The organism is Pseudooceanicola sp. HF7 (assembly GCF_011806405.1).
In the GTDB taxonomy this organism is placed as follows: domain Bacteria; phylum Pseudomonadota; class Alphaproteobacteria; order Rhodobacterales; family Rhodobacteraceae; genus Pseudooceanicola.
Genome location: NZ_JAATOW010000011.1, coordinates 1 through 57,671, shown reverse-complemented (window position 1 = coordinate 57,671; position 57,671 = coordinate 1). Strand labels below are relative to the sequence as shown.

General features: G+C 64.6%; 45 protein-coding genes and 1 pseudogene (1 of these 46 running past the window's edge). 26 read left to right on the top strand and 20 right to left on the bottom strand.

Going from position 1 to position 57,671, the window contains the following annotated elements; translation table 11 throughout:
- A protein-coding gene (locus HCZ97_RS08500; RefSeq protein ID WP_167688272.1) for a hydroxyacid dehydrogenase crosses the window boundary here: on the bottom strand, positions 1-298 show its 5' end (the start). Its footprint begins 713 nt before the window's first position; the window shows 298 of its 1,011 coding nt (coding positions 1-298); it begins with the start codon at positions 296-298; its stop codon lies beyond the left edge, outside the window.
- A 188-nt stretch (positions 299-486) separates the two neighbouring features.
- On the opposite strand from HCZ97_RS08500, the gene HCZ97_RS08495 reads away from it, so the two are divergent.
- Positions 487-1,383: a LysR family transcriptional regulator gene (locus tag HCZ97_RS08495; protein WP_167688271.1), complete on the top strand. Its 897-nt coding sequence runs from the start codon at positions 487-489 to the stop codon at positions 1,381-1,383.
- Positions 1,384-1,724: 341 nt separating this feature from the next.
- Here HCZ97_RS08495 and HCZ97_RS08490 read toward each other — a convergent pair whose 3' ends face one another.
- Together HCZ97_RS08490 and HCZ97_RS08485 are read right to left on the bottom strand one after the other, a co-directional pair.
- Positions 1,725-4,031: an FdhF/YdeP family oxidoreductase gene (locus HCZ97_RS08490; RefSeq protein WP_167688270.1), complete on the bottom strand. Its 2,307-nt coding sequence runs from the start codon at positions 4,029-4,031 to the stop codon at positions 1,725-1,727.
- Positions 4,032-4,205: 174 nt separating this feature from the next.
- Entirely contained in the window at positions 4,206-5,006 is an 801-nt protein-coding gene (locus HCZ97_RS08485) for a helix-turn-helix domain-containing protein (RefSeq protein WP_167688269.1), read from the bottom strand.
- A 201-nt stretch (positions 5,007-5,207) separates the two neighbouring features.
- On the opposite strand from HCZ97_RS08485, the gene HCZ97_RS08480 reads away from it, so the two are divergent.
- Positions 5,208-5,618 (top strand): hypothetical protein, encoded by a 411-nt coding sequence (locus HCZ97_RS08480; RefSeq protein WP_167688268.1) that lies wholly within the window; start codon positions 5,208-5,210, stop codon positions 5,616-5,618.
- Between the two features lie 347 nt (positions 5,619-5,965).
- On the opposite strand, the gene HCZ97_RS08475 is transcribed toward HCZ97_RS08480, so the two are convergent.
- Positions 5,966-7,207: an MFS transporter gene (locus HCZ97_RS08475; RefSeq protein WP_167688267.1), complete on the bottom strand. Its 1,242-nt coding sequence runs from the start codon at positions 7,205-7,207 to the stop codon at positions 5,966-5,968.
- A 43-nt stretch (positions 7,208-7,250) separates the two neighbouring features.
- Positions 7,251-7,517 carry a hypothetical protein gene (locus tag HCZ97_RS08470; RefSeq protein ID WP_167688266.1) on the bottom strand — a complete coding sequence of 89 codons (267 nt, stop codon included), beginning with the start codon at positions 7,515-7,517 and terminating at the stop codon, positions 7,251-7,253.
- Positions 7,518-7,716: 199 nt separating this feature from the next.
- Between HCZ97_RS08470 and HCZ97_RS20445 the strand changes: the two are divergent.
- A pseudogene (locus HCZ97_RS20445) lies at positions 7,717-8,597 on the top strand (IS5 family transposase); the annotation flags it as partial.
- A 379-nt stretch (positions 8,598-8,976) separates the two neighbouring features.
- Here HCZ97_RS20445 and HCZ97_RS08455 read toward each other — a convergent pair.
- The 3 genes from HCZ97_RS08455 to HCZ97_RS08445 form a co-directional block, all read right to left on the bottom strand.
- Positions 8,977-10,128 carry a calcium:proton antiporter gene (locus HCZ97_RS08455; protein ID WP_217701753.1) on the bottom strand — a complete coding sequence of 384 codons (1,152 nt, stop codon included), beginning with the start codon at positions 10,126-10,128 and terminating at the stop codon, positions 8,977-8,979.
- Between the two features lie 28 nt (positions 10,129-10,156).
- Positions 10,157-11,800: a mechanosensitive ion channel domain-containing protein gene (locus tag HCZ97_RS20815; protein ID WP_217701752.1), complete on the bottom strand. Its 1,644-nt coding sequence runs from the start codon at positions 11,798-11,800 to the stop codon at positions 10,157-10,159.
- Positions 11,801-12,807: 1,007 nt separating this feature from the next.
- Positions 12,808-15,099 (bottom strand): adenosylcobalamin-dependent ribonucleoside-diphosphate reductase, encoded by a 2,292-nt coding sequence (locus tag HCZ97_RS08445; RefSeq protein WP_167688262.1) that lies wholly within the window; start codon positions 15,097-15,099, stop codon positions 12,808-12,810.
- Positions 15,100-15,365: 266 nt separating this feature from the next.
- Between HCZ97_RS08445 and HCZ97_RS08440 the strand changes: the two genes are divergently transcribed.
- Positions 15,366-15,797 (top strand): DUF1489 family protein, encoded by a 432-nt coding sequence (locus HCZ97_RS08440; RefSeq protein WP_167688261.1) that lies wholly within the window; start codon positions 15,366-15,368, stop codon positions 15,795-15,797.
- Positions 15,798-16,009: 212 nt separating this feature from the next.
- A complete protein-coding gene (locus HCZ97_RS08435) occupies positions 16,010-16,417 on the top strand; it encodes a hypothetical protein (RefSeq protein ID WP_167688260.1) in 408 nt (135 codons plus the stop codon).
- Between the two features lie 237 nt (positions 16,418-16,654).
- Here the strand turns inward: HCZ97_RS08435 and hisG are convergent, their stop codons facing one another.
- From hisG to hisS, 3 genes are read right to left on the bottom strand one after another with little or no spacing between them, the layout of a single operon-like run.
- The gene (gene hisG, locus HCZ97_RS08430; protein ID WP_167688259.1) at positions 16,655-17,350 is read right to left on the bottom strand and encodes an ATP phosphoribosyltransferase; all 696 of its coding nucleotides are present in this window, start codon (positions 17,348-17,350) and stop codon (positions 16,655-16,657) included.
- Positions 17,347-18,456 carry an ATP phosphoribosyltransferase regulatory subunit gene (locus tag HCZ97_RS08425; protein ID WP_167688258.1) on the bottom strand — a complete coding sequence of 370 codons (1,110 nt, stop codon included), beginning with the start codon at positions 18,454-18,456 and terminating at the stop codon, positions 17,347-17,349. The genes hisG and HCZ97_RS08425 overlap by 4 nt, the downstream gene beginning before the upstream one ends.
- Complete coding sequence (gene hisS / locus HCZ97_RS08420) at positions 18,456-19,940, bottom strand: histidine--tRNA ligase (RefSeq protein WP_167688257.1); 1,485 nt, start codon at positions 19,938-19,940, stop codon at positions 18,456-18,458. Before hisS ends, HCZ97_RS08425 begins: the two co-directional genes overlap by 1 nt.
- A gap of 226 nt (positions 19,941-20,166) precedes the next feature.
- Between hisS and HCZ97_RS08415 the strand changes: the two genes are divergently transcribed.
- On the top strand, positions 20,167-20,361 hold the full coding sequence (locus HCZ97_RS08415) for a SlyX family protein (RefSeq protein WP_167688256.1): 195 nt from the start codon (positions 20,167-20,169) through the stop codon (positions 20,359-20,361).
- Between the two features lie 3 nt (positions 20,362-20,364).
- Here HCZ97_RS08415 and dnaE read toward each other — a convergent pair whose 3' ends face one another.
- Positions 20,365-23,871 (bottom strand): DNA polymerase III subunit alpha, encoded by a 3,507-nt coding sequence (dnaE, locus tag HCZ97_RS08410; protein ID WP_167688255.1) that lies wholly within the window; start codon positions 23,869-23,871, stop codon positions 20,365-20,367.
- A 162-nt stretch (positions 23,872-24,033) separates the two neighbouring features.
- Between dnaE and HCZ97_RS20565 the strand changes: the two genes are divergently transcribed.
- The 8 genes from HCZ97_RS20565 (at position 24,034) to HCZ97_RS08365 (ending at position 34,468) form a co-directional block, all read left to right on the top strand.
- Positions 24,034-24,840, top strand: a complete 807-nt coding sequence (locus HCZ97_RS20565) for an SRPBCC domain-containing protein (RefSeq protein WP_254871425.1) — start codon at positions 24,034-24,036, stop codon at positions 24,838-24,840.
- Positions 24,841-24,994: 154 nt separating this feature from the next.
- Positions 24,995-26,362, top strand: a complete 1,368-nt coding sequence (xdhA, locus tag HCZ97_RS08395; RefSeq protein ID WP_167688254.1) for a xanthine dehydrogenase small subunit — start codon at positions 24,995-24,997, stop codon at positions 26,360-26,362.
- A complete protein-coding gene (locus HCZ97_RS08390) occupies positions 26,359-28,812 on the top strand; it encodes a xanthine dehydrogenase molybdopterin binding subunit (protein WP_167688253.1) in 2,454 nt (817 codons plus the stop codon). Before xdhA ends, HCZ97_RS08390 begins: the two co-directional genes overlap by 4 nt.
- On the top strand, positions 28,805-29,737 hold the full coding sequence (gene xdhC / locus HCZ97_RS08385; RefSeq protein WP_368484339.1) for a xanthine dehydrogenase accessory protein XdhC: 933 nt from the start codon (positions 28,805-28,807) through the stop codon (positions 29,735-29,737). Before HCZ97_RS08390 ends, xdhC begins: the two co-directional genes overlap by 8 nt.
- The gene (locus tag HCZ97_RS08380) at positions 29,734-31,251 is read left to right on the top strand and encodes an ABC transporter ATP-binding protein (RefSeq protein WP_167688252.1); all 1,518 of its coding nucleotides are present in this window, start codon (positions 29,734-29,736) and stop codon (positions 31,249-31,251) included. Before xdhC ends, HCZ97_RS08380 begins: the two co-directional genes overlap by 4 nt.
- Before the next feature lie 81 nt (positions 31,252-31,332).
- The gene (locus HCZ97_RS08375) at positions 31,333-32,415 is read left to right on the top strand and encodes an ABC transporter permease (protein ID WP_167688251.1); all 1,083 of its coding nucleotides are present in this window, start codon (positions 31,333-31,335) and stop codon (positions 32,413-32,415) included.
- Positions 32,415-33,335 (top strand): ABC transporter permease, encoded by a 921-nt coding sequence (locus HCZ97_RS08370; RefSeq protein ID WP_167688250.1) that lies wholly within the window; start codon positions 32,415-32,417, stop codon positions 33,333-33,335. The genes HCZ97_RS08375 and HCZ97_RS08370 overlap by 1 nt, the downstream gene beginning before the upstream one ends.
- Before the next feature lie 41 nt (positions 33,336-33,376).
- On the top strand, positions 33,377-34,468 hold the full coding sequence (locus tag HCZ97_RS08365; RefSeq protein WP_167688338.1) for a BMP family ABC transporter substrate-binding protein: 1,092 nt from the start codon (positions 33,377-33,379) through the stop codon (positions 34,466-34,468).
- Positions 34,469-34,927: 459 nt separating this feature from the next.
- Here HCZ97_RS08365 and HCZ97_RS08360 read toward each other — a convergent pair whose 3' ends face one another.
- Both HCZ97_RS08360 and HCZ97_RS08355 read right to left on the bottom strand, forming a co-directional pair.
- Positions 34,928-35,188, bottom strand: a complete 261-nt coding sequence (locus HCZ97_RS08360; protein ID WP_167688249.1) for a hypothetical protein — start codon at positions 35,186-35,188, stop codon at positions 34,928-34,930.
- Between the two features lie 492 nt (positions 35,189-35,680).
- On the bottom strand, positions 35,681-38,176 hold the full coding sequence (locus HCZ97_RS08355) for an FAD-dependent oxidoreductase (protein ID WP_167688248.1): 2,496 nt from the start codon (positions 38,174-38,176) through the stop codon (positions 35,681-35,683).
- Here HCZ97_RS08355 and HCZ97_RS08350 point away from each other — a divergent pair.
- The 3 genes from HCZ97_RS08350 to HCZ97_RS08340 all read left to right on the top strand — a co-directional run bounded on the left by HCZ97_RS08350 (position 38,165) and on the right by HCZ97_RS08340 (position 40,238).
- Entirely contained in the window at positions 38,165-38,428 is a 264-nt protein-coding gene (locus HCZ97_RS08350) for a hypothetical protein (RefSeq protein ID WP_167688247.1), read from the top strand. The two genes, HCZ97_RS08355 and HCZ97_RS08350, sit on opposite strands and share 12 nt — an antisense overlap.
- A gap of 125 nt (positions 38,429-38,553) precedes the next feature.
- The gene (locus HCZ97_RS08345) at positions 38,554-39,312 is read left to right on the top strand and encodes an electron transfer flavoprotein subunit beta/FixA family protein (protein WP_167688246.1); all 759 of its coding nucleotides are present in this window, start codon (positions 38,554-38,556) and stop codon (positions 39,310-39,312) included.
- On the top strand, positions 39,312-40,238 hold the full coding sequence (locus HCZ97_RS08340; RefSeq protein WP_167688245.1) for an electron transfer flavoprotein subunit alpha/FixB family protein: 927 nt from the start codon (positions 39,312-39,314) through the stop codon (positions 40,236-40,238). Before HCZ97_RS08345 ends, HCZ97_RS08340 begins: the two co-directional genes overlap by 1 nt.
- Positions 40,239-40,423: 185 nt before the next feature.
- On the opposite strand, the gene HCZ97_RS08335 is transcribed toward HCZ97_RS08340, so the two are convergent.
- Positions 40,424-41,290 carry a DUF6473 family protein gene (locus tag HCZ97_RS08335; protein WP_167688244.1) on the bottom strand — a complete coding sequence of 289 codons (867 nt, stop codon included), beginning with the start codon at positions 41,288-41,290 and terminating at the stop codon, positions 40,424-40,426.
- 168 nt (positions 41,291-41,458) lie between these two features.
- Here HCZ97_RS08335 and HCZ97_RS08330 point away from each other — a divergent pair, with 168 nt between their 5' ends.
- Together HCZ97_RS08330 and HCZ97_RS08325 are read left to right on the top strand one after the other, a co-directional pair.
- Positions 41,459-42,334, top strand: coding sequence for a 3-hydroxybutyryl-CoA dehydrogenase (locus HCZ97_RS08330; protein ID WP_167688243.1), 876 nt, complete (start codon positions 41,459-41,461; stop codon positions 42,332-42,334).
- Positions 42,335-42,475: 141 nt separating this feature from the next.
- Complete coding sequence (locus HCZ97_RS08325; protein WP_167688242.1) at positions 42,476-43,456, top strand: FUSC family protein; 981 nt, start codon at positions 42,476-42,478, stop codon at positions 43,454-43,456.
- Positions 43,457-43,602: 146 nt separating this feature from the next.
- Here the strand turns inward: HCZ97_RS08325 and HCZ97_RS08320 are convergent, their stop codons facing one another.
- The 4 genes from HCZ97_RS08320 to ccrA form a co-directional block, all read right to left on the bottom strand.
- On the bottom strand, positions 43,603-45,141 hold the full coding sequence (locus HCZ97_RS08320; protein WP_167688241.1) for an ATP-dependent RecD-like DNA helicase: 1,539 nt from the start codon (positions 45,139-45,141) through the stop codon (positions 43,603-43,605).
- 138 nt (positions 45,142-45,279) lie between these two features.
- Positions 45,280-45,525: a hypothetical protein gene (locus tag HCZ97_RS08315; RefSeq protein WP_217701751.1), complete on the bottom strand. Its 246-nt coding sequence runs from the start codon at positions 45,523-45,525 to the stop codon at positions 45,280-45,282.
- Between the two features lie 378 nt (positions 45,526-45,903).
- A complete protein-coding gene (locus tag HCZ97_RS08310; protein ID WP_167688239.1) occupies positions 45,904-46,179 on the bottom strand; it encodes a hypothetical protein in 276 nt (91 codons plus the stop codon).
- Positions 46,180-46,407: 228 nt separating this feature from the next.
- Positions 46,408-47,694 carry a crotonyl-CoA carboxylase/reductase gene (gene ccrA / locus HCZ97_RS08305; protein WP_167688238.1) on the bottom strand — a complete coding sequence of 429 codons (1,287 nt, stop codon included), beginning with the start codon at positions 47,692-47,694 and terminating at the stop codon, positions 46,408-46,410.
- Between the two features lie 316 nt (positions 47,695-48,010).
- Between ccrA and HCZ97_RS08300 the strand changes: the two genes are divergently transcribed.
- The 5 genes from HCZ97_RS08300 (at position 48,011) to HCZ97_RS08280 (ending at position 53,359) form a co-directional block, all read left to right on the top strand.
- The gene (locus HCZ97_RS08300; RefSeq protein WP_167688237.1) at positions 48,011-49,975 is read left to right on the top strand and encodes a methylmalonyl-CoA mutase family protein; all 1,965 of its coding nucleotides are present in this window, start codon (positions 48,011-48,013) and stop codon (positions 49,973-49,975) included.
- A 96-nt stretch (positions 49,976-50,071) separates the two neighbouring features.
- A complete protein-coding gene (locus HCZ97_RS08295) occupies positions 50,072-50,350 on the top strand; it encodes an acylphosphatase (RefSeq protein ID WP_167688236.1) in 279 nt (92 codons plus the stop codon).
- Positions 50,351-50,622: 272 nt separating this feature from the next.
- On the top strand, positions 50,623-51,549 hold the full coding sequence (locus HCZ97_RS08290) for a hypothetical protein (protein ID WP_167688235.1): 927 nt from the start codon (positions 50,623-50,625) through the stop codon (positions 51,547-51,549).
- Between the two features lie 116 nt (positions 51,550-51,665).
- Positions 51,666-52,370: a purine-nucleoside phosphorylase gene (gene deoD / locus HCZ97_RS08285; protein WP_167688234.1), complete on the top strand. Its 705-nt coding sequence runs from the start codon at positions 51,666-51,668 to the stop codon at positions 52,368-52,370.
- Positions 52,367-53,359 (top strand): aldo/keto reductase, encoded by a 993-nt coding sequence (locus tag HCZ97_RS08280; RefSeq protein WP_167688233.1) that lies wholly within the window; start codon positions 52,367-52,369, stop codon positions 53,357-53,359. Before deoD ends, HCZ97_RS08280 begins: the two co-directional genes overlap by 4 nt.
- Here HCZ97_RS08280 and HCZ97_RS08275 read toward each other — a convergent pair.
- Complete coding sequence (locus HCZ97_RS08275) at positions 53,356-54,198, bottom strand: DUF1989 domain-containing protein (RefSeq protein ID WP_167688232.1); 843 nt, start codon at positions 54,196-54,198, stop codon at positions 53,356-53,358. The genes HCZ97_RS08280 and HCZ97_RS08275 overlap by 4 nt on opposite strands.
- A 305-nt stretch (positions 54,199-54,503) precedes the next feature.
- Here HCZ97_RS08275 and HCZ97_RS08270 point away from each other — a divergent pair, with 305 nt between their 5' ends.
- Together HCZ97_RS08270 and HCZ97_RS08265 are read left to right on the top strand one after the other, a co-directional pair.
- Positions 54,504-54,914 carry a GFA family protein gene (locus HCZ97_RS08270; protein WP_167688231.1) on the top strand — a complete coding sequence of 137 codons (411 nt, stop codon included), beginning with the start codon at positions 54,504-54,506 and terminating at the stop codon, positions 54,912-54,914.
- A 324-nt stretch (positions 54,915-55,238) separates the two neighbouring features.
- A partial coding sequence (locus tag HCZ97_RS08265; protein ID WP_167688230.1) for a transporter substrate-binding domain-containing protein occupies positions 55,239-57,671 on the top strand: 2,433 nt, incomplete at its 3' end.

Below are 57,671 nucleotides of genomic sequence, written 5' to 3'. Positions count from 1 at the left end.
CTCCGGTCGCGACCAGCACCGGGATGCCCCGATCGGCAGCGGCCTGGATGTCGATATTATCAACCCCGACACCGTGCTTCGAAATCACCTTGAGCTGCGGCGCCGCGTCCATGACGGCGGCGTCCAGGCGGCCCATGCGCGATACGATCCCCTCGGCGCCGGTCTGCTGGAGATAGTCGGAAATCACCGCGCTGTCGGCATAGGGCGGGGTATGCACCGTCTGGTAACCGCGGTCCGCCACCAGCTGGGCGGCGGACGGATCAAGGTCGGGTCCCGTTACCAGGATTGTCTTGCTCATCGCACATGTCTCCATAGCGTCCCGAAGCCTCGGGGCGCGCCATTTCGTGTCTCTGTTTTTCAATTGGCCCACAGCGGTCTCCCGAACCGGCTATGGGTGTCCTCCTTGGGTGGATATCGTAACGCCAAGAATGGCTTCACAAAAGCGCGTAATTCTGGTTATTAGATTTAGGAAAACTGGATCAGACCATGGACACGCGGCAACTCAAGACCCTTCTGGCCATTCAATCCCACGGCACCTTCGCCCAGGCGGCAGACGTTGTCGGCCTGACACCCTCGGCCGTCAGCCAGCAGGTGCACGCGCTGGAAGATGAGCTGCGCGTGACCATCTTCGACCGCACCAAGCGACCGCCCCGGATCACGCCGGAAGGGCTCCAGGTCATTGAAATGGCCGGGGATATCCTGCGCCGCGCCGAGGATGCCAAGGCCAGCCTGCGCGGCGACCAGATCGCCGGGACGTTGATGCTGGGGTCTGTCCGCTCAAGCGCGCTGAACCTGCTGCCGCGCGCCATGGTGCAGATGCGCGGTAGCTATCCGGACCTTAAGCCAAGCTTGCGAGTTTCCTTGTCCTCGAACCTTATCGCGGACGTGGCCGGCGGACGGCTGGACGCTGCTATCGTCGCGGAACACCTCGGGATTCCCAGCACCTTGCGCTGGAGCCCCTTCCTGCGTGAACCGCTTTGGCTGATCGTGCCGCGCGGCATGGAAGCGAGCGACCCGATCGAATTGTTGAACACGCGGCCCTATATCCGTTTCCGAAGCGCCGTGCCGCTGGCCAACCTGATCGATACGGAGCTGTCCCGTCTGGGCGTCGTCACCAATGACGTGGCCGAAATCGACACCATCGGATCGATCGTCACGGGCGTGCGGCAAGGTCTGGGCATCTCGGTCGTGCCGCATGTTGCCCTGCAGGAACCCGAAGATCTGAACATCATGCGCCTGGCCTTTGGCGTTCCGCAGGTGACCCGCCAGATCGGCATCGTCGAAAGGACCGCGGCGCCGCGTGCGGAAATCATCGCCCTTCTGCACGCAGTCCTCGCGGACCTCTGCGGCGACTACGGCGTGGTCAGGCCCACACGATCCTGACCGTGTCCACGTTTCCGATTGCCGCACCGAAACGCCGGGCCACGGTTTCCTTGAAAGCGTCAATTGACAGAACGCCTCAGCACGGCTTCACAAATCTCCAAACCTCTCCACGTGAATGCCATCACGTTTGACTGAAGTTGGTCGCGACCTCAATTGGCCGCAAACGTCGATCCGATCGCCCTCATGCCCAGCTCCGTTCCGGGCAGGAATCTTCCTCCAGATAAGATGAGGCCACACACATCGACAAGCCCGCCCCCTCTGCCTGACACGCTGGTTTCAGCGCCGGTCACCACCAGCGCCTGGGATACCTGCTCCGGCGTCGGCTCCCGTTCCTCGCGCCGTCAGGACAGCACTTCTACCGGCGTGCCCTTATAGGCGGGTGTGGCGGAGTTCTTCTCGTGGTAGGCCAAGGGGATAAGCGGATTGAGTTCCGGGTAATAGCCCGCCACGCAGCCCGGCGGCAGGTCATAGGGGGTCACCGTCAGCCCGTCGACACGCCGCGCCACCCCGTCGTCGATGGCGCAGGACAGGGACACCACCTGCCCTTCCTCGAAACCAAGACGGGCGATCTCGTCACGGTTCATCAGCAGCACCATGCGACACCCTTCAAGACCGCGCAGCCGGTCCGAGTATCCGTAGATCGTCGTGTTGAACTGATCGTTGGAGCGCAACGTGATCAGCGTCATCTGCCGCGCGCCCGGGGCCTGCCCCAGGGCCGACAACGTCGTGGGGGCGGTGAACTGCGCCTTGCCGCTTTCGGTCTCCCACTTGCGGTCGCGCACCGGGTTGCCGCGATAAAGCCCACCCGGCTCGAACATGCGTTCATTGAAATTGGCGAAGTCACCGGGGAAGCAGGCCGCGATCAGATCGCGAATGCGGTCGTAATTCTCAACCCAGCCGTCCCAGTCGAGCTTGGGGTTCGGGTCGAGCGTCGCCTGGGCCAAGCGCGCGACAATGGCGGTTTCCGACAGAACGTGCTGCGACGGCGGCTTTGCCTGCCCGACGGAGGCCGAGACGTGAGAGAGTGAATCCTCCATCGTCACCACCTGCGGACCGGAGGCCTGGATGTCTTCGTCGGTACGTCCAAGACATGGCAGCAGGTAGCTCTCTTGTCCCGGAACCAGATGCGAGCGGTTGAGCTTCGTTGCGATATGCACGGTGAGAGGCAGGGAGGGCCAGGCCTCCTCCATCCGCTGCCGGTCGGGGAGCGCGCGGATGAGGTTGCCCCCCAGAGAGACCATCGCCTTGACCGATCCGTCCAACACGCCCTCGCAGGCGTGAACCGCGTTCAGGCCGTTTTCGGTCGGCGCCTCGATCCCGAAAAGGGTGCGCAGCTTGTCCGCAGGCATGTGCGCGGACTTCTCACCGATGCCCACGGTGCGCTGCCCCTGCACGTTGGAATGGCCCCTTACCGGCGAGATCCCCGCGCCTTTCTTGCCCATGTTTCCGCGCATCATCAGAAGGTTGCACAGCATCCCGAGGTTTAGCCACCCGTTCACGTGCTGGGTCAGCCCCATCCCGTAGATGCCGATGGCCCGGTCCGCAGATAGGTAGATATCGGCCGCCTCCTCGATCATCGCGCGGGTCAGGCCGGACTGCTGCTCGATCTCCTCCCAGGACGCGGCGCACACCGCCGAAACGGTCTCGTCAAAGCCCTCGGTCTCGGCCGCGATGAAGTCATGGTCAAGCACGGTGCCGGGCGCGGAGTCCTCGGCCGCCAGTACGCATTTCATCAAGCCCGCCAGCACCGCGATGTCGCCGCCGGGCCTAACCTGGTAGTAGCGTTCCGAGATCTGCGTCGACTTGCCCGTCACCATCTGGAGCGGGTCCTGCGGATCGATGAATTCCACCAGACCGCGCTCGCGCAGCGGGTTGAACGTCACGATGCGACAGCCGCGCTTCACGGCCGCCTTCAACTGGTGCAGGAAGCGCGGGCTGTTCGTGCCGGTGTTCTGCCCGAAGAAGAAGATCGCATCGCAATGTTCGAAATCCTCCAGCGTGCAGGTGCCGACGGGCGTGCCGATGAAGGTCTTGAGGTTCACCGAGGTGGTCTCGTGACACATGTTTGAGGATTGCGGCAGGTTCTGATGCCCCATGGCGCGGGCGAAGAGCGCATAGAGGAACGATGCCTCCAGCCCCGCATGCCCCGAGGCGTAAAACACCGCCTCCTTGGGATCCATGGCGCGCAGGGCCTTGCCGATCCCAGCAAAGGCCTCCTCCCAGCTGACAGCAACATAGCGGTCCCGCGCCGTATCATAGCGCATCGGTTCGGTCAGACGGCCCGAGGACTCGAGGTCGTGATCATGCCATGTCTTCAGCTCGGAAACCGTATGATCGGCCATGAACTCAGCGCCGACCTTCTTGCGGTCGAGTTCCCAAAGCGTCGCCTTCGCCCCGTTTTCGCAGAACTCGAAGGTCGCCGGTTCCGCCGGCTTGGCCCAGGCGCAGGAGCTGCACATTACCCCCCTGGGCTTATTCAGATCGCCAAGAATCTTCAAAGCCACAGCCGAGGGCTTCTCGGAAAAGATATGCGCCACGCTCCTGAGCGAGCCCCAGCCCCCGGTCGCATGGTCATAAAACGGCGTCTCGCGATCCTGTCGGGTGGCAGAGTGTTCGCCGTCGGGGCGCTCCGAGGGATGATCGGTCATGACAGGAACTTTCGTTTTGAAATAATTTCTATTTGCCTAACGGATCTCACGCCGCGCGGTTCCCATGACTTCTCAAATGGTATCCCGAACGTCAATCTTCTGGGCGCGGGCCAGGCCGGAGCATATGCCAAGCCGTGATTGCCGACGACACTCGGTAGGTCCTATCGCCCCGCCCTATCGCAAACGACTTCGCTCAAGCAGATAGCGGCTTGGCGGTTTGCCGACCATCTTTCGAAACATGGTCACGAAACTGCTGGCGCTTTCATAGCCAAGATCGATGGCGACGGTCTGAACCGACTGACCAGCGCTCAGCCGCCGCAAGGCAAGCACGATATGCAACTGCCGGCGCCAACGGCCGAAGCTCATGCCCAGCTCGTCGGCCAACAGACGGCTCAGGCTGCGCTCGCTGAGCGCGACACGGGACGCCCACTCCGCGACGCTCGCATGATCCGCAGGCGCCGCGATCAACAGGTCGGTAAGCTTCTTCAGACGCGGATCGCCAGGAATGGGCAGGCAGAGGTCCTCGACCGGCGCCGCAGCCAACTCATCGAAGAGAACGGAGACGATCCGGCCATCCGGACCGTCGACGTCATAGAGGTCCGGCAGAGCGTTCGCCCGCATCAGCAACTCACGGAAAAACCGCGACACCGTGATCGTGCAGCAGTCTTTCGGCAGGTTCGGGGCTTCGGGAGGATCAATGAACAGAGAGAGGCACTCCACCTCGCCAGAGCCGAAAACGGAATGCGGCAGCCCGGCGGGAATCCACACGGCGCATTGTGGCGGTACGATCCAGACTGCGCCATCGACCTCGCAATTGACGACGCCACGCACCGTAAAAAGCAGTTGCGCCTTCTGATGGTGATGCCGGGGCGATTGCTCCAGCGCGTCAAGGGTGGCGACCGCATTGGCTGCCACCAGCGCACGCGGGATCTCATCGACATAGGCGAGCCACTCACGACGGGCGTCCAGATCCATCTCAGACCTCTGGTTTATCAGATCAGGCCGGATTGAAACATATTGTGGCTGGATTGCGCAATGACGCCATGCGCCGGCAGGCCTATTGCTGTGAGGCGCGCGATCGACCCGGCGATGCTCGTCCTCGGCTGTCGCGCTTATCTTCATGTGGCGGCACATTCGCCCGTCCTGAAGCCATCCATTCTCGTCAGGAGACGGCCCATGCCCTTGGATATCACGAACTTCCCGCTTGTCTGGATGAGCTATGACGAAGCGCCCGATCACGACCATGACGCGGATTTCGCGGCGTTGGAGCTTTGCCTGAAGCGCGGCGCCCCCTTCGTGATCCTGAGCGACAATGCTCCGACAGAAGAGGAAGACCACGACCACAGCCAGGAGGAAAAGAAGCGCACCACGCTTTGGATGAAGAAGCACAAGGCCGAGCTGCGGACGCTAGTGCTGGCGATGATCGTGATTGAGCCGAGCGGCGCCAAGCGCCTGGCCTTCAAGACTCTCGGCGCGGTCTTCTCCAAGTTCTGGGGCTTTCCGTTGAGGATTGCAGTCACTCGCACAGAGGCGATGGATGTCGCCAAGAACCTGCTGTCAGAGGGCATGGCGTCTGCAACATCCTGACGAACAGCTGATTGGGCCCAGCGAAGACAGTGTCTGGAAGCTTGCAGGTTTCACGCAAGCTTAGGTCGTTCGGGCGATGGGACAGCTGTTGTGTCCAGCGCTCTCGCGCACGGTCCGCCGGTGGAGAGTCGCACCGATAATGGTTGTCTGCTTTGCGCTTGGTGAACGGACAGACAACTTGATCCCGCGCTGGATACCCAGCCGTATACTCGTGCCTGCAGAAAAGATCGCTTTTATCACTGTTCAGCGCTCGAAACCCGAGGTTTGGACTAGTTGAGACAGCTGAAATTCTCGCCGCTCGCCGCACTCGCTTAAGATGCTGTGGCGCGAAGAAAAGCGGGGGCTCATTATACTGTCTTATCCATATGATCTTGATGTCTCTTTTCTTTCAGAGCCAGTGCCATGGCCGAACTGGCGAGCAGGCTGAGCGGGATCATCGACAACGCAATTCCGAACACGCCGCCGGTCATGTCGATTATCATTCCGGTAAGTGGCTGAAAGATCAGCGCTCCCCCAATGCCGATCATGTTGGTGAAGGCGATCACGGTTCCGCTAACGTCTTTTGCCTGCCCCTCTTTCACCATTGCAAAGGTGAGCATTTGAGCGCCGCCCATCAAGCCACCCATGAAAAGCATCGTTGAAATGAAGACGGGCGATACGCTTCCAGAGTAGATGGCCACGCTGTAAAAAACGGCCGCGAGGGTGGCATTGGATGCGACGATCCATTTTCGGTGCCCGATACGGTCGGACACCCACCCCGCCGCCATCGAACCCACCGCCATGCCCCAGAAAATCATGGAAACCGCGGTCTCTGCATTCACGGCCGTCAGCCTGTGATCGGTTGTCAGTTCGGCTTCGCCCCAGAGGCCCCCAAAGACATTCACCGGCATGTAGTAGAGCGCTCCGAGGATGGCGATCCACCACACACGCTTTTCCCGAACGACGCGCTTGAGTGGCGCCAAAAAAGGCAGGGTTTCGGCTGTCAGATCCTCTGCATCCTGCAACAGGAAAACCGCGGCAAGAAACAGGACGACACCGGCTGCGGCGCTGGCGAAGAACACGGTGCGCCACCCCACGACCTCGATGATGCCCGTGAGCGCGACAGCTCCGATCGCTGTTCCCAGCATCCCGATTGCATTGACAGCACCGGAAAGCACGGCAAACCGAGATGGGGCGAACCAGTGGTTCACCACGTACAAGGCGCTCACGAAAGCGAAGGATGCGCCAAGGCCCGTGAGGAACCGTCCGAGGCCTGCGAGGAACAGGTTCGACGTAGCGGCAAAGAGCGCGACACCCGCCGACAAGACCACGATGGCGGGCAAGACAAACCGGCGTGGCCCGTAACGATCCAGGACCAGCCCTACGACAAGCTGCATCGGGGCATAGATCCAGAAGAATACGCTCGACAACGTGCCGAAACCGCCATTGGTCAGACCAAACCAACCGGCGATTTCGCCAGATGCCAGCGACGGTTCAATCCGTGCAACGAACTCGAACAGGAAGAAGATGGAGACGATGGCGAACGCGCTCCAGGCGCCGCGCCGTATCGCCTTGTTCGAACTGGAGGTCCGGGCAGGTTGCTCTGTCATGTCCGATCTTCAGCTGTGCCGACACACGGCTCCGGACGCACCGTCAGATGCGCCGGAAGAGGATGATATTGCCGTCGGAATTCAGGGTGCAGCGGAAGCGTTGGCCAGCCGCGCCGACTTCGTAGTTCTGAGTCCCGAAGATATCGGTGTTGAGCGGACGAGCCACCGTCTCTTCGAAGCCCACGGACATCGTGGCAACAGCGCGTTCCCGGCAGGAAAAGGCTGACGGATCTTCGATCAGGGCTTCGGTTTCGGCCTCGGTGCAGGCGAAAAGCACGACAGGAAGAGCGAGAAAAGGCAGGCAGCGCATAACGGGATCTCCGGTTTTTGAACGTTCCTGCGAGAAGATTGGCAGCAAATGATTGCGCTGGCAATTAAATCAATAGGGCTAAAAGGTCAGTGTTCCAGCCCTACTTCGGCCCAACTTGAGAGGACCCGGACTGCTAGGCTCAGGACCCATTGATTTGAGCCGAAGGGCATTATTCACCGCACGCAAATCGAGCGGTAGTATGTCTGATCTCTTCTGGCTGAGCGATGCGCAGATGGCGCGTCTAGGGCCCTAATTCCCGAAGTCCCATGGCAAGCCGCGCGTTGATGATCGGCGCGTGTTGAGTGGGATTATCTTCATAAATCCTAACGGCTTGCGGTGCGCGATGCCTCTGCCGCATACGGCCCCCACAAGACGCTCTACAATCGTTCGAAGCGGTGGAGGTGAGTGGCTGAACGCCATCGGTCCGAGAGAAGCCACGAACAGGGCATCTTCGCGAAGATGATGGCGGGACTGGTTGCCGAGCACGGCCAGAAGAAGACCGTAATGATCGACGTGAGCAGGCGAACGCCATGCGCTCGAGTGAGCCTGCGCAATTACCTGAAGGCTCACCGCACGGCGTCCAGTCTGGGTGTCAAAAAGGGGGGCGCGGTCGCCTGACCGGACGAACCAAGGGGGTTGAGGGATTAGGAAACGGAACACGAAATTGCACGCCATCTGCGACATCCAGGGACGTCCACTCAACCTGTTCGTCACTACCGGGCAGGTGAGCGACTACATCGGTGCGCGGGCTCTTTGCGACAGACTGCCGGATGTTGATTGGCTGCTCGGCGGTCGCGGCTACGACGCCGACTGGTTTCGGGAAGCGTTGCAAGACAAGGGGATACCCGCCTGCATCCCCGGCCGGAAACAACGGAAGACGCCGGTGAAATACGACAAGCGCCGATACAAGCGGCGCAACCGCCCCTCTCGTGACATTGCTCCGCAATGCACTGCCGGGCAGCGATCGAGATCATGTTCGGCAGGCTCAAGGACTGGCGGCGGGTGGCCACGCGATACGACAGGTGCCCCAAGGTCTTCCTCTCGGCCATCGCTCTCGCCGCTATCGTCATCTACTGGCTATGGGTCTTGAGCCTAGCAACTGAAACCCGCATGCCAAGCCGCGCACCAAGGTCGGCACTGTGAAGAAAGCACCCTTTGCAAAGTCTGGGCCGCCGGGCGTCGCTGGGCGTTAAGAACGGCTTAGTGTAGACCTCTAACTCCGGCCCAGTCAGGTGCAGCGCGTCCAGCCAAAGCTACCGTTTGCCGAGTTTCCGGTTGCAAGTTGCGGTCGGAGGTTTGCTATCCGGGACTAAGCGGCCATCCGGCGTGCCCAAGCAATGACAGCTTCGGGGCCGCTATCAGCGGTGCCGCCTTTGGGCTGACGCTGCCATAAACGGACACTGAAAATATAGTAGCCCCGTCCCAAAAGTAAGTTCATGGAAGGGTCGTCGTTTTGGCATTACGATTGAAAAAGCAACAGGATGAAGGCCATGAATAGCAGCAGATGAACAGCGCCTTGCATAAGGTTTGTTCGCCTACTGGAGAATGTAATGATGCAGGCGGCCAGCATCGTGATGAGAAGCACCATCTGTGTCGGCGAAAGGCCGAGGTTAAGATCCAGCCCGAGCATGCTTGCGACGACCAGCATCACTGGCACCGTCAGACCGATCGTGGCCAGAACAGACCCGAGAAAGATGTTGATTGAGCTCTGAAGGCGGTTAGAAAGTGCCGATTTGACGCCGCCGACCCCTTCGGGCGTGGCGACAAGGATGGCCATGATCACGCCGCCTAATGCCTGTGGCGCATGTAGGGTCTCGATCACGTAGTCGATCGGAGTCGCCAACTTCTCCACAAGGTAGACCACGGGCACAATGTAGACAATCAGCATAAGGAGGTGGCGCAGAAGCGAAGACTGGTCGTCCGATGCGCCATGCTCACCGCTCTCTCGGTTTTCTTCCGGCGTCGAAAAGTACGCCCGGTGGCGCCCGGTCTGTAGCGCCAGAAACACCACGAAGAGGCCCGCCGACATTGCGCCAACCATGACTTTCTGCATGGTCGACAGGGTCGGCCCGGTGGTCGTGGTGGTGACGTCTGGCAGGATCAGCGTGAAGACCGCTAGCGGGACGATGACTCCGATATAGGCGTTTGCGCCCTGCAAGTTATACTCCTGCTCCTTATAGCGGAGCGCGCCGAGCAAAAGCGCGGTGCCGATCATCCCACCGAGGACGATCATAATCACAGAGAAGAGTGTGTCGCGAACGAGATCGGGATTGTTCTCACCGTGCAACATCACGGCGGTGATGCTGCAGACCTCGATCCCTGTGATCGATAGCGTCAGAACAAGGGTGCCGAACGGCTCACCCAGACGCTCTGCTATGGCCTCTGCATGACGCACGACCCCGATTGCCGTGCCCATGACGACGAAGAAGAGCACGGAAAGAATCCCGATGAGGCCGAACGGCATCTGTACCAGCGGCGAGATGGCCTCGTCGAAGAGGGCAAAGACCAGAACGGTCGCCAGGGTGACGGCCAGAAACCACTCCTGCGCCCAGGGACTGCGTCGGGCACTTGGGGCGGAGCTGGATGAGGGCGGTGGCTGCGTGGCTGACAAGGGGGCCTCCTCTGGCACTGCGATATGCTCAGCTTTCCACGATGTCACCGTCGTTCAGGACGACGTTGCTCTTTTTCAGCATGTCACGCAGCGCGAGCAGAAGCTCTTGCCGCATGTCGAGGAAATCCGTCCAGTTCGCAATCAGAGACTGTGCTTGTACTTCCAATCTCAGGGCATCCGTTGGCATTTCGCGCAACAGAACACGAACGCTGTCTTTCTGGATGCGATGATCGTCGCGGAGTTTCGCGGCGACCTCGTTGATCGTCTGAAGCAAATGCGATCCGCCGGCATCGGGACGCATGTCGAATTCGAATTGAAGCTGATTGCCGTCCCGCCTTGAGAAATTGGTGATCGACATCTCGGCAAAGTCGGAATTCTGCACGGTGATCAAGGTCCGGTCGATCGCGCGGATTTTTGTCGATCGCAAACCGATCGCTTCCACGGTGCCCTGGACCCCGCCGAACTTGCACATTTCACCGACTGCGACAGGGCGGTCCGCGTAGAGGATCAACCCGCCGATGAAGTTCTCCAGAGTGGGGCGGACGGCAAGGGCCAATGCCAGACCACCAACCCCAAGGCTGGCGACGACACCGTAGAGCGGCATGCCCAGCCGCGTGGCGACGGTGGCAAGAATGAACCCGGCCAGGATGATACCTACCACGCGTATCGCCAGCCTGAGAAGACTTGCGTCCAGACCCGCGCGCCGGCTGCCGGGCACGGTCTGCACCATCCGCGCCAGACTACTGAAGATCAGTATGACTAGAGAGGCCAGCGTCGCCCCCTTCAGCACAAGCACAGTCACCTCGATCGCGGCCTGAAGCTGACCGGTCGTATTGATCATCTCATCATTCACCCACTCATAGGCCCACAGAAGAAGCACGACGACCAGAAGCGCTATGGCGCGAGGCAAATGCGAGCCCCTTGCCGAACGCCCGAAGACCCGCAGGAGGAGGATCGCGCTCGCCCCGAAAAGAATGAGCGTCAGGCTGCCGAAAGCCAGCCACTGCCAGGCTGCCTGTCCAGCGTAGTCGCGCAGGAACGCGGGCGGCAGGCGTGTCAGGTAGCTGTAAAGCTCGATGGGGGCCGAAAGCCCCGGGCCGAGGGTGAATGTTCTGTAAAAGTCGATCTCGCTGCCAGTCCGCTGAGGCAGATAACGCACGCGATCGTAGAACTCTGGCAAGCGCTCAACGGTGTCCGACGAAAACTTGTAGCGCAGGCTTCCGTTGGCATCCGGCAAGCCGACCATGCGGATCTCGGTTCCTGGCAGGGTCCAGCTCGGCTGGTCACTGTTGGGCCCGGATTCAACGTTCAGCGGCACCTCGGAGATATCGGGCACATCGATGCGCTTCAGTATCTCGTTCAGGAGCAAAACGGCATCCAGCCCGACGGTCCGGCGGCTTTCGGGCGCGACGTCGGAAAGATCTAGGGTCTGCGCCGCCGCCATCAGTTCTCTCATTCCCGCGGCCTTGAGCGCTTTGACCTCAGCGGTGTCGAAAAAGGCGTCATTATTCGAGGCTACATCGATTGCCTCCAGGATAGAGCCGACCGCGTTTTGAGACAGGGCTTCAAAACTGCCGAACGCCGCGCGCGGGCTGTCGAGCGGCAGCGGGGCCAGGGGCGAATTCGTCGGGGCGCTCGGAATATCGGCTTCGGCTTCCGACCCAATCTGCACTGATTGAGCATTCGCGAAACCTGCGCAGCACACTCCAACCATGATCACAAGAACAAGCTGCCAGAGCCACTGTCTCAGAGATCGGGGGGGCAACCGGGACAGCGATAAAGCACTCATTTCTAACTCTTTCTAAGTCATATGTCCGTGATCGACACTAATATATCAGTGAAAAAGGTCCAGCGCGAAGTAGCTGTCAGCTCCGTCCGCAAACTGGCCGCTTTGAGAAAAATGTTTTCGATATGTTTGCGGCTGACGGCCACAGGTTTTCAAGCTCAGCGAACGTCCGATCGCCGCCCTTCGAGGACAGATCATCATGCAGCGCAGGACGTGAGCGGTGACTATGACCCCTTGAAGCAGACCATTCGCTCCCAAGAGCGATGACGCTTCGTGTATTCGTAGCTGGTGTTGAGCCCAGCACCCCAGGAAGCCCCCTGGAGGCGTCACTCAGGTCTGATCTCACGCTGGTGGCGGACAAGAAGGATGACCAGTCTTCGGCCGGAAATCACCTTCTGGCGCTTTTGATGGATGAGGCCCCGTTCGACCGGGTCGATGTCAACGTCGTCTCCCCAGACGCGAGCAAGGGTGTCGGCGTAGACATCTGTTGCTGTGACGGGCACCTGTCAATTTCTCCGCCGCTGATATCGGCTGAGGATCGTAGCGACAGCATGCGTCGGCTTCATGGTCTTCATCGGAGTTCCCACCGTTTCCAAGCGACCTCGTGTCCAGGGGCTCACCATCGCAAGCCACCCCCACTGGACCATGCCCAGGCTCATACAGGGAGAGCACAACGGCCCTCCGCAAGATCCGCACCTTCACGCCACGAACCGCGCATCCCCTTCATACGCGAAAGGCGCCGGAGCGTCTGCCCCGGCGCCTCTATCACCGTCCTTCAGAGAGTAGCCCAGGGGCACCAGGCGGTACGTTTCACCCTTGACACCCCTTGCGCAGACTTATGCTTTCGTTTGCGCATTCATCTGCTTTCTCTGACTACTACAGCCTAAGCCCCCTCACCCGCATTTGCTGTGTCCGCAGCTGGTGCAGGTCATGCAGCCTTCGACCATCTGCAGGGAATACTGGCCACAGCTCGGGCAGGCCTTGCCGCGGTTCATGGCGGTGCCGCCGGAGCCGCTTTCTTCCAGGCCCACGACCTTGGCCGCCGGGTCCTCCTTCAGGCCGCGGCCCTCGCCTTCCATGAAGCCGGTGGCCACCATGTGGCGCTCGATCACGCCGCCGATGGCTGCCAGGATCGACGGGATGTACTTGCCCTGGATCCAGGCCCCACCGCGCGGATCGAAGACCGCCTTCAGCTCTTCCACCACGAAGCTCACGTCACCCCCGCGCCGGAACACGGCCGAGACCATCCGCGTCAGCGCCACGGTCCAGGCGTAATGCTCCATGTTCTTGGAGTTTATGAAGACCTCGAAGGGCCGGCGATGACCGCCGATGACGATGTCGTTGATGGTGATGTAGATCGCGTGCTCGCTGTCAGGCCATTTCAGCTTGTAGGTATTGCCCTCAAGCGCCTGCGGACGGTCCAGCGGATCGGCCATGTAGACGATCTCGCCGCCCTCTTCCGGCATCGCGGGCTTGGCCTCTTCCTTGGTCTCCTCGACCGACAGGACGGACCCGGTGATGTCGTTCGGGCGGTAGGTCGTGCAGCCCTTGCAGCCCGTGTCCCAGGCTTCCATGTAGACTTCCTTGAAGTCCTCGAAGCTGATGTCCTCGGGGCAGTTGATCGTCTTCGAGATGGAGCTGTCGATCCACTTCTGCGCCGCCGCCTGCATCTTGACGTGCTCCAGCGGGGCCAGGGTCTGGGCGTTGACGAAGTACTCCGGAAGCGGCGCGTCGCCCTTCAGGTCCTTCCACATCTTCACCGCGTAATCGACGACCTTCTCTTCGGTGCGCGAGCCATCCTTCTGAAGCACCTTGCGGGTGTATTCATAGGCAAAGACCGGCTCGATGCCGGAGCTGACGTTGCCCGCGAACAGGCTGATCGTGCCCGTGGGCGCGATGGAGGTCAGCAGGGCATTGCGGATGCCGTGTTCGGCGACGGCCTCGCGCACGTCCTCGTCCATGGTCTGCATGGTGCCGGAGGCGAGGTAGGCCTCCTTGTCGAACAGCGGGAAGGCGCCCTTTTCCTTGGCCAGGTCGACAGAGGCCAGGTAGGAGCTGCGCGCGATGGCCCGCAGCCAGGCTTCGGTCTGTTCGGCGGCCTCATCCGAGCCGTAGCGCAGGCCCAGCATCAGCAGGGCGTCTGCCAGCCCGGTGACGCCCAGGCCGATGCGGCGCTTGGCCTCGGCCTCGCGCGCCTGGGCTTCCAGCGGGAAGCCAGAAGCATCGACGGTATTGTCCATCATGCGGATCGCCATGCGCACCAGCTTGTCCAGCGCCTCCAGGTTCAGCTCCGCATCCTCTCCGAAAGGATCGGTGACCAGCCGCGCCAGGTTGACCGACCCCAGCAGGCAGGCGCCATAGGGCGGCAGGGGCTGTTCGCCACAGGGGTTGGTGGCCGCGATCGTCTCACAGTAGTTCAGGTTGTTGGCCTTGTTGATGCGGTCGATGAAGATCACGCCCGGCTCGGCGTAATCATAGGTCGCCTGCATGATCTTGTTCCACAGCTCGCGCGCGGGCAGCGTGTGATAGACCTTGCCTTCAAAGACCAGATCCCAGGAGCCATCGGCCTTGACCGCTTCCATGAAGGGATCGGTGACCAGCACGGACATGTTGAACATGCGCAGGCGGGCGGGATCGCTTTTTGCCTCGATGAACTTCTCGATATCGGGGTGATCGCAGCGCATGGTCGCCATCATCGCGCCGCGGCGCGAACCGGCGGACATGATCGTGCGGCACATGGCGTCCCAGACATCCATGAAGCTGAGCGGACCAGAGGCGTCGGCCGCCACGCCCTTCACATCCGCGCCACGCGGCCGGATGGTGGAGAAATCATAGCCGATCCCCCCGCCCTGCTGCATGGTCAGCGCGGCCTCTTTCAGCATGTCGAAGATGCCGGCCATGCTGTCGGGGATCGTGCCCATGACGAAGCAGTTGAACAGGGTCACACGGCGGCCGGTCCCGGCGCCGGCGGTGATCCGCCCGGCGGGCAGGAACTTGAAATCCTCCAGCGCGCCGTAGAACTCGTTTTCCCAGTGATCCGCGTCCTCCTCGACCGAGGCCAGGGCGCGTGCGATTCGCCTCCAGCTATCCTCGACAGAGCGGTCGACGGGGGTCCCATCTGCCTCCTTGAGGCGGTATTTCATATCCCAGACTTGTTCGGCAATCGGGGCGGCAAAACGGGTCATCGGTGTTCCTTTGGCAGAAGGGGCTGGTGCGGTGTCTCGTGCGGAGTCTAACGGCGGACCGCCACGGTTTCACCCCCTAGCGCAGCTGTCCTAATGGACAGGTGATCGGGATGGGCTTGCAGCGGCGGTGTGACAGGCTATCTTCCTAGGCAAGTTGCTTTCAGGGTGCAATGGGCGAAAAGGACACCACATCTTGTGTTGCGTTCCTTTTGCCACACACTCTGTCGCGCAGATCTCGGTACCAAGTCTAACAGGAAATTATCCGCATGTCTCCCACAGTCCATCTCGTGAAGCTCTCGGTTGGTACTGAAAGCGTGGAAGACCTGGAAGCCTGGCAGCAAACCGCCCTGGCCCGCACCGGGGATGCCCGCCCCCGCCATGTCACCCGCATGTGGCCGAAGAAAGAGGCAGAGCTTCTGGCCGGCGGATCCATCTTCTGGGTGATCAAGGGACAGATTCAGGCGCGCCAGCGGATCGTGGCCCTGGAAGAGGTCGACCGGGGCGACGGCGTCCGCCGCTGCGCCATCGTGCTGGACCCTGAGCTGCACCGCGTTGCGCCCAGCCAGAAGCGCCCCTTCCAGGGCTGGCGCTACCTCAAGCCCGAAGATGCGCCCCGCGATCTGACCGCCGCGCGGGCCAGCGATGACGACCTGCCGCCAGAGCTGAACGCCGCCCTGGCCGAAATCGGCGTGATCTAAGCTACCCGGGGTGACGCCCCTGCCCCCATCGAGGGGGCCAGCGCCGTTGTCGGCTGCGCCTCCCGCGCCTGTCGCCGGGGCCTGCGACCATGCCAGAGGCACCCCAGCGGCCCTGCGCCGGGAAATCCCCCACAGCGCCCCTTGCGGGCACAGGCAAGATTGACAGGGGCGCACAAGCTCCGGTTGACTTGGGCAGCCACAGGAGGCCGCCCATGTTTCCCAATCCCATGCCCACGCTCTTCGCGCTCTGGAAGGCGCCATTTTCGGGCGATGTCACGCAACGGATCGAACCCCGGCTCTTTTCCGATGACATCGCCGGCCAGCCGGACATAGAGGCGCATATCCATACGGAGGTCGCCAGTTACGGCACCCAGCTGAGCGTGGTGATCGACGCGCTGCGCACCCTGTCCCAGGACCAGGGCACCCCCCTGCCCGAGGTGGAGGACCTTCACCTGCGGATCCGGGCCGGCAAGGCCGTGGCGCTGTCGAAACTGGCAGAACGCACGGCAGAGTCGCTCGACCGCCTGGCAGAGGCCGATCCGGACCGCTACGCACGGCTTCTGGCCACCCGCATGGGCGGCCCCCGTGCAGCCCAGGACGGGGAAAGCGACATCCCCTGAGCGCCCGGCAGACCGCAGGTTGTCCCGTCACCCAAAGGTTAACGCATCTCTCCGCACGCCCCGTTAACCCGGCCAGATACCGACATGGGCACCGACGTAATACCGACGCGATACCGACGTAATACAGACGTGGGGTTTTGCCGGGATTTGCCCCGTTAACCAGGGACATGACCCCGAGTCGGGCGCCGGGGCGCACCGACAGGCACGCACGCCCCGGTAAACCTATGGCAAGGGGGGTTAATCCAGGCCCAACTGGCGGATCAGCGCGGCCAGCGCCAGCCGATCCTCGTCCGACAGCGGCGCAGAGCGCGACCGGAACAGCGTCGCCTGGCTCTTCAGGATCGTGCCGTCCGGCAGGATCTTCAGGTGGTTGGCGCGCAGGGTCTCTCCGGTGGAGGTGATGTCCGCCACGGCCTCTGCCGTCTCGTTCTTCACCGTGCCCTCGGTAGCCCCCTGGCTGTCAACCAGTTGATAATCCGCGACATCTTTTTCCTTCAGGTACTCGCGCACCAGCCGGTGATACTTCGTCGCGATCCGCATCCGGAACCCGTGCCGGGCCCGGAACGCCGCCGCGGCCGCGTCCAGGTCATCCAGGCTTTCCACGTCCACCCAGAAGGCGGGGACGGCCAGGATCAGGTCGGCATGGCCAAAGCCCAGCTCTGCCAGTTCCTCGACCCGCTGTTCCCATTGGCCCAGCTTCTCGCGCACCAGGTCGGTGCCTGTCACGCCTAGGTGGATCCGGCCTGCGTTCAACTCCCTGGGGATCTCGCCCGCGCTCAGCAGCACCAGCTCAACCCCTTCGATTCCCTCGACTTTCCCGGCATACTCCCGGTCGGACCCGGCCCGGCCCAGGGTCACGCCCCGCTGGCCGAACCAGTCAAAAGTCTTCTCCATCAACCGGCCCTTGGAGGGCACACCCAGCTTCACGCTCATGCCCAGCCTCCCAGTTCCACGACCATTCCGGGGCGGATCACCCCGCCCACCGCCGGGATGCCCTCGGGCCGCCCCTGCGCCGCGCCCAGCACCCGTGTCAGCGCGTCATAACGTCCGCCGGTGGCCAACGGCGGCAGGTCCGGGCGGCGCTCCACCAGGAAGCCGAAGACGAAACCGTCGTAATATTCCATGTGCGTGCGCCCGTAGGCGGCCTCGAACTCCACCGCGGCGGTGTTCACGCGGCGCCCCTCCAGGGCCTCGATCCGCGCGCCAAGGGTCTCTACCGCGTCAGAGATCGCGGGCAGGTCCACGGCGATATCGCGCAATTGTTCCAAGGCGTTAGGCAGGGTGGCGCGAACATCCAGGATGGCCTCGATCAGGTCCACGTCCCGGGCCGGGATCGCGGGTTCGGCCAGGTCCTGGCGCAGCACCTCAAGGCGCGCGGCCACCTCATGGCGTGACCGCAGGCCGATCTCAGGGGCAGCGCCCGCAAAGGGATCCTCTGCCTTCAGCAGGGCCACCCGCGCAGGCGACACCGGCGTGCGCCCCGCGTAGCGATCCAGCAGGATCTTGAAGCGGTTCGGACGCCAGATATGCCGCCGCAGCGCGGCCTTGCGCACGTCAGAGGTCCGCAGCCCGTCGACCGCCGCCATCAGGATTCCGATATCCCCGGTCATCGCCTTGAGGTTCAACGGAGAAATCGCGGTCTGGATGCGGGCAAAGACCTCTGCATCGGCAGCGGCGGGATCGCTGCCATCGAAGATCTCGAAGCCGACCTGAAGGTATTCATTGGCCCGCGCCTCATCCTCTTCCTGGCGGCGGAAAACCTCGCCGGAATAGGTATAGCGGGCCGGTTCCGCGCCCTCGGCCATGTGCATCTGCACCACCGGCACGGTGAAGTCGGGGCGCAGCATCTGCTCGCCCCGCAGGGTGTCAGAGGTGGTATAGGCCCGCGCGCGCAGGTCCTCTCCGTAAAGGTCCAGCAACGCAGAGGAAGAGACCAGCACCGGCGCTTCCACCGGCAGGGCGCCGGCGGATTCGAACCGCGTGCGCAGGGCGGCGGCACAGGCTTTCACCTGCGCCTTGTCGGGGCTGCGATAGACCATCAGTCCTGCCCCGCAAGGATTTCCCGGATCTTCGCCACAAGCTCACCGCGCGGCACCTCGTATTGCGAGGGGCGGTCTTTCCATTCTTCCAGCGTCGCGTTCTCGGCGATCTTGGCGCCCAGCACCAGGTCCTTGACCTGAACCACGCCGCGCGCCTTCTCTTCCGCGCCTTCGATGACCGCGACGGGAGAGTTGCGTTTATCGGCGTATTTCAACTGGTTACCGAAGTTCTTGGGGTTGCCCAGGTAGACCTCTGCCCGGATACCAGCTTCGCGCAGTTCGGCCACGATGCCCTGGTAATCGGCCATGCGGTCGCGATCCATGACCGTGACCACCACGGGGCCCTCGGCCTTGCCGCCGATGCGGCCCTTGGCACGCAGCGCCGCCAGCAGGCGGTCAACGCCGATGGAGACACCCGTCGCGGGCACTTCCTGCCCGGTGAAGCGCTTGACCAGCCCGTCGTAGCGCCCGCCGCCGGAAACCGAGCCGAACTGGCGCTTGCGGCCCTTTTCATCAAGGATTTCAAAGGTCAGCTCGGCCTCGAAGACCGGCCCGGTGTAATAGCCAAGGCCGCGCACGACGCTGGGGTCGATCTCGATCCGGTCGGGGCCATAGCCCTGGGCCTCCAGCAGGCTGGCGATCAGCTCAAGCTCATCCACGCCCTCGGCGCCCACGGCGGAACTGCCGACAGCCGCCCGCAGGTTGGCCAGCGTATCCGCCGCCGTCGACCCCTTGGAGGTCAGGAAGGCCAGAACCGGCTCTGCCTGGGTCTCTTCCAGCCCGACACCGTCGATATAGGCGCCAGATGCATCCAGCCGCCCCTTGCCCAGAAGCTGGCGCACGCCCTCTTCCCCGACCTTGTCGAACTTGTCGATGGTGCGCAGGACATCGGCCTGCTGGGCCTCATCCGTCACGCCCATGGCTTCCAGCACGCCGTTCAGGACCTTCCGGTTGTTCACCCGGATGATGTAATCCCCGCGCGGGATCCCGACCTCTTCCAGGCAGTCCGACAGCATCGCGCAGATCTCTGCATCCGCCGCGACCGAAGCGGCACCGACCGTGTCCGCATCGCATTGATAAAACTGGCGGAACCGCCCCGGACCGGGCTTTTCATTGCGCCAGACCGGCCCCATGGCATAGCGCCGGTAGGGGGTGGGCAGATCGTTGCGGTGCTGGGCGTAGACACGCGCCAGCGGCGCGGTCAGGTCATAGCGCAGGGCCAGCCAGTCGCCCTTGCCCTCTTCCTCGCCCTCCTGCCAGCCGAAGACGCCGGCGTTGGGGCGGTCCACATCGGGCAGGAACTTGCCAAGCGCTTCCACCGTTTCCACGGCAGAGCTTTCCAGGGCATCGAAACCGTAGCGATGGTAGACGGCGGCGATCTTCGCAAGCATCTCCGTCCGTTCCGTCACTTCCGCACCAAAGTAGTCACGGAAGCCCTTGGGGGTCTCCGCCTTGGGGCGCGGCGTTTTCTTCACCTTGGCCATCGCTTCATCCTTGCCATATGGATTGCGCCCGGGGCATAGCCCATGGGGCCGAGGGGGGCAAGCGCAGCCCGCGTCTTGCCCTCGGCCCGCCCCCTGCCCGGCCCGCGATCCTGCGCCCCAGCGACAGAAACTGCAGACATCCCCGTTGCATGTGATATGTGACGCCCGCACGCACCGGGGCGGATCCCGCCGCCCCACCCGAAGCCCTGCCAGAACGAGGTTCCCCATGCTGGAGCTGGAAGAAAAGATCGCCCATCTCACGCGCACCGTCGACGAGATCTCTGAAACGGTTGCCCGTCAGCAGGGCGAGATCATGATGCTGACCCGCCGGGTGCAGCTTCTGATGGAACGCGAGGCCGCGCGCGAGGCGGAATCCGGCAATGCCGTCTACCTGGGCGACGAACGCCCCCCGCATTACTGATCCTCAGATTTCCTCGACCGCCAGGATCCCAGGTAGGCTTTTCAGCGCGCCCTTGATCTCGGGCGTGACCGGGTAGCCTTCGTTCGCCTTGATCTCCACCTCGCCGCCACCGGGCAGCGTGCTGTTCACCAGGCAGAAGTGGATCGGCCCCTTCTGCACGCCCCGCACGGTTTCCGAGGCTCGCAGAAGAACGTCCTGAACGGCCGCCACGCCCTCTGTCTCCGACATGAAGATCTTCAGCCCGATGGCCCCGGCATCCGCCACAACCCCGTCCATCGGGACGATGCCCCGGGCCAGCAGGCGTAGCTGGTCGCTTTCCATGGTGGCCTCGACCGTCAGCACGACCTTTTCGCCGTTCTCCAGGAAATCCCGGCATTGGTCGAGCGTGTCGGAAAAGATCGTGACCTCGTAAGCCCCTGTGGGATCAGAGAGTTGCGCAAAGGCAAAGCGGTTGCCGCGCGCCGATTTGCGTTCCTGCTTGCCGGTGACGATACCGGCCAGCTTGGCCACCAACGCGCCGCCCTCGGCCAGCTTGGTGACCTCGTCCAGCGTCTTGACCTGCTTGCGCCGCAGCGCGCCCATGTAATCGTCCAGCGGGTGGCCCGACAGGTAGAACCCGATGGCCTTGAATTCCTCTGCCAGCCGTTCCGCGGGCAGCCAGTCGTTCACCGGGCTCAGGCGCGGCTCTGGCAGGTCATCGCCCGCCTCACCGAACAGGCTCACCTGGTTGGAGGACTTCTGTTCCCAGATCGCGGCCGAATAGGCCACCAGCGCATCCAGGCTGTCAAAGACCCGGCGGCGGTTGCGATCCAGCTCGTCAAAGGCCCCGGCGCGCGCCAGCATCTCCAGCGGGCGCTTGCCGACCTTCTTCAGCTCGACCCTGCGCGCGACATCGTAGAGCGTGGCAAAGGGCTTGCCGTCGCGCCCCTCCTCGATCAGGCGCATCGCGTCCAGGCCCACGTTCTTGAGCGCGCCAAGCGCATAGACCAGGGCCCCGTCCACCACCTTGAACTTCGCGTCAGAGCGGTTCACGCAGGGCGGGATATAGGGCAGCTCAAGCGCCTTCTTCACTTCCTGGAAGTAGATGCCCAGCTTGTCCGTCAGGTGGATATCGCAGTTCATGACACCGGCCATGAACTCCACCGGGTGGTTCGCCTTCAGCCAGGCGGTCTGGTACGAAACCACCGCATAGGCCGCCGCGTGGGACTTGTTGAAGCCGTAGTTGGCGAATTTTTCCAGAAGGTCGAAGACCTCAGAGGCCTTCTTCTTGTCGACCCCGTTGGCCGCCGCGCCCTTCTCGAATTTCGGGCGTTCGGCGTCCATCGCCTCCTTGATCTTCTTACCCATGGCCCGGCGCAAAAGGTCAGCGCCGCCAAGCGAGTAGCCCGCCATGACCTGGGCAATCTGCATCACCTGTTCCTGGTAGACGATGATGCCCTGGGTCTCTGCCAGGATGTGGTCGATGCTTTCGTGGACCGAGGTGATCTCGCGCTGGCCGTTCTTGACCTCGCAATAGACCGGGATGTTCTCCATAGGGCCGGGGCGGTAAAGCGCCACGAGGGCCACGATGTCCTCGATACAGGTCGGCTTCATCTGCTTCAGCGCGTCCATCATGCCGGTGGATTCCACCTGGAACACGGCGACGGTCTTGGCGCGGGCGTAAAGCCTGTAGGTCCTTTCGTCATCCAGCGGGATGAGGTTGATCTGGTTCTCCGCCCCGGGGGCCGGCTCATAAAGCTGGGTGCCATCGGCGGCGACATGCAGATCGCGCCCGCCGGCGTGGATTTGCTCGATCGCGTTCTGGATCACCGTCAGGGTCTTAAGACCCAGGAAGTCGAACTTTACCAGGCCGGCCTGCTCGACCCATTTCATGTTGAACTGCGTCGCGGGCATGTCGGACCGCGGATCCTGATACAGCGGCACCAGCCGGTCGAGCGGCCGATCCCCGATCACCACGCCGGCCGCGTGGGTCGAGGCGTTGCGCAACAGCCCCTCCACCTGCATGCCGTATTTCAGCAGCCGGTCCACAACCTCTTCGTTGCGGGCCTCTTCGGCAAGGCGGGGTTCATCCTTCAGCGCCTTCTCGATGGAGACGGGCTTCACGCCCTCCACCGGGATCAGCTTGGACAGCCGGTCCACCTGGCCATAGGGCATCTGCAGGACGCGCCCGATATCGCGCACGGCGGCCTTGGACAGCAGGGCACCGAAGGTGATGATCTGCCCCACCTTGTCGCGCCCGTATTTCTCCTGCACGTAGCGGATCACCTCTTCGCGGCGATCCATGCAGAAGTCGATGTCGAAGTCGGGCATGGAGACCCGTTCCGGGTTCAGGAACCGTTCGAACAGCAGCGAATAGCGCAGCGGGTCAAGGTCGGTGATGGTCAGCGCATAGGCGACCAGGGAGCCCGCACCAGAGCCCCGCCCCGGCCCCACCGGGATATCGTGGTCCTTGGCCCACTGGATGAAGTCGGCAACGATCAGGAAGTAGCCGGGGAAGCCCATCCCCTCGATGATGCCCAGCTCGAAATCGAGCCGTTTCTGGTAATCTTCCACGCTGACCGCATGGGGGATCACGTCCAGCCGTGCCTTCAGCCCCTCGTTGGCCATGCGACGCAGCTCTGCCACCTCGTCATCGGCGAACTTCGGCAGGATCGGATCCCGGCGATAGGCCATGAAGGCACAGCGCTGCGCGATCTCCACCGTGTTTTCGATGGCTTCCGGCAGGTCGGCAAACAGCGTCGCCATCTCCTGCGGGGACTTGAAGTAATGCTGGGCCGTCAGGCGGCGGCGCGGCTGCTGCTGGTCCACGTAAGCGCCGTCCGCAATGCAGATCAGCGCGTCGTGGGCCTCGTACATCTCCGGTTTCGGGAAATAGACATCGTTGGTCGCCACCAGTGGCAGATCCATCGCATAGGCCATTTCCACGAAGCCGCGCTCGGTCAGCTTTTCGGCTTCCGGCAGGCCGTCGTCTTCGGGATGGCGCTGCAATTCGACGTAAAGCCGATCCGGGAAGGCCGCCGAGAGGCGCTGCATCAGCGCCTGCGCCTCTGGCCTGTGACCGGTCTGCAGAAGCTGCCCCACCGGGCCAAGCGCACCGCCGGTCAGGCAGATCAGCCCTTCGGTATGGGCCTCAAGCTCTTCCAGAGTGACATGGGGCAGTTCGCCACGATGGGCGACATAGAGGCAGGTGTTGAGCTCCATCAGGTGCTCGTAGCCACGCTCGCTTTGCGCCAGCAGGACGATGGGCGCGGGCGGCTTGGGCTTTTCCCCCGGTTCCGGGCGGTGCCATTGCAGGTCGACCTGGCAGCCGATGATCGGCTGGATACCTGCGCCCGCAGCCGCAACGGAAAATTCAAGCGCAGCGAACATGTTGTTCGTGTCGGTGACAGCCACCGCTGGCATCCCCGCCGCGGCGCAAAGGCCGGGCAGCTTCTTCAGCCGCAGGGCGCCTTCAAGAAGTGAATACTCGGTATGGGTGCGGAGGTGGATGAATCGGGGGGGCGTGCTCATGAACGGAGCCTATTCCCGGACCCCGGAAGCAGCAAGATCCCGAGGGCGTGATTTAGTTAGCCCATTGGATAAGCATGGCGTAAATCCCTGAAATCGCGTTTTGTTACCCGCAGGGCTAAGTTTTTCTTGCGGCAAACTTCGGCTTGAGGCATCGTTAGCTCAATGGCTAACCATGATCTGTCACAGCTGCTTTCCGTCCTGTCCGACCCGACCCGCCGGGCGGTGGTGGAACGGCTGACGCGCGGCCCTGCCGCGATCAAGGAACTCGCCGGCCCGCACGACATGGCCCTGCCCTCTTTCCTCAAGCACGTGGATGCGCTGGAACGCGCCGGGCTGATCACCAGCTGGAAGGAAGGGCGCCAAAGGTTCTGCCGCATGAACCGCCTGTCGCTGGACCCGGTCCGCGACTGGCTCAACACCCAGCAAAGCCGCCTGCGCCCCTATGACATGCCATCCGATGACCCCGACCCGCCGGCCCCGGCCCCGGACACAAAGGAGCCCGAAGTGGACGAAAGCCGCGACCTGATCCTGACCCGCCTCATCCCGGCCTCTCCGATGACTGTCTGGCGATGCTGGGCAGAGGCCGGTTTGCTGAAACGCTGGTTCACCCCCGCCCCGGTCGAAACCGTCGAAGCCCGGATAGAGCCGCGCCCCGGTGGCGCCTTCTTCACCCGGATGCGCCTGCCGGACGGCACGGAAATCGCCTCCGAAGGCTGCGTCCTGATCGCCGATCCCGGCAGCGCCTTCAGCTTTACCGATGCGCTGTCAGGCGGGTATCGCCCCGGTGACAGCCCCTTCATGACCGGCATGCTGAATTTTGCGCCGGAAGGCGACGGCACGCGCTACACCGCGCGGCTGCTGCATTCTTCACCCGAAGCCCGTGCGCGGCATGAGGAAATGGGTTTCCAGGAGGGATGGGGCAAGGCCACGGACCAACTGGCCACCCTGGCCGCATCGCTTAAGGATTGAGCAGTTTCGCGAGGTCAGATTAAAAACTCGCCGTAATTTTTCTTGCAAGCAGCAGACCTGTTCCCTTTGATGGGCCGGACTGATTTGCCGCCTCCCTTCTACCGCATCGGGGGGGCATGGATGGCACTAGGGTAACGCGGTGGATGATAGCTACATGACACTCTCCTTTCAACTGAACGGAGACCGCGTGGATGTGACGGAAGTCGCACCCACCACCACGCTTCTTGACTGGCTACGGATCGAACAGGGGCTGACCGGCACCAAGGAAGGCTGCAACGAAGGCGATTGCGGCGCCTGCACCGTCATGGTGACCGATGAGACCGGGCCGAAGGCGCTGAACGCCTGCATTCTCTTCCTGCCCCAGCTTCAGGGCAAATCCGTGACCACGGTCGAAGGGCTGAAACTGCCCGATGGCGCGCTGCATCCCGTGCAGCAGGCCATGGTGGATCAGCACGGGTCCCAATGCGGGTTCTGCACCCCCGGTTTCGTCATGTCGATGGCCACGGCCCAGATCACCGGGGAAGCGGATCACGACCTGACGCTGGCCGGCAACCTCTGCCGTTGCACCGGCTACGCCCCGATCATCCGCGCGGCGGAATCTGCCATGGCACAGCCGGTGCCGGATCACCTGCCAAAGACCTTCCGCATGCCGGAAGAGGCTGAAAACATAGCCTTTCAGCCGAAGTCTTCAGATGAGCTGGCAAGCTGGTACGCCGCGAATCCCGACGCCAGGCTGGTTGCCGGCGCGACCGACCTGGGGCTGGACGTAACCAAGGGCATGCGGGACCTGGGCCAGGTGGCCTTTCTCAACCGCTGCGCCGATCTCAAGCAGATCGAGGTGACAGAGGAAGAGATCCGCATCGGCGCCATGGTCACCTTTTCAGAGCTCCTGCCGGTGATCGAGCCGCTGCACCCCGGGTTCGGCGCCATGCTGCGCCGCTTTGCCTCTGTCCAAATCCGCAACGCCGCAACCGTGGGCGGCAATATCGCCAATGGCTCGCCGATCGGGGACAGCCCGCCGGCCCTCATCGCCCTTGGCGCACAGCTGCACCTGCGCCACGCGGACAACCGCAGGACATTGGATTTGCAGGATTTCTTCCTGGACTACGGCAAGCAGGACCGCGCGAAGGGCGAATTTGTCGAGGCGATCTCGATCCCGCGTCAGCCGGACCGGCTGGCCTGTTACAAGCTCTCCAAGCGTGCCGATCAGGATATCTCGGCCGTCTGCGGCTGCTTCAGCATCACCGTGGAAGAGGGCCGCGTGGCCAGCGCCCGCATCGCCTTTGGCGGCATGGCTGGCACCCCGAAACGCGCCACGGCCGTGGAGGCCGCGATCACCGGCCAGCCCTGGGACGAAAGCATCCTGGCCAAGGCCGCCCCGGCCTGGGCTAAGGATTTCCAGCCATTGACGGACATGCGCGCCACGGCTGACTATCGCCTGAAGGCCGCCCGCAACATGCTTGAACGCTACCTGCTGGCCGATCTGGGCCAGGCCACGAATATCGCGGAGGTCTCGGCATGAACGAAACCGTGCGCAAGCCCCTGCCCCATGACGCAGCTCCCCTTCACGTGACGGGAGAGGCGCGCTACCTCGACGACATCCCGACCCCGGCGAACTGCCTGCACCTGGCCTTCGGCACCTCGCCCATTGCGCGTGGCACATTGAAAAGCCTGGATCTTTCCGCCGTCAAGGCCGCGCCCGGCGTGGTCCGGGTCATGGTGGCAGAGGACCTGCCCTTCGCCAATGACACGGCCTCTGCCCCGGTGCACGACGAACCGCTGCTCTCTACCGGCAGCCTGAATTTCGTTGGCCAGCCGATCTTTGTCGTCGCGGCCACCAGCCACCACGCGGCCCGTTTCGCGGCCCGCCAGGCGGTGATCGAGGTGGCCGAAGAGACCCCGATCCTGACCGTTGACGAGGCTTTGGAGGCTGAAAGCTACATCGAACATCCGCCGCTGGTCTGGACCAAGGGCGATGCGGCAAAGGCCATCAACGCCGCCCCGATGACCCTGTCGGGCCGGATCGAGATGGGCGGGCAGGAGCATTTCTACCTGGAAGGCCAGGCCTCTCTTGCCTCGCCGCAGGAGGGCGGCGACATGCTGGTCAATGCCTCGACCCAGCACCCGACGGAGATCCAGCACAAGGTGGCCGAGGCGCTTGGCCTGCCGATGAACGCCGTGCGGGTGGAAAGCCGGCGCATGGGCGGCGGCTTCGGCGGTAAGGAAAGCCAGGGCAACCCGCTGGCCGTGGCCTGCGCGGTGATGGCCCGCGTCACCGGGCGCCCCTGCAAGATGCGCTATGACCGCGACGACGACATGCAGATCACCGGCAAGCGCCATGATTTCCGCATCGATTACAAGGTCGGCTACGACGAAACCGGGCGCATCCACGGCATCGATTTCAAGCAATACACCCGCTGTGGCTGGACCCAGGACCTGAGCCTGGCGGTGGCGGATCGCGCCATGCTGCATTCGGACAACGCTTACCTGATGGAGCACATCCGCATCGAAAGCCACCGGCTGCGTACCAACATGTGCTCGGCCACGGCCTATCGCGGCTTCGGCGGCCCCCAGGGGGTGGTCGGGATCGAGCGGGTGGTGGATCACCTGGCCCATGAGCTGGGGATGGACCCTGTCGAGCTGCGACGCGTGAACTACTACGCCGATTTCGAGAAGGGCGATTTCCAGAAGGCCGGTTCAGAGACGGAGAGCGGCGAAGGGGGCTCTGCCCCCGCGTCTTCGACGCCCCCCCGGAGTATGTCCGGCAAGGTGAAGGATGAGCCGCAAAGCCGCGGCGCCGTCGCGGTAGAAGGCGAGCCCGTGAAAGCCCCGCCGGGTGTGCAGACCACGCCTTACGGGATGCCGGTGGTGGATTTCTGCCTTGGCCGTCTGACCGAGCGGCTGCTGGAGAGCAGCGACTACGCCGCCCGCAAGGCCGAGATCGCGAAATGGAATGCGACGAATTCCGTTTTGAAGCGCGGGCTTGGCTTCTCTCCGGTGAAGTTCGGGATTTCCTTCACGCTCTCGCACCTCAACCAGGCGGGGGCGCTGGTGCATGTCTACCAGGATGGCTCCGTTCACCTGAACCACGGCGGGACGGAGATGGGCCAGGGCCTGTTCCAGAAGGTCGCGCAGGTGGCCGCCAGCCGGTTCGGCATCCCGCTGGAAATGGTGAAGATCACCGCGACCGATACCGCCAAGGTGCCCAATACTTCGGCCACGGCAGCCTCTTCCGGGGCGGATCTGAACGGGATGGCGGTGAAGGCGGCCTGCGACACGCTGCGGGACCGGATCGCCGGCGTGGTGGCAGAGCTGCACCAGGTGCGCACCGAGGAAGTGATCTTTGAGGGGGGCGATGTCCTGGCTGGCTCCAACCGGCTGAGCTTTGCAGAGGCGGCGCAGCTTGCCTACCAGAACCAGGTCAGCCTGTCGGCCACCGGCCATTACAAGACGCCGGACCTGAGCTGGGATCGGATGAAGGGACAGGGCAAGGCCTTCTTCTATTTCGCCCATGGCGCGGCCCTGACGGAAGTGGTCGTGGACCGGCTGACCGGGGAATACCGGATCCTGCGGGCGGACATGCTGCATGATGCCGGCAACAGCCTGAACCCGGCGCTGGATATCGGCCAGGTGGAGGGCGCCTATGTGCAGGGCGCCGGCTGGCTGACCACGGAAGAGCTGGTCTGGGACGACAAGGGGCGGCTGCGGACCCATGCGCCCTCGACCTACAAGATCCCGGCCTGCTCGGATCGGCCGAAGATCTTCAACGTCGCGCTCTGGGATGAGCCGAACCCGGCTGCCACGATCTATCGCTCCAAGGCCGTGGGGGAGCCGCCCTTCATGCTGGGGATTTCCGCCCTGCTGGCGCTGTCCGATGCAGTCTCGGCCTATGGCGAGAGCTACCCCGATCTTGATGCCCCGGCGACGCCGGAGCGGGTCCTGGCGGCGATCGACCGGGTGCGGGGTGTTTGACCGCCGCGCCATAGAGCGCGCGCTTGAGCGCGCGCCGCGCGTGGTGCGCGTGCTGGTGACCGACACCCTCGGCTCTGTCCCGCGAGAGGCGGGGACGGCGATGATCGTCGGCCCGGACTTCCTGGTCGGCACCATCGGTGGCGGCACGCTGGAACATGAAGCGATCCGGCGCGCCCGCGCGCTGGATGCAGACCTGCTGGAGAAACGCGCGCTTGGCCCGGACCTGGGCCAGTGCTGCGGCGGGGCCGTGACCCTGCTGTACGAGGCCTGGGATGCGGAGCGGCTGGCGGCGGCAGAGGGCCAGGTGATCGCCCGCCCGCTGCCGGGTGGTGGCCAGATGCCCTTTGCCATCAAGCGCTTGCTGGCCCGTGCGCGGGCCGCGGGCGAGTTGCCGGGGATCCTGGTGGGCGGCGGTTGGGTCGCGGAACCGGTCCTGCGGGCCGAAAGGGAGATCTGGATCTGGGGCGCGGGCCACGTGGGCCGGGCGATTGCCGCGGTCCTGGCCCCCCTGCCCGGGCTCGCGATCACCTGGATCGATACGCAGCAGGACCGCTTTCCGCCGGTCCTGCCCGAGGGGGTGACCGCCCTGCCCGCGGCAGAGCCTGCCCTGCTGGCGGCACATGCGCCTGTCACCGCAGAGCACCTGATCCTGACCTATAGCCACAGCCTGGACCTTGCGCTTTGCGATGCGCTGCTCAGCCGGGGGTTCGCACGCTGCGGGCTGATCGGCTCTGCCAGCAAATGGGTGCGCTTCCGCAGGCGGCTTGCGGAGATGGGCCATGATCCTGCTCGTATTGCGAGCATCCAATGTCCCATCGGCGATCCTGCCCTTGGGAAACATCCGCAGGAGATTGCCGTGGGCGTCGCGGCTGAGATACTTGGACAGATGGCGCGGCAAGACGCCCTTGGGGAACGAAAAGCGTGACGGGACCACTCCTTTCAATCAGGGGCCTGACAAAGGCCTATCCGGGCGTCGTGGCCAATGACGACGTCTCCTTCGACATCCAGCCGGGCGAGGTGCACGCGCTGCTGGGCGAGAACGGCGCGGGAAAATCCACGCTGGTCAAGATGATCTACGGGCTGGTGAAGCCCGACCAGGGAGAGATGGTCCTGGGCGGCAGCGCCTATGCGCCAGGCCAGCCCCAGGAGGCCCGCGCGCGCGGCGTGGCGATGGTGTTCCAGCACTTCAGCCTGTTCGATGCGCTCAACGTGGCGGAAAACGTGGCCCTGGGCATGGCCGAACCGCCCAAGACCAATGAGCTGGCAGAGCGGATCCGCACGGTTTCGGAACAATACGGGCTGCCGCTGGACCCCTGGAAACTGGTGGGCGACCTGAGCGCGGGCGAACGCCAGCGCGTGGAAATCGTGCGCTGCCTGTTGCAGGATCCCAAGCTGCTGATCATGGACGAGCCGACCTCGGTCCTAACGCCGCAGGAGGTGGAGATCCTGTTTGCCACGCTGCGCAAGCTGAAGGATGAGGGGACCTCGATCCTCTATATCTCTCACAAGCTTGAAGAAATCCGCTCGCTTTGCGACGAGGCGACGATCCTGCGCCTGGGCCGGAAGGTCGGCACCTGCACCCCGCGCGAGGTGACTGCGGCGCAGATGGCTGAGATGATGGTGGGATCGGAGCTGCACCGCCCCGAACGGACCCCGGCGGCCCCCGGCGCGGTGCGCCTGGCGCTGAACGACCTGTCGGTGGCCTCTCCGGGGCAGTTCGGCACGTCGCTCAAGAACATCACGCTGGAGGTCCGCGCCGGTGAGGTGCTGGGCCTGGCAGGCGTGGCCGGGAACGGCCAGGACGAGCTTCTGGCGGCCCTCTCGGGCGAGCTGACCTGCAAGGCGGGCATGGTGGTTCTGGACGGGCGCGAGATCGGCACGGCGGGGCCCGGACAGCGGCGCAGCCTGGGCCTGCTCACGGCGCCCGAGGAGCGCCTGGGCCATGCCGCCGCGCCGGACATGAGCCTGACGGAAAACGCGCTTCTGACTGGCGCGGAACGCGAGGGGCTCATGGCCAACGGGTTCCTCAAGTGGTCGAAAGCACGGGATTTTGCCGCGCGCATCATCGAGAGGTTCGACGTGCGCACGCCAGGAACGGAAACCGCGGCGCGCGCGCTTTCGGGTGGCAACCTGCAGAAGTTCGTCATTGGCCGCGAGGTGATGCAACGGCCCGAAGTGCTGGTGGTCAACCAGCCCACCTGGGGCGTGGATGCCGCAGCCGCCGCCACGATCCGCCAGGCCCTGCTGGACCTGGCCGCGGGGGGCACCGCGGTGGTGGTGATCAGCCAGGACCTGGACGAGCTGATGGAGGTCTCCGACAATTTCGGCGCGCTCAACGAGGGGCGGCTGTCAGAGATCCTGCCGGCCACGGGGCTGACGATGGAGCAGATCGGGCTGATGATGGGCGGGGCCCATGGAATGGAGGTGGCCCATGTCTGAGCGTCAATTCCGGGCGGGATCGCCCACTGGAACATGCGCCTCCGGCGGGAGTATTTTTGGCAAGAAGAAAGGGGCGCGGGAATGCTGAGGCTGGAGAAGCGGCCGCAGCCGTCACGGACCCTGAGTTATGTCACCCCGGTGCTGGCGGTGCTGATCACAATGGTGGCAGGCGGGCTTTTGTTCGCGCTGCTGGGCAAGGATCCGGTGGCCGCGATCAGGACCATCTTCTGGGATCCGCTGTTCGGGGAATTTTCCTTTTATTACAGGCCGCAATTGCTGGTGAAGGGCGGGCCGCTGATCCTGATCGCGCTTGGTCTGAGCCTGGGCTTCCGGGCCGGGATCTGGAACATCGGGGCCGAGGGGCAGTACATCATGGGCGCCATCACCGGCGCCGGCGTGGCCCTGGCGCTTTACCCGCTCGAGGCCTGGTGGATCTTCCCGGCCATGATCATCGCGGGCGCGCTTGGCGGCTGGGCCTGGGCGATGATCCCGGCCCTGCTGAAGGTGCGGTTCGGGACAAACGAGATCCTGGTCAGCCTGATGCTGGTCTACGTGGCCGAGCAGTTCCTGGCCTCCATGGCGCTCGGGCTGATGAAGAACCCGGAGGGCTTCGGCTTTCCCGGATCGCGCAACCTGCAGCAATATGCATCGGCCCATAATGCAGAGATCATTGCCGATACGGGGATGCACTGGGGCGTGGCGGCGGCCTTTATCGCCGCGATCATGGCCTATGTGATGATGAACCGGCATATCCTGGGCTACCAGATCCGCCTGACCGGCGAGGCCCCGCGGGCCGCGCGGTTCTCTGGCGTCAAGCCGGCGCGGCTGGTGCTGTTCTGCATGGGCACCGCCGGGGCGCTGGCCGGGCTTGCCGGGGTTTTCGAGGTTTCCGGCCCCTCGGGCCAGATCTCTACCGGGTTCAACGTGGGCTATGGGTTCACCGCGATCATCGTGGCCTTCCTGGGCCGGCTGCATCCCTTCGGGATCGTGCTGGCCGGGCTTCTGATGGCCCTGACCTACATCGGCGGGGAAGCGGCGCAGAGTACGATGCAATTGCCGGGCGCCGCGATCCAGGTCTTCCAGGGGATGCTGCTGTTCTTCCTGCTGGCCGTTGATATGCTTACAAATTACCGGGTGCGCTTCGTCGCGCGGGAGGCGGTGTGATGGATGTTTCCGCGATCAATCCGGTTCTTCTTCTGGCCTCTCTCATGGTGGCGGCCACGGCCGTGCTGATCGCCGCCGTGGGCGAGCTGATCGTCGAGAAGGCGGGGGTTCTTAACCTTGGCGTGGAGGGGATGATGATCACCGGCGCCATCTGCGGCTTTGCCGCGGCCGTGACCACCGGGTCGCCGACCATCGGCTTCATCGCCGCCGCGGCCGGGGGCGCGGGGCTGTCTCTGCTGTTTGCGCTGCTGACCCAGTTTGCCCTGGCCAACCAGGTCGCAAGCGGGCTGGCGCTGACGCTTTTCGGGCTGGGCCTGTCGTCGCTGATCGGACAGGGCTACGTGGGGATCAAGCCGCCGCCCACTCCGGAGCTGGATATCCCGCTGCTGTCCGATATTCCCGTGCTTGGACCAGTGCTGTTCAGCCATGACCTGGTCGTCTACTTCGGCCTGGCCCTGGTGGCCGTAGTCTGGGCCTTCCTGAAGTTCACTCGCGGCGGGCTGATCCTGCGCGCGGTGGGGGAAAACCATGCCGCAGCCCATGCGCTTGGCTACAAGGTCGTTCGGATTCGCGTTCTTGCAATCCTGTTCGGCGGGGCCTGCGCGGGTCTTGGCGGGGCCTATGTCAGCCTTGTTCGGGTGCCGCAATGGACCGAGGGCATGACCGGCGGCGCGGGCTGGATCGCCCTGGCGCTGGTGGTCTTTGCCAGCTGGAAACCCTGGCGCGTCTTGCTGGGGGCCTACCTGTTCGGGGGCGTTACCGTGCTGCAGCTGAACCTGCAGGCCGCGGGGATTGCGGTGCCTGCCGAATATCTTTCAATGTCGCCATACCTGATCACCATCCTCGTGCTGGTCATCATGTCTGCGGATCGCAGCGCGGCGCCAGCCTCGCTCGGCCGCTCTTTCCATGCCTCTCAATAGGGCAGGAATTCTTTAAAAAAGGGGAGCAACCACAAATGCTTATGAAGAAAAGAACCTTCCTGGCCGGGGCCGCTACGGCGCTTGGCCTGACCGCCATGGCCACCGGCGCGGCCCTGGCCCAGGACGACATGACGAAGGTGGGCTTCATCTACGTCGGCCCGATCAACGATGGCGGCTGGTCCCAGCACCACCACGAGAGCGCGCTGAAGATGATCGAGGAGATCGGCGCCGACAAGGTGGAGATGGTCTACCAGGAAAACGTGCCCGAGGGCCCGGATTCCGAACGTGCCATGACCCAGATGGCGCTGAACGGGGCGGATATCATCTTTTCCACCTCCTTCGGCTACATGGATCCCACGCTGAACGTCGCAAGCAAGTTCCCGGACGTGAAGTTCGAACATGCCACCGGCTACAAGACCGCGCCGAACATGGCCGCCTATTCCGCCCGTTTCTACGAGGGGCGCGCGGTTCAGGGGACCATCGCGGGCTCCATGACCAAGAGCAACACGATCGGCTACATCGCCTCCGTGCCGATCCCGGAAGTCGTGCGCGGCATCAACTCTGCCTATATCCACGCCAAGAAGGTGAACCCCGACGTCGAGTTCAAGGTCATCTGGCTCTACACCTGGATGGACCCGGCGAAAGAGGCGGACGCGGCCCGGACCCTGATCGAACAGGGCGCGGACGTGATCCTGCAACACACTGATTCCACGGCACCTTTGGCCGCCGCTCAGGCAGCGGGCGACGTGATCGGCTTTGGCCAGGCGGGCGACATGGCGGAATATGCGCCCTCTCCCCGTGTCTCTTCCATCATCGACAACTGGGAGCCCTACTACACCTCCCGCGTGAAGGCGGTCATGGATGGCACTTGGGAATCCCACTCGGTCTGGGAAGGCATCAACACCGGCATGGTCGGCATCGGTGAGATCACCGAGGTCGTGCCGGAAGACGTGAAGGCCGCCGCGCTGGAGATGAAGGATGCGATCGCCGCAGGCGAATACCACCCCTTCACCGGCCCGCTGAACAAGCAGGACGGCACCCCCTGGCTGGCAGAGGGTGAAGTGGCCGATGACGGCACGCTGGCCGGCATGAACTTCTACGTCGAAGGGCTGGACGGCGAGATCCCGCAGTAAGCCGGACCGTCACGAAAGACTGGGCGCCGCGTCGGAGAAATCCGGCGCGGCGTTTTCTTGTGGTTAACGCGGTCTTGCGGCTGCGTGCGGGTCCGGGGCGGCGCTTTGGGTGCGAATCGAGCCCCGGGGCCTTGGTTAACAGGGAAATGGGGGCTGAAATCCACGTCTGTATCGCGTCGGTACGACGTCGGTATCACGTCGGTATTCTTGTCGGTATTTGCCGTGGTTAACGGAGCGCGCGGGGCTTCGCCGCGAACCGGGCGCAGGTGATCCCTGCGCTGCGGCGCGGGGGTTTTCCTGGCCGGCCGGCCATCGAGTTATCCGGAAAGGTCAGCGCCCCCTGCCCTGGCGCGCTTCGCCTGACACCGGGTGCCGGGGGCCCTGCCCCCACGAAAGAGCGGGGCTCGATGCCCCGCGCTTTCGTTCCTCCGCTTGGGGTGGGCCGAAGGCGCGCGCCCCTCAGGTCTTTGGTTCCTCGGGGTCGTCGTCATAGCGGATATCGGGATCTCGGAAGTCGTTGGGATCGAATTCTTCCGGATCATAGGCATCCTCGTCCTCGGCGATGCCGGTGACGCGGGTGGTGCCCGTGTCTTCGTCGTAGACTAGGCCATAGGTGGCCCGGCCGTCGGATTTGAAGCGCAGGTATTCGTGGATTCCCGCGTAGATGAAGGCCAGGGCGAAAGGCAGGAGGATCACGAGAGCGATCAGTTGCGCTTCCATGGAATGGCTCCTTTTGATCATGTTCGGCAAGGGCGGGCGGGACTGAGAATTCAGTGCGCCGCCGCGATTTTCCGGGCGAACATCAAGAGTGGCTTGGCCTTGAATCTGTGGCTCCCGACGGGGGAATGTCAATGGTTGCACGATGTGAGAGGGTCGCGTGGCCGGTGCGAACGCCCGGCGCACGGCCCGGAAAGCTGCGGAACCGATCCGGGACGCGGCTGGCGCGGGGCCTGTGGGAGGCCGTCGCTAAATCGCTGGTCCGGGGCTCCGCCCGTTCGCAAACCGACCCCTCCCCCGGAGGGGTCGCCGGGCCCGGCGGGCACGGTGCGCCTTTCCTGGCCGGGGCTCCGCCCGTTCGCAAACCGACCCCTCCCCCGGAGGGGTCGCCGGGCCTTACGGCCCGGTGCGCCTTTCTTTGCCGGGGCTCCGCCCGTTCGCAAACCGACCCCTCCCCCGGAGGGGTCGCCGGGCCTTACGGCCCGGTGCGTTTGCTCAGCCATCCACGCGGATATTGGCGTTCTTGGGGTCGTAGGGGCTGTCTTCCGTGATCTCCGCATCCCAGAGCTGGTCGAACATCTTCACCTTCAGCCGGGTGCCGGGCACCGCAAGCTCCGGCGTGACATAGCCCATGCCGATCGACTTACCGAAGGCCACCGAGTACCCGCCGGAGGTCAGGCGTCCGACCTTGGTGTCGCCGTCATAGAGCGCCTCGCGGCCCCAGGGATCGGCGTCTTCGGGGCCGTCGATCAGCAGGGTCACGCATTTGGAGCGCACGCCCAGGGCTTCCATGGCCTCCTTGCCGTGGAACTCCTTGCTGAGGTCGATGAAGCGCGGCAGGTCGGCTTCCGCAGGGGTCGCATCGCGGCCAAGCTCATTGCCGAAGGCGCGGTAGCTTTTCTCCTGGCGCAGCCAGTTCTGGGCGCGGGCACCGACCAATTTCAGGCCCAGCGGTTCACCGGCCTTCATCAGCACATCCCAGAGGTGGTTCTGCATCTCCATCGGGTGGTGCAGTTCCCAGCCCAGCTCCCCGGTATAGGCCACGCGGATGGCTTTCACGGGCACCATGCCCAGTTCGATCTGGCGCGCGGAGAGCCAGGGGAAGCGCTTGTTGGACAGCGCCGTTTCCGGGTCCGCATCGCGGATCAGGCCCTTGAGCAGGTCGCGGGATTTCGGCCCGGCCACGGCGAAAACGCCCCATTGGGTGGTGACATCCTGCACGATGACCAGCTTGCCGGTGCGCGCCATGAAATCCTCGGCCGACTTCAGCAGGTAATCCTGGTCATAGGCGGTCCAGGCCCCGGCGGAGACCAGGTAATAGCTGTCTTCGGCGTTGCGCACGATGGTGTATTCCGTGCGCGTGGTGCCGGCGCCGGTCAGCGCATAGGTCAGGTTGATGCGGCCCACCTTGGGCAGCTTGTTGCAGGTGAACCAGTCCAGGAACTCGGTCGCGCCATTGCCCTTGACCGTGTGCTTGGTGAAGGCGGTGGCATCGACCAGGCCGACCCCTTCGCGGATCGCCCTGGCCTCTTCCACGGCATATTGCCACCAGCCGCCCCGGCGGAAACTGCGCGCGTCATGGTCGTTGAAGCCTTCGGGGGCGTAGTAGTTCGGGCGTTCCCAGCCGTTCACATGGCCGAACTGCGCCCCGGCCGCCTTCTGGCGGTCATAGGCCGGAGAGGTGCGCAGCGGGCGCGCCGCCGGGCGTTCCTCGTCCGGGTGGTGCAGGATGAAGACGTGTTCGTAGGATTCCTCGTTCTTCGCCGCGGCGTAGTCGTTGGTCATCCAGGAGCCGTAGCGCTTGGGATCGAGCGAGGCCATGTCGATCTCTGCCTCGCCCTCCACCATCATCTGCGCAAGGTAATAGCCGGTGCCGCCCGCAGCGGTGATCCCGAAGGAGAAGCCCTCGGCCAGCCACATGTTGCGCAGGCCCGGCGCGGGGCCGACCAGCGGGTTGCCATCCGGGGTATAGCAGATCGGGCCGTTGAAATCGTCCTTCAGACCGACGGTTTCGGAAGACGGCAGACGATGGATCATCGACATGTACTCTTCCTCGATCCGTTCCAGATCGAGCGGGAAGAGATCGGCGCGGAAGCTGTCGGGCACGCCGAAGCGGAAGCGCGAGGGCGCGTTCAGCTCATAGGGGCCCAGGATCCAGCCTCCGCGTTCCTCGCGGACGTACCACTTGGCATCGGCGTCGCGCAGCACAGGGTGCTCTGCCCCGCCGTTCTTGCGGTATTCGACCAGCGCGGGATCGGGTTCGGTGACGATGAACTGGTGTTCGACGGGGATCGCGGGGGTCTTGATGCCCAGAAGGCGCGCGGTGCGCTGCGCGTGGTTGCCGGTGGCGGTGACCACGTGTTCCGCGGTGATCACGACCTGCTCTTCCAAGGGTACCAGGTTGCCGCCCTTCTCCCCCATCTTGGTGCAGGTGACTTCCCAGGCTTCGCCGTTCCAGTGGTAGGCATCGACCTGCCACTTGCGTTCGATCGTCACGCCGCGCTGACGCGCGCCCTTGGCCATGGCCATGGTGACGTCCGCGGGGTTGATGTAGCCATCGGTGGGGTGGAAGATCGCGCCCTGCAACCCCTCGATGTTGACCAGCGGCCAGCGCTCCTTGATCTGGGCGGGGCTCATCCATTCGTAGGGCACGCCCGCCGTCTCTGCGGTAGAGGCATAGAGCATGTATTCGTCCATCCGCGCCTGGGTCTGGGCCATGCGCAGGTTGCCCACCACGGAGAAACCGGCGTTCAGGCCTGTCTCTTCCTCGAGCGTCTTGTAGAAATCGACGGAGTACTTGTGGATATGGGTCGTCGCGTAGCTCATGTTGAAGAGCGGCAGCAGGCCCGCGGCATGCCAGGTGGAGCCTGAGGTCAGCTCATCCCGTTCCAGCAGCATGACGTCCTGCCAGCCTGCACGCGCAAGGTGGTAGGCGATGGAGGTTCCGACGGCGCCGCCGCCGACGACAAGAGCTTTGACATGGGTTTTCATGGCACACCTTTCCTGTTGGAGGCCGTTGGAACGATCCCGGTGGGCCGGGTCTGGCATGACCTTTACCAGCCATGGCAAATTCCGCAGGGTCCAGCCGACCAATTCCACGCCGAAACCGACCTTCGCCGATTTTCCTTTCTTCAGAGAGACCATTCGCGCAACATCCGCAGGCGCGCTGGTCAAAATATGCCCGATTTTAGCCAAATCATTCCGCATTGCGGAATTAACTCTGCCCTGCGGAAGAAAACGTGACGTTGCGCGACCATCGAAAGTCTGTTTTGGCCTGTCATGCCCGGGAGCTAGCTTATATCAACCCCGTGAGTGGACGCGGTGGGTCGAATCCGCTGCGTCACCGGCAACAGATGGAGTGACCGCCAATGAAGGTACTTGTGCCTGTCAAACGCGTGATCGACTACAACGTGAAGGTCCGCGTGAAAGCGGACGGCAGCGGTGTCGATCTTGCAAACGTGAAAATGTCGATGAACCCCTTCGACGAGATTGCCGTGGAAGAGGCGATCCGCCTGAAGGAAGCCGGCAAGGCCGAAGAGGTCATCGCCGTATCCATCGGTGTCAAACAGGCCCAGGAGACCCTGCGCACCGCCCTGGCGATGGGCGCGGACCGTGCGATCCTGGTCGTGGCTGCCGAGGACGTGCATGACGACATCGAACCGCTGGCCGTCGCCAAGATCCTCAAGGGGATCATCGACGAGGAACAGCCGGGCCTGGTCATTGCCGGGAAACAGGCGATCGACAACGACATGAACGCAACCGGCCAGATGCTGGCGGCGCTGACGGGCTACGCCCAGGCGACCTTTGCCAACACGCTGGACGTGGATGGCGAAAGTGCCGTGGTGTCGCGCGAAGTGGACGGCGGCCTGCAGACCATCAAGGTCAAGCTGCCCGCGATCATCACCGCCGACCTGCGCCTGAACGAACCGCGCTACGCGTCGCTTCCCAACATCATGAAGGCCAAGAAGAAGCCGTTGGATGAGAAGACGCCCGCCGATTACGGCGTCGATCCCGCGCCCCGCCTGCAGGTCGTCAAGACCTCTGAGCCGGAGACGCGCCAGGCTGGCGAGATGGTCGGCTCTGTCGATGAGCTGGTGGCAAAACTCAAAGAGAAGGGGCTCGTGTAATGGCTGTTCTTCTGCTTGCCGAAATCAATGACGGCGTGCTGGCCCTGGATGCCACCGCCAAGGCCGTGACCGCGGCCGCCAAGCTGGGCGATGTGCATGTGCTCTGCGTCGGGGCCTCCGTCGCCGATGCCGCCGGTGAAGCCGCCAAGATCGCCGGTGTCGCCAAGGTGCTGACCGCCGAGGATGCGCTGTATGGCCACCGCCTGGCAGAGCCGGTGTCGGTCCTGCTGGCCAAGCTGGGCGCGGATTACGACCACATCGTGGCCCCCGCGACCACGGATGCCAAGAACATCCTGCCGCGCGTCGCCGCCCTGCTGGACGTGATGATCCTGTCCGACGTGACCGCCGTGGTCGATGCCGATACCTTCGAGCGTCCGATCTATGCCGGCAACGCCGTGCAGACCGTCAAGTCGATGGATCCCAAGAAGGTCATCACCTTCCGGACCTCCACCTTCGATGCCGCCGGTGATGGTGGCTCCGCCGCTGTCGAGGCCGTCTCTGCCGCCGAAGATCCCGGCCTGTCGGAATGGGTCGAGGACAAGGTGGCCGAAAGCGACCGTCCCGAGCTGACCTCTGCCGGGGTCGTGGTGTCGGGTGGCCGTGGCGTTGGCTCCGAGGAGGACTTCGCGCTGATCGAGAAGCTGGCGGACAAGCTGGGGGCGGCTGTCGGCGCCTCCCGTGCGGCAGTGGATTCGGGCTTTGCGCCGAACGACTGGCAGGTCGGTCAGACCGGCAAGGTCGTGGCGCCGGATCTCTACGTGGCCGTCGGCATCTCCGGTGCGATCCAGCACCTTGCGGGGATGAAGGATTCCAAGGTCATCGTGGCGATCAACAAGGACGAAGAGGCGCCGATCTTCCAGGTTGCCGATTTCGGCCTGGTCGCCGACCTCTTCGAAGCCGTGCCAGAGCTGATCGAAAAGCTCTGAGGTGCAAGGTGGGGTCACCCCCACCCCACGGATCTTGCGAAGGCCCGCCAGGACTGGCGGGCCTTTTGCGTTTCGCGCGGGAGCGCAAGCGACAAGCACCGGCGGAGCGGGGGCCCTGCCCCCGGCGACACCGGTGCTCCCTCCCCTTAGGCAGCTCCCCCCTGCGCTCCCCTCCCTTGGCGCTCCTAGCGCAGGTGGCGGGGGCGCTTTTCGCTGAGCATGGCGGTCAGGGGCCCCACCAGCATTTCGGCGGCAAGCTCATGGGCGGCCACCGGCAACATGCGGGCGGCGGCCTCTGCCTGGGCCTCGGTGAAGAACATCCCCCGGCTGCCAAGGGCCAGAAGATCGGCACTGGGCACGGCGCAAGCCAGGCCTTCGGCGGTCTCGCTCAGCCGCGCCACCATCTCCTGGGTCACGAAGGCCGGATCGCCGGACAGTTCATCGGCTTGTGTGCCCTCTTCGCCCGGCACACCGGGGGCATGGCGGGCGAACCAGAACAGCATCACCGGCGGCGCGATGCGCCCTAGCAGAAGCTGCATCCGCAACAGCCAGGCCGCCTGAAGCTCTGCCCGCAGAGTGGCAAAGCGCGCGCCATCCAGCTCGCGCAGGCTGCTCAGCAGGTGGCCGGTGTAGTGGAAGGCAGTGAAATCGACCTCTGGAAAAAGGCCGCGCATCAGCCCGGTGGCCTGCAGGAAGCGATCGTTGCGGCGCGGGTGGACGGCGTAATAGCGGTTGGACATGTTGCGCGCGCCGGGCAGGCGCAGCACCACGGCGCGCGCGCCATTGATCACCTTCAGCAGATCGGGATCCGCCAGCCAGGCATCCGGCCCGGCATTGGGAATCGCCAGGTTCACCGCCGGCAGGCCGGAATCCTCTTCCACCATGCAGGGATAGGGCCGTGCGACGAAACGACCATAGGTCTCATCCCCGCCGAGAAAGACCATGTACTCCCCCTCAAGCGCGCGCGTAGGCCCGCGAAACAGCTGCGCGCTCTGCCCGTAATGGCAGGGAAAATACTCCAGCCCGCCCAGGCCCTGCTGTATGATGGACATCGATCTCTCCCCTGGTGCGAAACCCCTGGGCCCCGGTCATGAGGCAGAAATCTTGCCAAGTGGCTAAGCCGGGAGATTTAGTGAATTCGACGCGGCAGCGCAGCGAAGGCTTGCGGCGGCCAGCGCATTTGGCCACATTGCGCGCGACATCAGACGAAGGAGAGCGGCGTGGACATCAGGAAGATCGGCGTGATCGGCGCGGGACAAATGGGCAATGGCATCGCCCATGTGCTGGCGCTTTCCGGCTATGACGTCTTGCTCAACGACATCAGCCAGGAGGCGCTGGACAAGGCGCTGGACCTCGTGTCGCGCAACCTCGACCGGCAGGTCAGCCGCGAAAAGATCACCCAGGTGGAAAAGGATGCCGCCATGGGGCGGATTTCCACCACCATGACGCTGGCGGACCTGGGCCCCACCGACCTGGTGATCGAGGCCGCGACGGAGCGCGAGTCGGTCAAGGAAGCCATCTTTGCCGAGCTGCTGCCGCACCTGAAGCCGGAAACGATCCTGACCTCCAATACCTCTTCCATCTCCATCACGCGCCTGGCCAGCCGCACGGACCGGCCGGAAAAGTTCATGGGCTTCCACTTCATGAACCCCGTGCCGGTGATGCAGCTGGTGGAGCTGATCCGCGGCATCGCCACGGATGAACCCACCTACAAGGCCTGCCTCAAGGTGGTGGAGACCATCGGCAAGACCGCCGCCAGCGCCGAGGATTTCCCCGCCTTCATCGTCAACCGCATCCTGATGCCGATGATCAATGAGGCCGTCTACACGCTCTACGAAGGCGTCGGCAACGTACGCTCCATCGACGAGGCGATGAAGCTGGGCGCCAATCACCCGATGGGCCCGCTGGAGCTGGCCGATTTCATCGGGCTGGACACCTGCCTGGCGATCATGAACGTGCTGCACGAAGGGCTGGCCGATACCAAGTACCGCCCCTGCCCGCTGCTGACCAAATACGTGGAGGCCGGCTGGCTGGGCCGCAAGTCCGGGCGCGGCTTCTACGATTACCGCGGCGACACGCCCGTCCCCACCCGCTAAGCCACCAGGCACCAGGCGCCACGCCGGATCCGCACCGCGCGGGCCCAGCCATGCGCAGGCGTCAGGCCGGGGTTGATTTGCCTTCGAGAAGCCACCGGGTGTACAGCCCGGGTCTTCCGAAGTCAGATCAACAGGACCGGCATGACCGATACGCCCCATTTCAAGGCCCTCCAGCTTTTCGTCGCCGCCTTCGGCGCGCTCTCCCTGGCAATGGCCCTGGGGCTCAGCCATCCCTTCTGGGCCGCCATGCCCGTCTGGGTCGTGGTCCAGCCCTACCGGCAGGACCTGCTGATCCGCGGCGTGCTGCGGGTGCTGGGCACGCTGGTGGGCGCGGCCCTGGGCCTTGGCGTCCTGCTGACCAGCGACAGCGTGGCCTTCCACGTCATTGCCCTGGGCCTGCTGGTGGGCGGCTTCACCGCGCTCAGCTTCTGGATCGGCACGGTCTATTCCTACGGCGCGACCTTGGCGGCCATGACCGTGGCCGTGGTGTTGCTGCCGGCCGTCGCCTTCCAGTCCGATCCCGTGGTGCTGGCCGTGGACCGGGTCTGGTGCACGCTGATCGGCGTGATCGCCGTGACCCTGGCCACCGTGGCCTTCACCGGCCCGCGGGGCACGCGGATGCCGCTGCGCATCGATCACGGCCGCCAAAAGACCCTGCCCCGCGGGATGATCGCCGGCCTCGGTGCCATGGGCGCCATGCTCCTGGCAGAGATCTTCGGCGGGCCTGTCGCCGTCTCTGCGGGCCTGGCAATCTGCATCTACGCCATCCTGGTCGGCACGATCCCGGATCCCCGCCCGCTGGTGAAATACCTGCTGCCCGGTGTCACCATCGGCCTGGCCACCGGCCTGGCCTATCGCGCCCTGCTAAGCGCCACCGGCACCGACATGACCGTGATGCTGGCCCTCACGGCGGCCTTCTTCGGCGCCCTGGCCTGGCTGCGCTGCAATCCCCGCACCGCCGCCCTTGGCATGGACAGCTTCATGATCTTCCTGCTGACGGCAGAGGTCGGCAGCCCCGGCCATTCCCTGGCCCAACAGGGCCTGGGCGGCCTGGCGCTGCTGGCCAGCGCAAGCGCCATGGTGCTGCTCTACCGCCCGATGCTCAAACGCCAGACGATCTGAGCCCGGCCCCGACCACCATCCGGGACCACGACACGCGCCCGCCGCCGTCCGGGCACCGCCCCCTGTCTTCTTCTTGCCGAAAAACTCTGGGGGGAACGCTTTCGGCCCCCATCGAGGGGGCCGAAAGCGTGGGGGGCAAAGCCCCCCTACTCGCCCTCGACCTGGGCGGACAGCTCTAGCGGCGCGGCAACCCGCTGGGCGCGCAGATCCTCCACCCCAAGCGCATCATCGGGCTTCTTCAGCATCGCCCGCGTCACCCAGAGCAGACGCTGCTCTGCCCGCGTGATCGCGACATAGGCCAACCGCTTCCACAGCGGTTGCCCGGCCTCGTTCCGCCCGGCGCGGAAAGCCGCGTAGATATCCGGCGCAAAGACCTGCACATCGCCCCACTGGCTGCCCTGCGCCTTGTGGATCGTCACCGCCGCCCCGTGCAGGAAGGTCGCCCCCATGCGCGCCGCATAGGGGATAAAGGGCTCTTCCTCGCCCGGTTTCTCGATCTTCACGATGGAGGCCGCGGACACCTGCGGGTTCTCTGCCCCCACCACGTGCAGGCGGGAGAACCCCGCGCGCTGGCCGGGGCCCAGGTAGATCACCTGCGCGCCCTTGATCAGCCCGCGTGCCTCCAGGTCCAGCCGCTTCTTGCGGTGCTTGAGCGGCAGTTCGATGCCGTCGCAGATCAGCGGCTCTCCGGGCAGCAGCGCATCTTCCGGCGCGCCGTAGGCGTTGCGGAAGGCATGGATCAGCCGGATCCGGGTCGCGTTGCGCCAGACCAGCACGGGCGAGCGCGCCATCAGCTCCGCCTCGACCCGGCTGGCCCAGACCACGCGGTCATCGCGCTGCGCGGCCTCTTCGACCATGCGTTCGAACCGATAGAAATCCACCAGCGGATCGGCCAGGGCATGGGCCAGGTCCAGGATCGGGTTGCCCGCGTCCTGGCGGTGAATGCGGCTTAGCTCAAGCCGGGCGGGTTCCGGCAGCTTCTCGAACACCATCTCGCCGGATTGCCCCACCGGGGCCAGCTGCGCCGGATCCCCGAAAAGCACCAGGTTGGGAAAGATCTCTTTCAGGTCATCGAGTTGCTTTTCATCCAGCATCGAGGCCTCGTCCACGAAGCCCAGGTCCAGCGGATCGTCGCGCCGTTTCCAGCCGGTGATGAAATCCGAGCCCCGCAGCCCCGCCATGGCCAGCGCCGCTGGCACCGAGCGGTGGCTTTCATAGCTGAGCCGGGCGCGGTCCAGCGCCTCTTCGGTCAGCCCCTCGATCTCTGGCTTGTCGCCCCGGCCTTCCAGCCACTCCGCGATCTTCTCGTATTCCGGGTCATAGACCGGCGTATAGAGGATGCGGTGAATCGTGGTCGCGGGCACCCCGCGCAGCCGCAGGACAGAGGCCGCCTTGTTCGTGGGCGCCAGGATGGCGATGCTGCGGGCTTCCTTGGCGCGCTTGGGCTCGTAATCGCCGGTCACCAGCGCCAGGCCGGCGGCCTCGGCGGCCTCGGCCAGGGCCGAGAGCAGCAGCGTCTTGCCCGACCCCGCCTTGCCGATCACGGCCATCACGCGGGAGCGGCCCTCTTGCGCGGGTTGGGTCGTGCCGGCCTCCAGATCGATGCCGGCACCGCGCAGCGCCTCGGCGATGCGGTCATAGGCTTCGGCCTGGTCATCAGAGAAGGTAAGGGCGGGGAGCGTCATGGCGCGACGCTACAGCCTGGCGGGCAAAAGCACCAGCGGGGGGCGGGCGTCAGGCACCGGGAAATCGCATGGAAACCGCGTCTTGTGGGGGCACCCGCGCGCGCGGCGTCACGGCCCGCCTAGCCCCCCGGCGAAGGCTCAGCCCGCATCCCCGTCGTTGCCATCGCCCGTGATCCGGCGGCTGCCCCGGGCCGAGGCATGGTCATCCTGCGCCCCTGCCCCTGCCGTTTCGCCCTTGTCCTGGGCCTGCTGCTGGATTTCCTGCCGGCCAACCTGGATCGTCGTGACGATCTGTGCCGCCATGTTGTCCAGGCCCCTGTCCTGCGCGACGCGCAGAAGATCGGTCAGCACGTCGATCATCCAGAGGTCGCCTTGCCGCACCATTCCTTCGGCCCCATCCACTCGTTACTGATTTCAAATCACAAAAGACACATGCGAAATAAACCATAGGTTGCATTTGATTTCTATCTTTTCGCCACGTCAGGCGCCTTCCGGCCCGCAAGGCGCCGCGCCCCCGGCAAGCCATGGCGGGGCTGCTTGCGCCTACGGCAAGGGGTGTCAGAGGGGATTTGGGAAAGGGATTTAACGGGCGCGAACACGGCGTTGAGCCGCGACAAGCGCGGCTTTGTCCCTGTTATCTCCGCCCCGTTGACACTTGCGCCCATGATTTTTGCGCCCGTGATCCTCTACCCCGGTGATCCCGGCAAATGATCCTGAGGGCGGGCGCGGCCAGTGGGGCCGCGCGGGCCTTGCGTGGCGCGGTCAGTTGCGCCGGTAGCCCGCGGGCGGGCTGGAGGGATAGTAGCGATCTGCCTCCTGAACGGTGCGGCGCGGCGCAAGGGCTTCCATGCGCTTGCGATAGATCTCTTCCTGGGTGATCCGCGTACAGACCGCCAGTTCATCCACCAGCCGCATCATGCCGCGTTCCTTCGCGGCCTCCTGCAGGTCGGCGATCACGTCGACCATCCATTGATCGCGCGCCACCCTGGGAAAGGGCGGCGGGCTTGGTTCCGTCTGGTATCCTTGCTGAACGCGCATGATCTCTCTCCACCTTGTCAGACCGCAACGGCACAGAGGTGCCGCCATCGGTCGTGAACCGATCCCCTTCGGATCCGCCAGATGGGCCTGACCCACCGGGCAGCAGCCTGCCCGGCCGGGGCCCAGGCCCCCTGACGATATCCGGAGTCCCCCGACTCATCCGTTACTGTGGCAGAGATCCCCCTAACAAATCGTTAGGATCTTCAAACCGTCCCGCCCTGGGCCCGCTCAGGAGCGCGCCTCTAGCACGTCTTCGACCGTGCGCAGACCCGTGCGCGGGGCCTGGACCAGCACGGCCATGTTGCCGGGCTTGTGCTGGTTGCGCAGCATCTTGGTATGGGCGCGCGGGATCTCTTCCCAGGGGAAGACCTCTGACATGCAGGGGTCGATCCGGCGTTCGATCATCAGCTTGTTCGCCGCCGAGGCCTGCTTGAGATGGGCAAAGTGGCTGCCCTGCACGCGCTTCTGGTGCATCCAGAGATAGCGCACGTCGAAAGTGCAGTTGAACCCGGAGGTCCCGGCGCAGATCACCACCATGCCGCCCTTCTTGCACACGAAGGTGGAGACCGGGAAGGTCGCCTCGCCCGGATGTTCGAAGACGATGTCCACGTTGTTGCCCTTGCCGGTGATGTCCCAGATGGCCTTGCCGAACTTGCGCACTTCCTTGAACCAATCCGCGTATTCGGGCGTGTTGACCGTGGGAAGCTGGCCCCAGCAGTTGAACTCCTTGCGGTTGATGACGCCCTTGGCGCCCAGGCTCATGACGAAATCGCGCTTGTCCTCTTCCGAGATCACGCCGATCGCATTGCCGCCCGCCGCGTTGATCAGCTGGATGGCAAAGCTGCCCAGCCCCCCGGAGGCGCCCCAGACCAGCACGTTCTGGCCGGGCTTGAGCTCATGCGGGTGGTGCCCGAAAAGCATCCGGTAGGCGGTGGCCAGGGTCAGCGTGTAGCAGGCACTTTCTTCCCAGGTCAGGTGCCTGGGGCGCGGCATGAGCTGCTGGGCCTGGACGCGGGTGAACTGCGCGAAAGAGCCATCCGGCGTCTCATAGCCCCAGATCCGCTGGCTGGGGGAATACATCGGGTCGCCGCCGTTGCATTCCTCGTCATCGCCATCGTCCTGATTGCAGTGGATCACGACCTCATCGCCCACTTTCCAGTTCTTCACGCTGGAGCCCACGGCCCAGATCACACCCGAGGCATCGGAGCCCGCGATGTGATAGGGCGCGCCGTGTCCGTCAAAGGGAGAGATCGGCTGGCCAAGCCCGGCCCAGATGCCGTTGTAGTTCACCCCGGCGGCCATCACGAGCACGAGAACCTCATGGCTGTCGAGCACGGGCGTATCCACTACCTCTTGCTGGAAGGAGCTTTCCGGCTCTCCGTGGCGTTCGCGACGGATGGCCCAGGCGTACATCTTCTTGGGCACATAGCCGAGCGGGGGCAGTTCCCCCACCTCGTAAAGGTCCTTTTCGGGCGCTTCGTAGGGGGCGATCCCCTGCTGCCTATCCAAAGCCATGAACTCCTCCTGTTGCTCCCATTGCCGCAATGCAGAATCGCGGCTGCTGGGTTTGAGATACGTTTCGCGCAGTAACTTTGCAACTTATTTTTACCATCTTGAGTAATTTTATGTCTCACAGAATGCGATCATCTGGCAGTGTTTCCCTTGTTTACTTGATTCCGTTCGGAAATCCCCCTGCCCTGCGCCAGGCAGGTGGCGGCGCTGGCGCAGCGCGCCCTCCCTTAGGGTCACCGCCGCGTCGCAGCGAATTGACAGAGGCATTTTCTTTCTTGTAGGAATTCCTAATGGTAATTTCGTTTCAACGAGGATCCCCATGACAGAGCTTCCGCAGCGGGACCGCCCCTGGCTTTTCCGGACCTATTCCGGGCATTCGACGGCCGCCGCCTCAAACGCGCTCTACAGGTCCAACCTGGCCAAGGGGCAGACGGGGCTTTCCGTGGCCTTCGACCTGCCCACGCAGACGGGCTATGACAGCGATCACGTGCTGGCGCGCGGTGAGGTCGGCAAGGTCGGCGTGCCGGTCTGCCACCTGGGGGACATGCGCACGCTCTTCGACCAGATCCCGCTGGCAGAGATGAATACCTCCATGACGATCAACGCCACGGCACCCTGGCTGCTGGCGCTTTACATCGCGGCGGCAGAGGAACAGGGGGCGGATATCTCTGACTTGCAGGGGACGGTGCAGAACGACCTGATCAAGGAATACCTGAGCCGGGGCACCTATATTTGCCCGCCGGAGCCCAGCCTGAAGATGATCGCCGACGTAGCAGAGTACTGTTATACCAACGTGCCCCGGTGGAACCCGATGAACATCTGCTCCTACCACCTGCAGGAGGCCGGCGCGACGCCGGAGCAGGAGCTGTCCTATGCGCTGGCCACCGGCATCGCTGTGCTGGACGCCCTGCGCCCCCGCGTTCCGAAGGAAGATTTCCCGCGCGTCGTGGGCCGCATCAGCTTCTTCGTCAACGCCGGCATCCGCTTCGTGACGGAAATCTGCAAGATGCGCGCCTTCGTCGATCTCTGGGACGAGATCTGCCAAGAGCGCTACGGGGTGGAGGATCCCAAGTTCCGCCGCTTCCGCTACGGGGTCCAGGTGAACTCGCTCGGCCTGACGGAGCAGCAGCCGGAAAACAACGTGCCCCGCATCCTGATAGAGATGCTGGCGGTCACCCTGTCCAAGAACGCCCGCGCCCGCGCGGTGCAGCTGCCCGCCTGGAACGAGGCGCTTGGCCTGCCCCGCCCCTGGGATCAGCAATGGTCGCTGCGGATGCAGCAGATCCTGGCCTATGAGACCGACCTGCTGGAATACGGCGACCTGTTTGACGGCAACCCGGCGGTGGCGGCCAAGGTGGCGGCGCTGAAGGACTCCGCCCGGGCGGAGCTGGCCAACCTGGATGCCATGGGCGGGGCCATCGGGGCGATCCCCTACATGAAGGCGCGGCTGGTGGAGTCCAACGCAGAGCGCGTCGCCCGGATCGAGGCCGGGGAAACCGTGGTCGTCGGCGTGAACCGCTGGCAGGCCGGAGAGCCCTCTCCGCTGCTGGGCGGGGACGGCGGCATCCTGACGGTTGATCCTGCGGTTGAGGCCGATCAGCTGGAGCGTCTGGAGGCCTGGCGCGCCCAGCGCGACGATGCCGCGTTGAAGGACGCCCTGGCAGAGCTGCGCCGCGCCGCCCAGGCCGGAGAGAACATCATGCCCGCCTCCATCGCGGCGGCCAAGGCCGGGGCGACCACCGGCGAATGGGCCGCGACCATGCGCGCGGTGCACGGCGAATATCGCGGCCCCACCGGCGTTGCCGCCGGCCAGTCCAACCGGACCGAGGGGCTGGAAGAGCTGCGCGCCCAGGTCGATGCGGTCAGCGACCGGCTGGGGCGGCGGCTGAACTTCGTCATCGGCAAGCCGGGGCTGGACGGGCATTCCAACGGGGCAGAGCAGATCGCCTGCCGGGCGCGGGATTGCGGCATGGCCATCACCTATGACGGCATCCGCATGACCCCGGAAGAGATCGTCGCCTCGGCCCGCGACCAGCAGGCCCATGTGCTGGGGCTGTCGGTGCTGTCGGGATCTCACCTGCCGCTGGTGGAAGAAGTCCTGAAGCGGCTACGTGACGACGGTATCGCCCTGCCCGTCATCCTGGGTGGCATCATCCCGGAAGGCGACATGGCCCGCCTGAGGGAGCTGGGGGTCACGGCGATCTACACCCCCAAGGATTTCGAGCTGAACCGCATCATGCGCGATGTCATCGAGCTGGCCGAAAAGGTCCCCGTGGAGGCCTGAGCCCGCCCCGCCCCCGCGTCATCCCCGCGATCCCATGGAGCCCAGCGCCCGTCCCGTGCTAGGATGCGCGCCGGAGCAGGCAATGGGAGGCCCGACATGACTGGCAAGATCAGCCGCCACATCCGCGTGACCGGCCGCGTGCAGGGCGTGGCCTACCGCGCCTGGACGCGCGGACAGGCGCAGCAGGCCGGCCTGTCCGGGTGGGTCCAGAACGAGGGCGATGGCTCTGTCACCGCGCTGATCCACGGCCCGGAAGCCGACGTGCAGCGCCTGATCGATGCCTGCTGGACCGGCCCCGGCGCCGCAGAGGTCCGCGATGTGCAGTCCGAAAAGGCCGCCCCCCCGGACTGTAGCGACTTCCGCATCCTGCGCTGAGCGGCGTCAAAACGGGCAGCTCCGCCTGAGCCGCTTTCGGCTGCCCCTTAAAGGGCCCCGAGCCGGTAGCCAGGCGCAACTTTTGGCCGATGGTTTGGCCTGCCCTCAGCAATCTGCCGCCAGTGCCGCTACGGCGCTGCAGAGCAGCATTTGAGTTTCCGCAGCCGCACACCATCTCAAGCTTCATGCGGCCCAGGTTCCTCCCCCTCATGGCCGGCTGCCTTGCATCGCTCGTCCTGGCTTTGCCCGCTTTTGCGGGATCAGAGACGACCTTGTTGCGGCCCCGCGCCATCTCCTACGCTCCGAGCGGCAGCTCGGTGCTGAACATTCAACGCGACTGGAGCAGCCTGACGCTGAACCTGCTGGCGCCGCAGGGGCAACGCCGCCTGGGTGGGCTGGGCATGGGGCAAGGGTTCACCCACCTCACGCTGGGCTATGCGGGCAATGACTCCCAGCGGGATATCTCTGTCTCCCTCGGGCAGGCCTGGCGGCAGGCGGTCAGCGACAGCATGATCATCGGGGTGAATGCCTATCTGGATTTCGGCCAGCAGCCGATCTCTCACCAGATCATGAGCCAGGCCACGCTGGGCGTGGAATACGAAAGCGCCTCTGGCTACGGGATGGGACAGGGCAACCTTGTCTTCGGCTCGAACCTGTACCTGCCCTTTGCCGATTACACCGCGCCGCGGTTCGGACTGGATGGCTGGGTGCCCCGGCGGGGCATGGACAGCTACATCGCCCTGACCCGCAGCCCGCGCGCCGGGCTGACCTATGGCACGCGGCTTTCAGTCTTTCATTACCCCGCCAGCACCTATCGCGCGGCGCGCGGCATCGGCACCTTTTCCGTGACCGGAGAGATGACCCGGGGCTTGCCCGAGGGATCCGCGCTCAGCGCCGATCTGACCGGGCGCTATACCCCGGGCGAGCCGCTGACCCCGCGCCTAGAGCTGGAATACCGCCAGCAGCTTGTCCCCCCCGCGCCCCAGGGCCAGCAGGTGGTGGGCCCGCTGCGCCCCTCGCGCGATTGCGACATCGTGGAGGGCGACACCCGGCTGGAGCGGCTGGATTGCGGGCGCTCACAATACGAAGCGACCCGCCGCCACCAGGTTTATCGCCCCCATGGCCGCGATACGGAGGCCGCCGTCACCGTGCCCGCGCCGCGCCGCCGGCTGGGCTATGGCGGCTTCTACGTGCCCTGAGGCGGCCCCTTCACTCTCCTGCGCGCCCTGCGATCCGCTTTCGTGAGGCGCCCTCCCTTGCCCCTGCCGGTAAACCGCTTACTCTGCACGGCAAATCCTGACCAAGAGGCCATTCAATGACCATTCATATCGGGGCCGAACCCGGCCAGATCGCCGAGACCGTGCTGCTGCCCGGGGACCCCTACCGCGCCCGCTGGGCCGCAGAGACCTTTCTTGAGGATGTCGAGCTGGTGAACGAGGTGCGCGGGATGCTGGGCTATACCGGCATCTGGAAGGGCCACCGCGTGACGATCCATGGCTCCGGCATGGGGATGCCCTCCCTGTCGATCTACGTGAACGAGCTGATCCGCGAATACGGCGCAAAGACCCTGATCCGCATCGGCTCCTGCGGGGGGATGCAGGAAAGCGTCAACGTGCGCGACGTGATCCTGGCGATGACCGCCTCTTCCATGTCGACGCCATCGCGCGGGATCTTCAAGGAATTCGACTTTGCCCCCTGTGCCGACTACGGCCTGCTGGCCGCGGCCCATGCGGCGGCCACGGCCAAGGGCACGCCCGTCCATGCCGGGGGGATCTATTCGGCGGATGTCTTTTACGACGAGCGCCCCGACCTGAACGAACAGATGACCCGTCACGGCATCCTGGGCGTGGAAATGGAAGCGGCAGAGCTTTACACGCTGGCCGCCCGCTACGGCTGCCGCGCGCTGGCCGTGCTGACCGTCTCGGATCACCTCATCACCCATGAAGCCCTGCCCGCGGATGAGCGCGAACGCAGCTTCGGCGACATGGTCGAAATCGCCCTGGAGGCCGCCTTCGCATGACATTCAAACAGGTTGAACTTGGCCGCACCGGGCTGAAGATCCCCCAGCTTGGCTTCGGAGCCATGTCGATTTCCGGCATGTTCGGACCGGTGGAAGAAGACACCGCGCGCAACACGCTTGCCGCCGCGCTGGAGACCGGTATCACCTTCTGGGACACGGCCAATATCTACGGCATGGGCATTTCGGAAAGCATCATCGGGCGGTTCCTTGAGGGCAAGCGCCCCGAGGGGCTGGTGATCGCGACCAAGGCCTCCATCATTCCCGGGCCGCCGCGGCGCATCGACAACAGTTACGATTACCTGCGCGCAGAGCTCGAGGGATCGCTGGAACGGCTGGGCCTGGACAGTGTGGACCTGTTCTATGCCCACCGCCATGACCCCGAAACCCCGCCCGAGGAACTGGCCGAATCCATGGCCCGCCTGATCGAGGACGGCCTGACCAAAAGCTACGGCCTGTCCGAGATCGCGCCCTACACGCTGGCGCGCGCCCATGCGGTGCACCCGGTCGCGGCGGTGCAGAACGAATATTCGCTCTGGTCGCGCCAGCCGGAGCTGGGGCTGACCCAGCTGTGCGAACGGCTGGGCGTCAGCTTCGTGGCCTTCTCTCCGCTGGCGCGGGGGATGTTCGGGGAAACCTCTGTCGATCCGCGCACCATGAGGCCCGGCGATTTCCGCAACCAGAACCCGCGCTTCATGGAGCCGAACTATTCCGCCAACCTTGCCGCCATCGATGGCTTCCGCGACTGGGCGCAGGGCAAGGGCTGGACCGTCGCCGGGGCGGCGCTGGCCTGGATCCTGGACCAGGGCGATCACCTGGTGCCGATCCCGGGGACGCGCACCGCCGCGCATCTGCGCGAATGGATGGACGCCGCGACCATCGAGCTGACGCCCGAGGACCGGGCAGAGATCGCCCGGCTGCTGCCCGTGGGCTTTGCCCATGGCGACCGCTACGGCGATGGCCAGCTGGTGGCCGTCGAGCGCTATTGCTAGAGCCCGTGGCTGCGATCGTAGCTTGAGACCTGCGGGCCCTGCCAGCCTTTCAGCGCGGCGGGGTCCGGGGTCAGCCGCTCTACCTTCAGGGGATGGCAGGCGGCACTGTCCGAGGAATGCTCGGCACTGCAATCGCCCCCCGGGCAGGCAGAGAGCGCGCCCAGCAGGTCGATCTCTGCAAAGAAGGTCAGATGGTCGCCCGGGCGCACCGGGCTGGCCTTCATGAAGTACTGGCCCGTGTCTCGGGTGAAGCCGGTGCACATGAAGACATTGAGCACATCATGCACATGACCCTCGGCCTCTGTCACGGGGAGGCCCAGCGCCTGGGCCAGCGCGCGGGTCAGGTTGGAATGGCAGCAGTGGTGGTACTGCGTGCCGGCCAGCAGGTTGCCGGTGTAGGGATCGCAGCGCGTGCCGATCACGTCATGGACGGAGCCGCCGTGCGGATCGATCCCGTACCAGCCCAGGCTGTCTTCGGTGATCGTGGCCATGGGGCGCAGGAAGGGAAAGGACGACCAGAGACGTTCGCCCGTGGTCACATGGGTGCCGTGCAGGGCGCGGGTCTTGCCGGAATAGAAACGCTCTGAAAGGTCATGGGCGTTCCAGAGGTTCAGGTCGCCGACCTGGGGGCCCTCCACGCTGGAGATGCGAAAGAACTGGCCGGCCGGCACGCGGAAAGTCGCGGCATCGCGGGGCGGCACCAGCGTTGTTTCCGTGACCTCTGCCGTGGCGAGCACAGCGCGATAGAGCGCAAGGTCCGGGCGCGGCAGGGTGTCATTGGGATAGCAGATGACGGGCGGGATGGCGCGGCGGGCAGCGGCGTCTGTGGGTTCGCTCATGGGGGCCTCCGGTCTTTTGGGCAGGGAAGCCGTTGGCGGGGAGAGATGCAAGGGCGTTGCGCCTGGGACTGGGGTCGGGATGCCTCCGGCGGGAGTTTTCGGGCAAGAAGAAGGGAGGAGGTGGGCGCCGGATTGACCGGGGGCGCGCGGGTGGTGGGCCTGAGGGGCGCGGCAGGGGCATGGCTGGAACCCCTTTGCGATCCGGTTCGTGGGGCCGTTTTGACGCTTGCCGCCCACACGGATGACGAGTGATAAGACGCGGGCATGTCCCCGGGCCATCCGGGCCCATGTTGAAAGGAGGTCGCATGGACGCGCAGGAACACACCGGGCAATGCCTTTGCGGCACTGTGAAGTTCACCATCCATGGCGCCTTTGAGAGCTTCTTCCTGTGTCACTGCAGCCGCTGCCGCAAGGACAGCGGCTCTGCCCATTCGGCGAACCTGTTTTCCTCAGGGGCAAGGCTGACCTGGGATGCAGGGGAGACCAGCACAAAGATATTCGCTCTTCCCGGCTCCCGGCACGTGAAGAGTTTCTGCGGGGAATGCGGCTCTGCCCTGCCATTTTACCAGGCGGAGACTGGACTTGTGGTGGTTCCGGCAGGGTCCCTCGACAGCCGGATCGACATCCGGCCCATGGCGCATATCTGCTGCGCCAGCCGCGCGGAGTGGGACGAGGGCCTGGCCTTTCTTAACGAGATCGAAGGTCTGCCCGGCTAGGATGACGGCGCCGCGGCCCCGGCCCTGACGCCCGCTCTCTGCATCCGGTTTCGCAGCCTGCCCTGCCGGTGACCGCCTGCGCGCCCCGCAAAGGCGCGGATCTGACCCGGGCATCGCGCGCTGTGCCGCCCCCTCCGGCCCCGGCCTTTGCAACCGGAAGAGGCATGACATTGTCGCCAAGGACGCGTATCGATGAAAACAGATGTATGGCAAAGGTCGCCTTGGTCACCGACCACGGGCCATGGTGGAGACTTGCCCCAGGCATGGGGATCGAGCTGAGAAAGCCGGGAAAGGCGCAGATTGCAGCGGAGTATCGTCAGATGCTTGTTCCTGAAGAGGTGCTGGGCCCTCGCCCTGTTGCAGGCCTGTCTTTGGGCGGTGCCCGCAGCCCTGGCGCAGGACGGCGACCGGGCGATGGTGCGCGTGCCCTGGACGGCAAGCGCCGGCTACAGCTTTACGGATCCGGACGGTACGCCGCATAGTTTCTTCATCGACCTGGCCCGGATGATCGCCGACGAGGCGGAATTCGACGTCACCTTCGTCGAATACCCCTCGCCCGTCGCGGCCACCCAGGCGATCCGGGACGGCGACGCCGACATGCTGGCCGGCGTGAACCGCGCGGTCTTCGACAGCCCTGAGGTTCTTTTCGCCGGGCCCGTGGCCGAAACGCAGTTCACGCTTTTCCTGCGCCAGGACGCGCCGCAGGACATGAGCTTCGGGACGTTCGAGGGCGCGCGCGTCGGGGCGGTGCGCGATACGGTCGCCAGCCGGATCACGCCGCCGGATGGCACGGAAATGGTGCTTTTCGACGACCAGATCACCGCCTTCGGCAAGCTGCTGAACAGCGAAGTGGACGGTGTCATCGCCCTGTCACCGCTTGGCCTGCGCACCCTGCGCAAGACCGGGCTGGAAAGCCTGATCCGGCCCAGCTTCCCGCCCATCCGGCAGAACCAGCACTTCGTCGCGCTCAGGCAGGAGCACGCCGATCTGCTTCCCCGGATCGAGGCGGCCGTCACCCGGCTTGAGGACAACGGCGCCCTGGAAAGCCTGCGCGGCAAGTGGTTCATGGTGCCCGCCATCCCGGTGCCGGATGTGCTGACCGTCGGCGTCACGCATTTCCCACCCTATTCGCTTGTCGAAGAAGACGGCACCTTCAGCGGCTTTTCCATCGACGTCATCCGCGAGGTCGCGGAACGCGCCAATATCGACCTGCGGTTCGTGGCCATCAGCCGGGAAAGCTGGACCCGGGGGCCGCGCCTGGACGCCTTTGACCTGCTGCCCGCGCGCAGCGTGACCGAAGCGGAAGAGGAGTTCCTGGAATTCACCAGCCCGATCCAGAGCATCGATTACGTGACCTTCGTGCGCACGGAGGACGCAGGCAAGGAGCTGGACCCGGACAGCGACAGGATCGGCCTGCTTTTCAGCTCTCCGCTGTTTGACAAGATCGGCCAGACCCTTGGCACGGAGCTCGTGCCCGTTGCCGGCATCGAAGAGGCCGCCAGCGCCCTGGGCGACGGCACCGTCGATGCGGTGATCTTTCCCCGGCGCACCTTCGAGGATTACGTGACAGAGGCCGGCACCAGCGGCCAGTTTGCCCGCCTGCCGGAGCCGCTGTTCCAGAATGAGCTTGCCATCGCCATGCGCCCCGGCCTGGGCGATTTGCAGGAACGGCTTAACGTCGTGATCCAGGGTTTCCTTGGCTCTGGCCAATACCGCCAGATCGCCGCGCGCTGGCTGGAGCCGCCGCAATTCTGGACGCCCGAGCGTGTGACGCGGATGCTCTATGGTTTTGCCGCGCTTGTTGGCCTGGGCGCCACGGCCTTCATCATTCAGAACTGGCGGGCCCGCAGGACGGCCGAGCGGCTGCACGCGGTCGCCGCGGCCTCCAACTCGCGCCTGGCGGCGGTACTGTCCGGCACCAGCCAGGCGGTCTTCGGTTTCGGCACGGATGGATCGCTGGCCATCGCCAATCCCAGCGGGCGGGCCCTGCTTGGGCTGGATCCGACGGGGCCGGCGCAGTGGCCCGCCTATGCCGAACTGATCGATCCCGTGTCCGGCAAGGTCTGGAACTTTGCTGAAAATGACATCCAGGAGATGTCGGACCAGGACTCCGTGCATGGGCAGCTTTGCCTGTTCCGCACCGAAAGCGCGCAAACGCCGCGCTATGTGCGCCTGACCTCGGACACGGTCAGCGCGACCGAAAGCGGCCTGGCCTCCATCCTGATCGTCGACGATGACCACCTGAACGAGATGAACCGCCAGCAGCTTGACCGGTCGCAGCGCCTGTCCTCTCTGGGGATGCTCACGGGCGGGCTGGCGCATGATTTCAACAACGTGCTTGGCAGCATCCTGTTCAATGCGGAGATCGGGCAGATGCGCGGGCCGGACGCCGCCCCCGAGGTGCTGGAACGAATCGTCACCGCGGTGGGCGCGGGGCGCAACCTGACCCACCGCCTGCTTGCCTTCTCCCGTGAGACGCCGCAGGACCCCCGGCCCGTGAACGTCGGCGACAGCTTCAAGGAGCTGGGCATCCTGGCCCGCTCCGCGATCACGGAAGCGATCACCCTGGATCTGCCGGATATCGACACGGAGTTGTTCGTCTTCTGCGACGTCGGGGAACTGGAAAACGCCCTGCTGAACCTGATCCTGAACGCCAGGGATGCCATGCATGACGGCGGGATCGGGGACAGGATCAAAGGGGGAGAGCGAAGATATGAGAGCGACCACCAGAACGCCTTCACAACGGACAACCGCGAC

Coding starts and splice junctions, on each gene's coding strand:
- HCZ97_RS08495 (WP_167688271.1), top strand. CDS start 487: ATGGACACGCGGCAACTCAAGACCCTTCTGGCCATTCAATCCCACGGC.
- HCZ97_RS08490 (WP_167688270.1), bottom strand. CDS start 4,031: ATGACCGATCATCCCTCGGAGCGCCCCGACGGCGAACACTCTGCCACC.
- HCZ97_RS08485 (WP_167688269.1), bottom strand. CDS start 5,006: ATGGATCTGGACGCCCGTCGTGAGTGGCTCGCCTATGTCGATGAGATC.
- HCZ97_RS08480 (WP_167688268.1), top strand. CDS start 5,208: ATGCCCTTGGATATCACGAACTTCCCGCTTGTCTGGATGAGCTATGAC.
- HCZ97_RS08475 (WP_167688267.1), bottom strand. CDS start 7,207: ATGACAGAGCAACCTGCCCGGACCTCCAGTTCGAACAAGGCGATACGG.
- HCZ97_RS08470 (WP_167688266.1), bottom strand. CDS start 7,517: ATGCGCTGCCTGCCTTTTCTCGCTCTTCCTGTCGTGCTTTTCGCCTGC.
- HCZ97_RS08445 (WP_167688262.1), bottom strand. CDS start 15,099: ATGACCCGTTTTGCCGCCCCGATTGCCGAACAAGTCTGGGATATGAAA.
- HCZ97_RS08440 (WP_167688261.1), top strand. CDS start 15,366: ATGTCTCCCACAGTCCATCTCGTGAAGCTCTCGGTTGGTACTGAAAGC.
- HCZ97_RS08435 (WP_167688260.1), top strand. CDS start 16,010: ATGTTTCCCAATCCCATGCCCACGCTCTTCGCGCTCTGGAAGGCGCCA.
- hisG (WP_167688259.1), bottom strand. CDS start 17,350: ATGAGCGTGAAGCTGGGTGTGCCCTCCAAGGGCCGGTTGATGGAGAAG.
- HCZ97_RS08425 (WP_167688258.1), bottom strand. CDS start 18,456: ATGGTCTATCGCAGCCCCGACAAGGCGCAGGTGAAAGCCTGTGCCGCC.
- hisS (WP_167688257.1), bottom strand. CDS start 19,940: ATGGCCAAGGTGAAGAAAACGCCGCGCCCCAAGGCGGAGACCCCCAAG.
- HCZ97_RS08415 (WP_167688256.1), top strand. CDS start 20,167: ATGCTGGAGCTGGAAGAAAAGATCGCCCATCTCACGCGCACCGTCGAC.
- dnaE (WP_167688255.1), bottom strand. CDS start 23,871: ATGAGCACGCCCCCCCGATTCATCCACCTCCGCACCCATACCGAGTAT.
- HCZ97_RS20565 (WP_254871425.1), top strand. CDS start 24,034: ATGGCTAACCATGATCTGTCACAGCTGCTTTCCGTCCTGTCCGACCCG.
- xdhA (WP_167688254.1), top strand. CDS start 24,995: ATGACACTCTCCTTTCAACTGAACGGAGACCGCGTGGATGTGACGGAA.
- HCZ97_RS08390 (WP_167688253.1), top strand. CDS start 26,359: ATGAACGAAACCGTGCGCAAGCCCCTGCCCCATGACGCAGCTCCCCTT.
- HCZ97_RS08375 (WP_167688251.1), top strand. CDS start 31,333: ATGCTGAGGCTGGAGAAGCGGCCGCAGCCGTCACGGACCCTGAGTTAT.
- HCZ97_RS08370 (WP_167688250.1), top strand. CDS start 32,415: ATGGATGTTTCCGCGATCAATCCGGTTCTTCTTCTGGCCTCTCTCATG.
- HCZ97_RS08365 (WP_167688338.1), top strand. CDS start 33,377: ATGAAGAAAAGAACCTTCCTGGCCGGGGCCGCTACGGCGCTTGGCCTG.
- HCZ97_RS08360 (WP_167688249.1), bottom strand. CDS start 35,188: ATGGAAGCGCAACTGATCGCTCTCGTGATCCTCCTGCCTTTCGCCCTG.
- HCZ97_RS08350 (WP_167688247.1), top strand. CDS start 38,165: ATGGGTTTTCATGGCACACCTTTCCTGTTGGAGGCCGTTGGAACGATC.
- HCZ97_RS08355 (WP_167688248.1), bottom strand. CDS start 38,176: ATGAAAACCCATGTCAAAGCTCTTGTCGTCGGCGGCGGCGCCGTCGGA.
- HCZ97_RS08345 (WP_167688246.1), top strand. CDS start 38,554: ATGAAGGTACTTGTGCCTGTCAAACGCGTGATCGACTACAACGTGAAG.
- HCZ97_RS08340 (WP_167688245.1), top strand. CDS start 39,312: ATGGCTGTTCTTCTGCTTGCCGAAATCAATGACGGCGTGCTGGCCCTG.
- HCZ97_RS08335 (WP_167688244.1), bottom strand. CDS start 41,290: ATGTCCATCATACAGCAGGGCCTGGGCGGGCTGGAGTATTTTCCCTGC.
- HCZ97_RS08325 (WP_167688242.1), top strand. CDS start 42,476: ATGACCGATACGCCCCATTTCAAGGCCCTCCAGCTTTTCGTCGCCGCC.
- HCZ97_RS08320 (WP_167688241.1), bottom strand. CDS start 45,141: ATGACGCTCCCCGCCCTTACCTTCTCTGATGACCAGGCCGAAGCCTAT.
- HCZ97_RS08315 (WP_217701751.1), bottom strand. CDS start 45,525: ATGGTGCGGCAAGGCGACCTCTGGATGATCGACGTGCTGACCGATCTT.
- HCZ97_RS08310 (WP_167688239.1), bottom strand. CDS start 46,179: ATGCGCGTTCAGCAAGGATACCAGACGGAACCAAGCCCGCCGCCCTTT.
- ccrA (WP_167688238.1), bottom strand. CDS start 47,694: ATGGCTTTGGATAGGCAGCAGGGGATCGCCCCCTACGAAGCGCCCGAA.
- HCZ97_RS08300 (WP_167688237.1), top strand. CDS start 48,011: ATGACAGAGCTTCCGCAGCGGGACCGCCCCTGGCTTTTCCGGACCTAT.
- HCZ97_RS08295 (WP_167688236.1), top strand. CDS start 50,072: ATGACTGGCAAGATCAGCCGCCACATCCGCGTGACCGGCCGCGTGCAG.
- deoD (WP_167688234.1), top strand. CDS start 51,666: ATGACCATTCATATCGGGGCCGAACCCGGCCAGATCGCCGAGACCGTG.
- HCZ97_RS08280 (WP_167688233.1), top strand. CDS start 52,367: ATGACATTCAAACAGGTTGAACTTGGCCGCACCGGGCTGAAGATCCCC.
- HCZ97_RS08275 (WP_167688232.1), bottom strand. CDS start 54,198: ATGAGCGAACCCACAGACGCCGCTGCCCGCCGCGCCATCCCGCCCGTC.
- HCZ97_RS08270 (WP_167688231.1), top strand. CDS start 54,504: ATGGACGCGCAGGAACACACCGGGCAATGCCTTTGCGGCACTGTGAAG.